This window comes from Acidithrix sp. C25 (assembly GCF_904848545.2).
This window is the reverse complement of record NZ_CAJHCI020000010.1, coordinates 346,029-403,699: the sequence shown is the minus strand read 5'-3', so window position 1 is coordinate 403,699 and position 57,671 is coordinate 346,029. Positions and strand designations below refer to the sequence as shown.

General features: G+C 47.1%; 50 protein-coding genes, 2 pseudogenes and 1 riboswitch (2 of these 53 cut by a window edge). Of the genes and pseudogenes, 31 read left to right on the top strand and 21 right to left on the bottom strand.

The window, feature by feature from the left end; translation table 11 throughout:
* The 4 genes from cofH to ACIDITHRIX25_RS77495 form a co-directional block, all read right to left on the bottom strand.
* Positions 1–700, bottom strand: the 5' portion of a protein-coding gene (gene cofH, locus ACIDITHRIX25_RS77510; RefSeq protein WP_052605221.1) for a 5-amino-6-(D-ribitylamino)uracil--L-tyrosine 4-hydroxyphenyl transferase CofH. Its footprint begins 1,598 nt before the window's first position; the window shows 700 of its 2,298 coding nt (coding positions 1–700); its start codon is at positions 698–700; its stop codon lies off the left edge, out of view.
* A 507-nt stretch (positions 701–1,207) separates the two neighbouring features.
* Complete coding sequence (locus tag ACIDITHRIX25_RS77505; protein ID WP_201733132.1) at positions 1,208–1,987, bottom strand: 6-phosphogluconolactonase; 780 nt, start codon at positions 1,985–1,987, stop codon at positions 1,208–1,210.
* Between the two features lie 208 nt (positions 1,988–2,195).
* Positions 2,196–3,545, bottom strand: a complete 1,350-nt coding sequence (locus ACIDITHRIX25_RS77500; RefSeq protein ID WP_201733131.1) for a phosphoglucose isomerase-related protein — start codon at positions 3,543–3,545, stop codon at positions 2,196–2,198.
* Between the two features lie 288 nt (positions 3,546–3,833).
* Positions 3,834–5,129 carry a methyl-accepting chemotaxis protein gene (locus ACIDITHRIX25_RS77495; protein ID WP_201733130.1) on the bottom strand — a complete coding sequence of 432 codons (1,296 nt, stop codon included), beginning with the start codon at positions 5,127–5,129 and terminating at the stop codon, positions 3,834–3,836.
* A 1,924-nt stretch (positions 5,130–7,053) separates the two neighbouring features.
* Here ACIDITHRIX25_RS77495 and ACIDITHRIX25_RS77490 point away from each other — a divergent pair.
* A complete protein-coding gene (locus ACIDITHRIX25_RS77490) occupies positions 7,054–10,701 on the top strand; it encodes a beta strand repeat-containing protein (protein ID WP_201733129.1) in 3,648 nt (1,215 codons plus the stop codon).
* Between the two features lie 455 nt (positions 10,702–11,156).
* Here ACIDITHRIX25_RS77490 and tal read toward each other — a convergent pair whose 3' ends face one another.
* Together tal and ACIDITHRIX25_RS77480 are read right to left on the bottom strand one after the other, a co-directional pair.
* Positions 11,157–12,284, bottom strand: coding sequence for a transaldolase (tal, locus tag ACIDITHRIX25_RS77485; RefSeq protein WP_052606890.1), 1,128 nt, complete (start codon positions 12,282–12,284; stop codon positions 11,157–11,159).
* Between the two features lie 199 nt (positions 12,285–12,483).
* A complete protein-coding gene (locus tag ACIDITHRIX25_RS77480; protein ID WP_213333443.1) occupies positions 12,484–13,206 on the bottom strand; it encodes a fatty acid desaturase in 723 nt (240 codons plus the stop codon).
* Between the two features lie 312 nt (positions 13,207–13,518).
* Between ACIDITHRIX25_RS77480 and ACIDITHRIX25_RS77475 the strand changes: the two genes are divergently transcribed.
* The 6 genes from ACIDITHRIX25_RS77475 (at position 13,519) to ACIDITHRIX25_RS77450 (ending at position 16,624) form a co-directional block, all read left to right on the top strand.
* Positions 13,519–13,935 (top strand): PaaI family thioesterase, encoded by a 417-nt coding sequence (locus ACIDITHRIX25_RS77475; protein WP_052606888.1) that lies wholly within the window; start codon positions 13,519–13,521, stop codon positions 13,933–13,935.
* 57 nt (positions 13,936–13,992) lie between these two features.
* Positions 13,993–14,619 carry an LON peptidase substrate-binding domain-containing protein gene (locus ACIDITHRIX25_RS77470; protein WP_052606887.1) on the top strand — a complete coding sequence of 209 codons (627 nt, stop codon included), beginning with the start codon at positions 13,993–13,995 and terminating at the stop codon, positions 14,617–14,619.
* Between the two features lie 74 nt (positions 14,620–14,693).
* A complete protein-coding gene (locus ACIDITHRIX25_RS77465) occupies positions 14,694–15,026 on the top strand; it encodes a phage holin family protein (RefSeq protein ID WP_052606886.1) in 333 nt (110 codons plus the stop codon).
* A 64-nt stretch (positions 15,027–15,090) separates the two neighbouring features.
* Positions 15,091–15,297 carry a hypothetical protein gene (locus ACIDITHRIX25_RS77460; RefSeq protein ID WP_201733127.1) on the top strand — a complete coding sequence of 69 codons (207 nt, stop codon included), beginning with the start codon at positions 15,091–15,093 and terminating at the stop codon, positions 15,295–15,297.
* On the top strand, positions 15,278–15,508 hold the full coding sequence (locus ACIDITHRIX25_RS77455; RefSeq protein WP_052606884.1) for a hypothetical protein: 231 nt from the start codon (positions 15,278–15,280) through the stop codon (positions 15,506–15,508). The genes ACIDITHRIX25_RS77460 and ACIDITHRIX25_RS77455 overlap by 20 nt, the downstream gene beginning before the upstream one ends.
* Before the next feature lie 258 nt (positions 15,509–15,766).
* Positions 15,767–16,624 carry a tRNA (adenine-N1)-methyltransferase gene (locus ACIDITHRIX25_RS77450; RefSeq protein ID WP_201733126.1) on the top strand — a complete coding sequence of 286 codons (858 nt, stop codon included), beginning with the start codon at positions 15,767–15,769 and terminating at the stop codon, positions 16,622–16,624.
* 518 nt (positions 16,625–17,142) lie between these two features.
* Here the strand turns inward: ACIDITHRIX25_RS77450 and ACIDITHRIX25_RS77445 are convergent.
* From ACIDITHRIX25_RS77445 to ACIDITHRIX25_RS77420, 6 genes are all read right to left on the bottom strand, one after another.
* Complete coding sequence (locus ACIDITHRIX25_RS77445) at positions 17,143–19,140, bottom strand: proton-conducting transporter transmembrane domain-containing protein (protein ID WP_201733125.1); 1,998 nt, start codon at positions 19,138–19,140, stop codon at positions 17,143–17,145.
* Positions 19,130–19,939 (bottom strand): NADH-quinone oxidoreductase subunit B family protein, encoded by an 810-nt coding sequence (locus tag ACIDITHRIX25_RS77440; RefSeq protein WP_201733124.1) that lies wholly within the window; start codon positions 19,937–19,939, stop codon positions 19,130–19,132. Before ACIDITHRIX25_RS77440 ends, ACIDITHRIX25_RS77445 begins: the two co-directional genes overlap by 11 nt.
* A gap of 6 nt (positions 19,940–19,945) precedes the next feature.
* The gene (locus ACIDITHRIX25_RS77435) at positions 19,946–21,427 is read right to left on the bottom strand and encodes an NADH-quinone oxidoreductase subunit D-related protein (protein ID WP_201733123.1); all 1,482 of its coding nucleotides are present in this window, start codon (positions 21,425–21,427) and stop codon (positions 19,946–19,948) included.
* Positions 21,427–22,755, bottom strand: a complete 1,329-nt coding sequence (locus ACIDITHRIX25_RS77430) for a proton-conducting transporter transmembrane domain-containing protein (protein ID WP_201733122.1) — start codon at positions 22,753–22,755, stop codon at positions 21,427–21,429. The genes ACIDITHRIX25_RS77435 and ACIDITHRIX25_RS77430 overlap by 1 nt, the downstream gene beginning before the upstream one ends.
* 124 nt (positions 22,756–22,879) lie before the next feature.
* Positions 22,880–23,560 (bottom strand): hydrogenase, encoded by a 681-nt coding sequence (locus ACIDITHRIX25_RS77425; RefSeq protein ID WP_052606881.1) that lies wholly within the window; start codon positions 23,558–23,560, stop codon positions 22,880–22,882.
* 10 nt (positions 23,561–23,570) lie between these two features.
* Positions 23,571–24,515: a respiratory chain complex I subunit 1 family protein gene (locus ACIDITHRIX25_RS77420; RefSeq protein WP_201733121.1), complete on the bottom strand. Its 945-nt coding sequence runs from the start codon at positions 24,513–24,515 to the stop codon at positions 23,571–23,573.
* A 40-nt stretch (positions 24,516–24,555) separates the two neighbouring features.
* A riboswitch (Fluoride riboswitch) is annotated at positions 24,556–24,616 on the bottom strand.
* A gap of 732 nt (positions 24,617–25,348) precedes the next feature.
* Here ACIDITHRIX25_RS77420 and ACIDITHRIX25_RS77415 point away from each other — a divergent pair.
* On the top strand, positions 25,349–26,374 hold the full coding sequence (locus tag ACIDITHRIX25_RS77415) for an IS630 family transposase (RefSeq protein WP_201733120.1): 1,026 nt from the start codon (positions 25,349–25,351) through the stop codon (positions 26,372–26,374).
* Positions 26,375–26,899: 525 nt separating this feature from the next.
* Here ACIDITHRIX25_RS77415 and ACIDITHRIX25_RS77410 read toward each other — a convergent pair.
* On the bottom strand, positions 26,900–27,139 hold the full coding sequence (locus ACIDITHRIX25_RS77410; protein WP_052606879.1) for a ferredoxin: 240 nt from the start codon (positions 27,137–27,139) through the stop codon (positions 26,900–26,902).
* 256 nt (positions 27,140–27,395) lie between these two features.
* Here ACIDITHRIX25_RS77410 and arc point away from each other — a divergent pair, with 256 nt between their 5' ends.
* The 4 genes from arc (at position 27,396) to ltrA (ending at position 33,153) form a co-directional block, all read left to right on the top strand.
* Entirely contained in the window at positions 27,396–29,120 is a 1,725-nt protein-coding gene (gene arc, locus ACIDITHRIX25_RS77405; RefSeq protein ID WP_349632171.1) for a proteasome ATPase, read from the top strand.
* Positions 29,121–29,184: 64 nt separating this feature from the next.
* Entirely contained in the window at positions 29,185–30,678 is a 1,494-nt protein-coding gene (dop, locus tag ACIDITHRIX25_RS77400; protein WP_201733119.1) for a depupylase/deamidase Dop, read from the top strand.
* Positions 30,679–30,692: 14 nt separating this feature from the next.
* Positions 30,693–30,893: a ubiquitin-like protein Pup gene (locus tag ACIDITHRIX25_RS77395; protein ID WP_052606877.1), complete on the top strand. Its 201-nt coding sequence runs from the start codon at positions 30,693–30,695 to the stop codon at positions 30,891–30,893.
* A gap of 1,018 nt (positions 30,894–31,911) precedes the next feature.
* On the top strand, positions 31,912–33,153 hold the full coding sequence (ltrA, locus tag ACIDITHRIX25_RS77390) for a group II intron reverse transcriptase/maturase (RefSeq protein ID WP_201733118.1): 1,242 nt from the start codon (positions 31,912–31,914) through the stop codon (positions 33,151–33,153).
* A gap of 116 nt (positions 33,154–33,269) precedes the next feature.
* Here ltrA and ACIDITHRIX25_RS77385 read toward each other — a convergent pair whose 3' ends face one another.
* Positions 33,270–33,434, bottom strand: coding sequence for a hypothetical protein (locus ACIDITHRIX25_RS77385; protein ID WP_160291738.1), 165 nt, complete (start codon positions 33,432–33,434; stop codon positions 33,270–33,272).
* A gap of 146 nt (positions 33,435–33,580) precedes the next feature.
* On the opposite strand from ACIDITHRIX25_RS77385, the gene ACIDITHRIX25_RS77380 reads away from it, so the two are divergent.
* The 16 genes and pseudogenes from ACIDITHRIX25_RS77380 to ACIDITHRIX25_RS77310 all read left to right on the top strand — a co-directional run bounded on the left by ACIDITHRIX25_RS77380 (position 33,581) and on the right by ACIDITHRIX25_RS77310 (position 47,295).
* Positions 33,581–33,787 (top strand): hypothetical protein, encoded by a 207-nt coding sequence (locus tag ACIDITHRIX25_RS77380; RefSeq protein WP_052604805.1) that lies wholly within the window; start codon positions 33,581–33,583, stop codon positions 33,785–33,787.
* A gap of 80 nt (positions 33,788–33,867) precedes the next feature.
* Positions 33,868–34,269 carry an APC family permease gene (locus tag ACIDITHRIX25_RS77375; RefSeq protein ID WP_201733117.1) on the top strand — a complete coding sequence of 134 codons (402 nt, stop codon included), beginning with the start codon at positions 33,868–33,870 and terminating at the stop codon, positions 34,267–34,269.
* Positions 34,270–34,337: 68 nt separating this feature from the next.
* Positions 34,338–34,634: pseudogene (gene tnpA / locus ACIDITHRIX25_RS77370) on the top strand (IS200/IS605 family transposase); the annotation flags it as partial.
* A complete protein-coding gene (locus ACIDITHRIX25_RS000000104410) occupies positions 34,634–34,738 on the top strand; it encodes a hypothetical protein (protein WP_502756216.1) in 105 nt (34 codons plus the stop codon). The pseudogene tnpA and the gene ACIDITHRIX25_RS000000104410, both read left to right, overlap by 1 nt.
* Positions 34,739–35,111: 373 nt before the next feature.
* Complete coding sequence (prcB, locus tag ACIDITHRIX25_RS77365; RefSeq protein WP_249685730.1) at positions 35,112–35,936, top strand: proteasome subunit beta; 825 nt, start codon at positions 35,112–35,114, stop codon at positions 35,934–35,936.
* Complete coding sequence (gene prcA, locus ACIDITHRIX25_RS77360) at positions 35,936–36,616, top strand: proteasome subunit alpha (RefSeq protein WP_052604800.1); 681 nt, start codon at positions 35,936–35,938, stop codon at positions 36,614–36,616. The genes prcB and prcA overlap by 1 nt, the downstream gene beginning before the upstream one ends.
* A 67-nt stretch (positions 36,617–36,683) precedes the next feature.
* Positions 36,684–38,159, top strand: a complete 1,476-nt coding sequence (gene pafA, locus ACIDITHRIX25_RS77355; RefSeq protein ID WP_235347624.1) for a Pup--protein ligase — start codon at positions 36,684–36,686, stop codon at positions 38,157–38,159.
* A gap of 77 nt (positions 38,160–38,236) precedes the next feature.
* Positions 38,237–38,815 (top strand): signal peptidase I, encoded by a 579-nt coding sequence (lepB, locus tag ACIDITHRIX25_RS77350; RefSeq protein ID WP_052604799.1) that lies wholly within the window; start codon positions 38,237–38,239, stop codon positions 38,813–38,815.
* Positions 38,816–38,979: 164 nt separating this feature from the next.
* Complete coding sequence (locus tag ACIDITHRIX25_RS77345; protein ID WP_201733116.1) at positions 38,980–39,318, top strand: hypothetical protein; 339 nt, start codon at positions 38,980–38,982, stop codon at positions 39,316–39,318.
* A gap of 115 nt (positions 39,319–39,433) precedes the next feature.
* A complete protein-coding gene (locus ACIDITHRIX25_RS77340; protein WP_201733115.1) occupies positions 39,434–39,940 on the top strand; it encodes a Sec-independent protein translocase subunit TatA/TatB in 507 nt (168 codons plus the stop codon).
* Positions 39,941–40,032: 92 nt separating this feature from the next.
* A complete protein-coding gene (gene tatC, locus ACIDITHRIX25_RS77335; protein WP_152625874.1) occupies positions 40,033–40,758 on the top strand; it encodes a twin-arginine translocase subunit TatC in 726 nt (241 codons plus the stop codon).
* Between the two features lie 141 nt (positions 40,759–40,899).
* The gene (locus ACIDITHRIX25_RS77330; protein WP_201733114.1) at positions 40,900–43,515 is read left to right on the top strand and encodes a DEAD/DEAH box helicase; all 2,616 of its coding nucleotides are present in this window, start codon (positions 40,900–40,902) and stop codon (positions 43,513–43,515) included.
* Positions 43,516–43,715: 200 nt separating this feature from the next.
* Positions 43,716–45,320, top strand: coding sequence for an FAD-dependent thymidylate synthase (locus ACIDITHRIX25_RS77325; RefSeq protein WP_160291737.1), 1,605 nt, complete (start codon positions 43,716–43,718; stop codon positions 45,318–45,320).
* Between the two features lie 200 nt (positions 45,321–45,520).
* Positions 45,521–46,045, top strand: coding sequence for a DUF4193 family protein (locus tag ACIDITHRIX25_RS77320; protein WP_201733113.1), 525 nt, complete (start codon positions 45,521–45,523; stop codon positions 46,043–46,045).
* Between the two features lie 56 nt (positions 46,046–46,101).
* Complete coding sequence (locus ACIDITHRIX25_RS77315) at positions 46,102–46,788, top strand: hypothetical protein (RefSeq protein WP_201733112.1); 687 nt, start codon at positions 46,102–46,104, stop codon at positions 46,786–46,788.
* Between the two features lie 48 nt (positions 46,789–46,836).
* Entirely contained in the window at positions 46,837–47,295 is a 459-nt protein-coding gene (locus tag ACIDITHRIX25_RS77310) for a GNAT family N-acetyltransferase (protein WP_201733111.1), read from the top strand.
* 22 nt (positions 47,296–47,317) lie between these two features.
* Here the strand turns inward: ACIDITHRIX25_RS77310 and ACIDITHRIX25_RS77305 are convergent, their stop codons facing one another.
* Both ACIDITHRIX25_RS77305 and ACIDITHRIX25_RS77300 read right to left on the bottom strand, forming a co-directional pair.
* On the bottom strand, positions 47,318–48,106 hold the full coding sequence (locus ACIDITHRIX25_RS77305) for a crotonase/enoyl-CoA hydratase family protein (RefSeq protein WP_200891192.1): 789 nt from the start codon (positions 48,104–48,106) through the stop codon (positions 47,318–47,320).
* A gap of 277 nt (positions 48,107–48,383) precedes the next feature.
* Positions 48,384–49,952 carry a hypothetical protein gene (locus ACIDITHRIX25_RS77300; RefSeq protein ID WP_201733110.1) on the bottom strand — a complete coding sequence of 523 codons (1,569 nt, stop codon included), beginning with the start codon at positions 49,950–49,952 and terminating at the stop codon, positions 48,384–48,386.
* Positions 49,953–50,147: 195 nt separating this feature from the next.
* On the opposite strand from ACIDITHRIX25_RS77300, the gene ACIDITHRIX25_RS77295 reads away from it, so the two are divergent.
* Both ACIDITHRIX25_RS77295 and ACIDITHRIX25_RS77290 read left to right on the top strand, forming a co-directional pair.
* On the top strand, positions 50,148–50,609 hold the full coding sequence (locus tag ACIDITHRIX25_RS77295; RefSeq protein ID WP_160291736.1) for an aminoacyl-tRNA deacylase: 462 nt from the start codon (positions 50,148–50,150) through the stop codon (positions 50,607–50,609).
* 260 nt (positions 50,610–50,869) lie between these two features.
* Positions 50,870–51,727 carry a deoxyribonuclease IV gene (locus ACIDITHRIX25_RS77290; protein ID WP_201733109.1) on the top strand — a complete coding sequence of 286 codons (858 nt, stop codon included), beginning with the start codon at positions 50,870–50,872 and terminating at the stop codon, positions 51,725–51,727.
* On the opposite strand, the gene ACIDITHRIX25_RS77285 is transcribed toward ACIDITHRIX25_RS77290, so the two are convergent.
* From ACIDITHRIX25_RS77285 to ACIDITHRIX25_RS77275, 3 genes and pseudogenes are all read right to left on the bottom strand, one after another.
* Positions 51,724–52,506 carry an acyl-ACP thioesterase domain-containing protein gene (locus ACIDITHRIX25_RS77285; RefSeq protein WP_201733108.1) on the bottom strand — a complete coding sequence of 261 codons (783 nt, stop codon included), beginning with the start codon at positions 52,504–52,506 and terminating at the stop codon, positions 51,724–51,726. The genes ACIDITHRIX25_RS77290 and ACIDITHRIX25_RS77285 overlap by 4 nt on opposite strands.
* 511 nt (positions 52,507–53,017) lie before the next feature.
* Positions 53,018–53,632: pseudogene (locus tag ACIDITHRIX25_RS77280) on the bottom strand (IS1595 family transposase); the annotation flags it as partial.
* Positions 53,633–54,182: 550 nt separating this feature from the next.
* On the bottom strand, positions 54,183–54,458 hold the full coding sequence (locus ACIDITHRIX25_RS77275) for a hypothetical protein (protein WP_152625873.1): 276 nt from the start codon (positions 54,456–54,458) through the stop codon (positions 54,183–54,185).
* Positions 54,459–54,826: 368 nt separating this feature from the next.
* On the opposite strand from ACIDITHRIX25_RS77275, the gene ACIDITHRIX25_RS77270 reads away from it, so the two are divergent.
* Positions 54,827–54,985, top strand: coding sequence for a hypothetical protein (locus ACIDITHRIX25_RS77270; RefSeq protein WP_201733107.1), 159 nt, complete (start codon positions 54,827–54,829; stop codon positions 54,983–54,985).
* A gap of 598 nt (positions 54,986–55,583) precedes the next feature.
* Here the strand turns inward: ACIDITHRIX25_RS77270 and ACIDITHRIX25_RS77265 are convergent.
* A complete protein-coding gene (locus ACIDITHRIX25_RS77265; protein ID WP_201733106.1) occupies positions 55,584–57,212 on the bottom strand; it encodes a long-chain fatty acid--CoA ligase in 1,629 nt (542 codons plus the stop codon).
* A gap of 184 nt (positions 57,213–57,396) precedes the next feature.
* A protein-coding gene (locus tag ACIDITHRIX25_RS77260) for a gamma-glutamyl-gamma-aminobutyrate hydrolase family protein (RefSeq protein WP_152625872.1) crosses the window boundary here: on the bottom strand, positions 57,397–57,671 show its final stretch. 430 nt of this gene lie beyond the right edge of the window; the window shows 275 of its 705 coding nt (coding positions 431–705); the start codon falls outside the window, past its right edge — the gene reads right to left on this strand; the stop codon is at positions 57,397–57,399.

Sequence of the window (57,671 nt, the reverse complement as noted above, 5' to 3'; positions counted from 1 at the left end):
TGGGCAGAAAGTTTTGAATTATTACCTCTTGGATATGGCCGTATTCGTCGTTGAGCTTGGCGATTGCCTCTAGGGCTTCGATGCGATCGGATTCATCGTCGCCAATTCCAACTAGCAGTCCTGTTGTGAATGGAATCGCCAGTTCGCCTGCACTTTTTATGGTCTCTAATCGACGCTGTGGCGTCTTGTCAGGGGCGCCCTTGTGGCAATCTAAATCCCCTCGGATCGATTCGAGCATCATTCCAACTGATGCAGAATAGGGGGCCACCTCTTCTAGCTCTTTCTTGGAGAGTGCACCTGCGTTTACATGTGGAAGGAGGCCGAAGGTCGTCATTGTCTTTTTTGAGATATCCCGAATGTAATCAACGGTCGAGGAGTATCCATTGTCATTTAGCCATTGACGAGCTTGAATCCACCTATCTTCAGGTCGCTCTCCCAGGGTGAAAAGTGCTTCATGACAGTTTGCTTGTACGCCTTGGCGGACGATCTCTTCTACTTGAGCCGGTGATAAAAAAGGGCTTTCTAATTGAGACGGGCGTTTTACAAAGGTGCAGTATCCACAACTATCGTTGCAAAGTTGGGTTAGCGGAATGAAGACCTTTGGCGAGAATGTTATGCAATCACCAAAGGTTTCATCTCGTATCTTTTTTGCTCGCTCCAGCAGTTGGGTGGTGGATAAATTAGAAAGTTGTGATCCCATATTTCTAACAATAGGTCAAATTAATTGGTTCTGGGTCATTCTTGGGAGACTGCGCCACATTTGATATCTCCAAAGTTCATTTGCTTGACCCGAATACTACTGGGAGAGCCGAATCTTTGTTAGTAGCGACCTCGAAGGTTCACTCGACTTTTGCACCGCCAAGATGGGACTGGGAGATGGGACTGGGGTCGGACCTGTAATACTTGGTGTCTTGTTGTTCGTATTTCAGCAAAACTATGGCGGCGAGCGCGAGTTTTGTTTGGTTTTTGGCTTGGTGTTAGCGCCTCTTTTATTTTGCGACGTCGTATTTGGTCATCGAGTTTTGGTCCCCATGCGCTTTGATGGCTGAGAGACCAAAACTCATTGATAGTTCGAGAGATGGAAGATTATTGGGATTGGGGGGGGGACTACTACTTCGATTGATCTACTTCGATTGATCTCGAAGGTGATTGCTTTTACTCTTTGTGAGTGGGTATTGGCGATCAAAGGGAAAGATAAATTCGCCCTCTAGAGATCGAATTCGCTAGCTGCATCCTCGTCAACTAGGATTATCAGATCCAAAGCCCCAAGGCTCCCTGCGGGGTAGTCGCTTGGATTTTCAAGTACCTTACGTAGAACTTTAGCTTTTTCACGGCCAGTTACAGATAGCACAACAGTTTTTGAAGAGTTGATAAAGTCCATGGTTACGCTTAGGCGTAGGTTTTTGTTGACTTGAGCTAAGTCATAACCGATCTCGCAGAACTTGCCTTTGATGTTGAAGTCAGTTCTATTTGGAAAAATCGAGGCTATGTGACCATCTGGCCCTAGACCAAGATGGAGGAATCGATTTGAAACTGTTTTTTCCAGAAGCTCGTCATATCGATTTATTAGGGAAGCTAGAAACTTTCGGTATGGCTCGATCTCTTCATTTGCGAGCAGTGTTGACGACCCACAAAGTTGCTCGATCGCAATTAATGAAGCTGTGTCTTGGCCAAGGGTAGGTGTGAAATAGGTGATATCCGCGCCAGAAGCCTTTTCCATCAAGAGGTCATTGATGAGTCGAGTGTTTGAGTCTGGGCTTTCTAGGGGAACCAATCGTTCATCACCTAAGAAAAGATCAAGAGCGCCATTTTTCGAAATGATAGAATTCCACTTCGATGCTATCGTTGGGTACCACATTGTAGCCTGGGATCCACCTGTGGCAAAGAATGAGGTTCGATGGTCAGGTGAAGTTTCAATGTGTCGTGCTAGGAGATTGGAGAGCGAGGCCCCAACGTCTGGTGAGACCTCGAATCGGTAGTTATCCATTTTATTTTCGCCTTTGGGATCTTTATCTTGGTATTAGTTTTGTCATTAGCTTTTATAGGTGCAAATGATCAATTGAGACTTATTTGTGCGGCATTTGGTTCAGGCTGTTATGGCTTTCCGATCTTGTAAGTTATCAATTGGAAACCATAGATCGAACTGAAGCTCCAGGCTTCTACGAGAAGACTTGGAGCTTCAGTCGTTAAGTTCTTCAAAGATAGAGTCGCGATACCTTTTGACCGCGATTTTGACAAGCTATCGCATCGCCATCTGCCTGAGCTCTAATCAGAGTTCCAAAGTCGGTATCCATATCTGGGATTGTAACCTTAGGCCCATAGTCCTTTGAGACGACTTGGATCAGTTCAAGCGTCTTTGGCCCACCTTTGTGCAGTTGTCCAGTGGAGTGAAGATGTCGAGGTGCGAGTCCTGCTGTGATTGGTGAGGTAGCTATAGCTTTGGCTAGGTCATCTCGCCAGGCGTATAGTTCGTCCTCGAACCCAAGTGGTTGATAGGCTGATAGTGCGAAGTATTTACCCTCGTCACTACGGTCGGAGATATAGCTCTCCACCTGGTCACACTCGAGATCCTCTAGGGTCGGGTTGAACTTTTCGCCAGCCAAAACTCGGCGAGTTATCTCTTTTGATACGCCGACGTCTGGTTCGTTGAATGGATCGATACCTAGGCTGTATCCTGCTGCTGCGGTAGCGAGTTGCATTCCATATAGGTGTTGGCCCAACTCTTGTACGTTATTGCACTCCACTATCAAGTTAGAGGTTGGATAAGTTCCTTCTTTTGACCGGTGTGGTACAGGAACTAGCCCCTTATCCTCCTTGCCAGTGCTCTCGGCCAAGATCTGTTCGGTCCACATACCGATTGAGCGCTTGTCGTCGCTTTCATATTCGATAGAGACGAATGGTATTCCAGAATTAGCGTTGGCACCGAGAGTCTCTCCGAGTTCGACATATTTGCCACTGTCAGTCTTTTGGGCAGCGCTGAGGAGTTCAACTATATCGATGCCTGCCAATATGCCAGGCACGAGGCCGAATTCGCTGAAGACCGAGAATCGACCGCCAACGTTTTGTGGAGTTGAAAAGACTCTGCTAAAGCCTAGTTCGGTTGCCATTGCCTCTAGTGGTGACCCCGGATCGGTAATGGCGATAAATCTTTTTGGATTCGACTGGCGACCTCGAAAGAAACGAAATAGAGCCTCTGATTCAACTGTCGTTCCAGATTTAGATGAGACGATGAAGGCTGCGTCGGTAATGTCTAGGTCAGCAAAGCCACGTGGGTCTGTTGAATCAATTACCACTATCTCTCGGATCGCACTATTAGTCCGCTTTGTAAAGTCGTAGAAGACGCGCGGTCCAAGGCTAGACCCACCCATACCTAGTACTACAATTTTGGATTGATCGATACTTTCGCTCCATGAGCGTAAGTCGTCCAGGAACTCCTGTGTGCGTTCAATTAGATGTATCCAACCAAGGCGATTTGGGGCGACACTATTGGGTCCCCAAATAGTGTTGTCTCCTTCAAGGATACGAGTTGCGAGGTCGAATGCCATATTAATCTCTCGTTTCGTTGTTTGGGATGGGAGCAATGCCCCCAACGTTCAAGACTTTTTATACCCTAATGGCATTGGCGCAACATTCATGGATACCGATTTATCAAAGTCGTAACTATCCGTCGTTGATCTTTGCTTCAATGGCTAAGTTGCCTTTAAATAGATATAAACACGAAAAAAGACGGACCTTTTTTATCGATTAAATGGTCAATTTTTTAGCGTGACCAAAGGCTCTTCGAGCTCGAGTCGTCCAATTCTCGAGCTCGTTTTGTTTTCCGGGTGGTCTCGTTAGAATTCGAGTTTTAGGATTTCAAATCTCATGTCATCTAAACTTGAAAGTGTTATTGGCACGTGTGAGAGTAGTTCAACTGTGTATCTGGCCATTCGATCGCGATCGTTATCGACCGCGCTTGCCAAGAGCTTCTTGGCACTGTTGTGAATCTCTGGGTGTACTTGAAGCAATTGGGCAAATGCGACGCTGTCGAAGAACTCTTCGAAGCCGACATTATCGATCCATATACCTAAGCGGCAATGGTGTTCGTCTGCGAGTTTGAACTCCGAGCGCGTTCGAAGATCACTACTGTAGGCTGCCGAGATGACTGATTGTATTAGAAGTAGATGGTCAGCTTTGGTCGCTGAAATTAGCTGCGCGCTGTGGCCATTTGATGTAACGTCTGAAACCGCTTTATGGCCGGATTCAGTGAGCCTCATAACGCCATCGGTAATCGTAGAGAAGTTCGACTTTATATTTAGAAGTTCGCTATCGACATTTGATACGTTGTGTGCCATCTCTGAGGATGTTACGCTTTGTTCTTCCGCTCCAATGGCAATCTGCAAGATTCTCTCTTTGGCCTCGATTGAGGCATTTTCTGCCTCTGCGAGAACTCCAATGGCTTCATTGATGTAAGCGGAGCTCGTGCTTGCAAGTTCCTGTCCTTGTAAGGATAGACTTCGAACCGCCTCTGACTTCGAGTTTATAACTGTTGCGCTTTCGGCGATTTGACGAGCCATCTCTCGCGTGCGATCTGCGAGGGAGCGAACCTGTTCCGCCACTACAGCAAATCCTTTGCCATGCACCCCCGCTCGAGCAGATTCGATAGCCGCATTTAGGGCCAAGAGGTTGGTTTGGTCGGCAATATCGGTGACACTTTCGGTCAGCGTAGTAATTATTCTTGTCTCGGAAACGAACTCTTCGACCGAATGGAAGATTGCTGAGGCCGCGCTCTCCATATTTTGAAGCTGGCCAGAGAGGCGAGTTAGCGCTTGCGAGCCGTTTTCGGCGCGCTGTTTGGACGCTTCGGCTACATCTGATGCGATCTGAGCGTTCTGTGAGATCTCCCTGGCAGTGGCTGACATCTCCTCTATCGAGGTGGCTATAGTCGTGGTATCATGCGAGGTGACATCAAGGCGATCGGCGAAGTTGCGAGCTACAATCGCGATATGAGAAGATCCTTCAATAAGGTCAATTATGCGATCTGCAAGGTCGATTGAATCCATTAGTTCATATCGCGAAATCGAAGATTGATTTGCCACGGTTGGCTCAGTAGTATCGAAAGCTTGACCGTGATTTATGTCGATAGACATATTGTATGCCGACCTTTCAGCTGATTTTATTGTTGAGACTCAGAACAACTAGGACCACTTCATCCCTTTGGTTATCGGCCTTAAGATGACCTTATGTAAGTTTTATCCTGGAATTAAATGAAAGTTTGATGGCTGGAGACGTCGCGCTTGGATAGACCTGATATCGCTAGCTCTAGTTTCGGGCACCGCCCCATGAAAGCCCAGGTTATGACCATATTGGTGTCAAGATTTGGGCACTACAGTTGAGCAATCACCGTCTTGGTTCGACCTGAGGTGTCTACTATCCCAAGAATTGAGTAGATATCTTTTTGGGTAGCGGTGAGTGTCAGAATAGTTGGCACATTTGCTCAGTTCCAGATTAATGGTTTTCTGGCACCTTGGTGCCGCCAAAATTTAGTTAATTTAGGTTTCCCGTGGATCGACTTACCCGTGGTGGTCATTTGATTTAGTTGCCGACGATAAGTCGGCAACTAAATCAAATGACCACACTTAACTCTGCCAATTCAGACAACTAATTGACGATCTCTCATTGCTTTTGGCTTAGGAGATCGAAGATGTATAACAGAATCGTCGCGCTATCGTCACGTAGCGGGCCAGTGGAGTTCGCAAATAGCTGCCTCCTGTTTGGTTGGATAGACTTCTAGCTCTTTAGCGCCGCCATTGGGGCTATTGAGTTGTGGAGCATTGCTAGTGGTGATGAGCAATGTTCCGTTCGTGCTGATTAGGTTTGTGGACGATCTTTATCTTCCCACACGAAACACACGTTGTAGCCAGCTGTCGACGCCGATAATTACCACACACCCCGCCTTCCTGCGACGAGGTCGCCTTGTGATTTGTTCGTCCACATCCCACACATGTGGGTTCGCCAATTGCTATACCTGCCTCTCTCAAAGCCATAACCAGACGTCCCACCAATGGAGGCGCACCGATCGATACTGCGTCAGGATGGGTTGAACGCTCGGTAGAGTGAAGCGAACATGGCAGGTTTAGCAGTCGTCTGATTGAGTACCCGGGCAATTGCCAAACGATCGGCTTCACCAACTGTGGCCGCAATGCTCTCAAGTATCATTTCTACCAATTAAAGAGGAATAATAAAGAGATCTTTTTCCAATTCCCTCACATCGAAATGTCAACCCTAGCTAAAAATCAAACTGCCATCGACAACTTTCATCTGATCGACTCTACATAGCTCTCCGAGGCCTGTAAGGTGCGAATTCGGCTAGAGCGCCCAACGAGTTGTATGGTTTCTCCCCTCCAAGAAATGCCCATTGCAGAACCGTATGAAATATCTACTCGTAATGGCCAAAAAGGAGGGCTTTAGCTTAACGCGAGCTGTGGTAAAACATTCAAAAGCGACGGCCCCCTGTATGCATTGTTCGCGGCAATTAACTTGCATTTCTCAGCGGCCATTGACACCGCAAGCGTCAAGGAAGTTAGCATCGCTTTGTACGGAATATCAACCCTGTAGAACGAAAACCTTGAACGGACGATGAGGGGCTTCATTCTAAAGATCAAGAAAAGGCTATTGGTGAAGGGCTCAGTAGCTGTCGTTGGAGCTAAGTGGGGTCTAGCGTTTCCAAGTTGCTGACTTGTGATCACCAACTAAAAGAAATTTTCAACCAGGTAAGTCGATCCACGAGAAATCGAAATTAATTAGATTTAGGCGACACTGGTGCTAGAAACCACCAATGGAAGAACAGAGCAACGATTTAGCCATTCTCACGCTTACCGTCACCAAAGGTACTATTTATCTCTTCTTGCTAACTAATTTCCCAGTTGATTGAGATTGCTTGCTTTAAAGTCACTCTTTGTGTTTGATTATGCGGTATAGTTACACATAGAATGTTAGTTTAAATGTTGCATAATTGAATCAAACAAGTAAGCACAGGTAAACGCAAGGATAATGAGATGGGTCACAACTTTTATGTCAAAACTTCCTAAATCGCACAGAAAGCCATTTAGCGGTTATTCAAATTCAAAGAAGGTATCTTTTGCAAGATCTACTTTCGGTGTCATCTCATTCGTAAGTAGATCATTTAAGAGAATTGCCCTATCTCTTATCTGTCTAGTAGGTGCTATTGGATTTTCAACGATATCACCAAGTGGTGCCTCTACTGGTACCACTTCCTCAAATACAATCCTTTATGCAGCGGCAAGCTCAACTGGTATAGGCAACTGTGCTGACGCAAACGATGCATGTGACCTTGCAACTGCACTAACCAAGGTAACCGCAGGTGAAACAATCGACCTCGTAACGCCAGGGAGCACCAACTCCTATGAAGGCAACTTCACCCTCAATACAAACGGTACCTCACTGACCGCACCAATCACGATACAACCTGCTCCTGGGGTAACAAACCCAACACTTTATGGAAATAACAGCGGTACGGTCCTAACAATCAACACCAACGTATACGTCAACTTGATTGGAGTAACGATTACGGGTGGACAAGCAGCAAGCGGCAGCTATGGCACTCAGGGTCCCGGCGGCCGTGGCGGTAACGGTGGTGGTATTAATTATTCTGGTTCCGGTTCTCTCACAATTACTGACTCGACTATTTCTGGTAACTCTGCTGGCAATGGTGGCAATGGACTTAGTTCTGGCGGCGCTGGCGGTAACGGTGGTGGTATTAGCTATGTCGGTACTGGTTCTCTCACAATTACTGACTCGACTATTTCTGGTAACTCTGCTGGCACTGGTGGTAACGGCACTTTCGCCTCTGCGGGCACTGGCGGTAACGGCGGTGGTATTTACTATCATAGTTCCGGTTCTTTCACGATCTCGAATGCCACGATTACGGGTAATGGGGCGGGCAACGCTGGTACCAATACCACTCCCGGTCTCTCCGGCGACGGTGGGGGTATCTACAACAATGGTGGCACGACCACTATTTCCAATTCGACCATCAGTGGAAACAGTGTCCTTGGCGGCGGCGCTTCTGGCCTCGGCAGCGGAATTTACAACGCATCTGGCACGGTAAACCTCGCCGCTGATCTTCTGGCAACTCCCTCGGCCCCCTCGACTGGCGGTGAGTGCTCAGGGGGTGGATTTATCGATTATGGTTATAACGTCGCAGACGATAACACCTGTGGCCTACATAAATCCAGTGACTATTTTCCACCAAGTACTAACAAAGCCTCTTCGCCAGGACTCTTAAGTTCCCTCCAAAATAACGGCGGATCAACACTAACAATCTTGCCCGGGCACACCAACCCAGCGATCGGCCTGATACCGCCTACTGCAACTGTAACTATTGATAATACTAAGTTATCCTTATGTCCAACAACAGATCAGCGTGGTTTTGCAACCGTATCTGGGGTCTACTGTGATGCTGGTTCTCTACAGTTGGCAAGCGTTCTCTATGCAGCAGCAACGCCAATTGGTTCAGCTACCTGTGCTGATGCAACTGATGCATGCAACCTTACAACAGCTCTTGGTGATGTTGGAGCTGGTGGAACAATTGACCTCGTAACATCTGGAAGTAGCTCAATAACAAGCACCAACTCCTATGAAGGCAACTTCACCCTCAATACAGCAAATACCTCAGCGACGACACCAGTCACGATACAACCTGCCCCTGGGGTAACAAACCCAACTCTTGATGGACAAGGCAAAGGTACAGTCCTAACTATTAACAGCAACTTCGTGAACCTAAATGGAGTAACGGTTACGGGCGGCCAAGGCGGCCAAGGCGGCCAAGGCGGAGGCATCTTCAGCAGTGGGACGCTCACCGTTACCAACTCCACTTTTTTTAACAACAGCGCCATTAGTGGCTATGGCGGCCAAGGCGGAGCCATCGCCAACGATGGCGCTCTCACCGTTACCAACTCCACCTTTTTCAACAACACTGCGGGCGGCCAAAACGGAGGCCAAGGCGGAGGCATCTTCTATAGTGGGACGCTCACCGTTGCCAACTCCACCTTTTTCAACAACATTGCGGGCGGCCAAGGCGACCAAGGCGGGGGCATCTACGGTAATGGTGGTACGCTCACCGTTACCAACTCCACCTTTTTCAACAACATTTCTGCGGACGCCGCTGCAATCTTTAGCGGCGATGCCGCGACATACCTCGCCGCCGACCTACTCGCAACTAAAGGTGGTGCCCCATCTGGCGGTGAGTGTGGCGGGTACGGTACCACCATTACTGACCTTGGCTACATCGTCGCAGACGATAACACCTGTGGTTTTCCAAGCTCACCTACTGCTAATAAATCTACAAGTATTGTTTCGATCGCGTCTGAAAATCTCGGTCCCCTTCAAAACAACGGTGGTCCAACACAAACAATCCTGCCTGAGCCAGGCAACCCAGCAATAGGGCTGATACCTACTAAAACAGCTGTAACTATTGGTACTAATGGACCGAGCATCACCCTTTGTCCAACAACAGACCAAAGAGGTATAAGCGCTACTGGTCCATATTGCAATGCTGGCTCTGTCCAACAAACTCCTCGAGTAATCACCACTACTTTTCCATACCCAGCACCCCCACAACTAAACAATCCAACACCTATTTCACCAACATCTATAACACTTAGCTGGAGCCAATCTACTAACCAAAGCTATCTACCAGCTACTGGCTACAACATCTTTGAAGGAACAACAAGTGGAAAAGAATCAACTACACCTATTAGCTGTACAACACCTTTAACTGCTAGTTCAACAAGCTGTACAGTTACAAACCTCAATCCATCTACTACCTATTATTTCTATATAGAAGCAACTAACACCTCAGGTAGTTCGTTACCTTCTAACGAGGTATCTATAACAACACTTACAACTAATCAAAGTCCATCAACTCAAAATCCATCTACCACCACAAAGCCTGGATATTACGTAGTTGCAAAAGACGGTGGAGTATTTAGCTATGGAAGTGCAACCTTCTATGGCTCTCTAGCCAATAAAAACCTAAATCAACCAATAGTAGGAATTGCTTCAACCCTAGATGGCAAGGGCTACTGGTTGGTAGCTAGTGATGGTGGAGTATTTAGCTATGGAAGTGCAACCTTCTATGGATCTCTAGCCAATAAAAACCTAAATCAACCAATAGTAGGAATTGCTTCAACCCCAGATGGCAAAGGCTACTGGTTGGTAGCTAGTGATGGAGGGGTCTTTAGCTTTGGTGATGCTGTCTTCTATGGCTCATTGCCACCTAAGACACTCAACAAGCCAATAGTAGGAATTGCTTCAACCCCAGATGGCAAGGGCTACTGGTTGGTAGCTAGTGATGGAGGGGTCTTTAGCTTTGGTGATGCTGTCTTCTATGGCTCATTGCCACCTAAGACACTCAACAAGCCAATAGTAGGAATTGCTTCAACCCCAGATGGCAAGGGCTACTGGTTGGTAGCTAGTGATGGAGGGGTCTTTAGCTTTGGTGATGCTGTCTTCTATGGCTCATTGCCACCTAAGACACTCAACAAGCCAATAGTAGGAATTGCTTCAACCCCAGATGGCAAGGGCTACTGGTTGGTAGCTAGTGATGGAGGGGTCTTCTCCTTCGGTGATGCTGCATTCTATGGCTCATTGCCACCTAAGAAGTTAAATGAGCCAATAGATGCAATTACCGTTGGCTGAGCAAGAAAGCTAATTTGGTTTGTTGAATCCAGACCTTACTTCGTCGTGTGATATAAATCAAAGAGGTCGTATACCTGCTACAAGGAGATGACAATCTCGCTGCACTGCTAAAGATAAATAGCGGAACTTAGCCCTCAAGGATCTCCTTTTTAGAGGAGATCCTTGAGGGCTATAGCGATTGTGGCATGGGGCATTAACCAAAGAGTATTATCCAATCAAGACGATTGCGACGCATTAGTAGTGTCCCAACATTAGACCTTAAGGCTACTAGCTGGGAGAATGGGTTGAATTTTGGAAAGTTTGGCTAGGACATATAGCTTTTTGCTCCGGTGTGAATTTATTTTTGGTGAGGTTGGCATAAGCCTCAACGCAAAGGCATCACTTGGTATATATTTCCGTCAAGTGATGCCTCTCTAGGTGTCATGTAGTAAATTTTGCAGAGATGATTGATTTTGTTAGAAGTTTGCTATCTTTTTTTCAATCTCTTCAAGAAGTGCATGCCAAGCTTTGGAAAATGAGGATACACCTTGGCGTTCTAACTCTTGAGTGACCTCGACAAGGTCAATGTCTAAAGAAGATAGTGTTGATGAAAGTAGTTCTATTGCACCTTCAATATCTTCGAGCACGGACTCTTTCCTAGGATTGCCATGATCTACAAGTGCTTCCAGGGTTCCCAGTGGCATTGTGTTGACAGAGTTAGGGCCAATGAGGTTTTCAACATACAACAAGTCAGGAAAGTCGGGATTCTTAGTTGATGTCGAGGCGAAAAGAGGACGTTGTGGCGACAGCCCCTTGGCAAGTAGCTCTTGGGATTCGCTTTCGTTTTGAAACTCTAAGAACGCTTGATAGGCCATCTTGGATTGAGCTAAGGCAACGGTTCCAACTAGATCTGGGCGACCCCTTTGAACCAGCAGCGGGTCGATTGCTGAGTCCAAGCGCGACACAAAAAATGATGCGACGCTCTTTAGGGTAGTTAGGTCGCCACCATCTTGTGCAAAACGAGAGGCGCCTCGAAGGAAGGCGCGATAGACCTCGCGATATCGTTCTAGGGAAAATATTAGAGTAACATTCACGCTAATTCCAGATGCAAGGGCATCTTCGATGGGCCCAAGCCCCTCTTTGGTGGCTGGAATTTTGATCATGATGTTCTTTATTGCATTATCAATATGGAGTTCTTGATGAAGCGCCTTTGCTGCGGCGAGAGTTCCTGGTGAATCGAATGCGAGGTCTGGATCGACCTCTAGGGAGACCCAACCGTCTTGTTTGTTGGAGGATTCGTAGATTTGTGCCATAAGTCGTGCTGCGGCCGATACATCATATTTTGCTAGTTCGAAGGCGATCTGAGAGGAGTTGAGACCCTTTGATGCAAAAGCTGCAATGTCCTTATCGTAGATATCAGTGGAGGAGATCGCATTGGAAAAGATGGAAGGGTTTGAGGTGAGACCGACGACCCCAAGAGCTATTAGCTCGGAAAGTTTTCCATTTACAAACCAATCTCTTGTAATGTTGTCGATCCACGGAGATGTGCCAAATTCTAGAATTTTAGCTAGGTGGGGATTACGTTCTGGGGCGATCTCTGTCATCACTTATTCGGCTCCTCACAGATATGTTGCATTTTGCACAATCGATAGATGATAGTGAAAATCTTAGGTCGCAGTGCCTATATTTAGGTAATCAATATCAATCAAAATCTCCCAGTGCAGCCATTTGCATTGGGAGATTGTAAAGTTCGGGTTTGTCATATTTTAGCCACTGCCAAAAAAGCAGGCGGTTACAGGTTGCCTAGGCGATGGTTTCCTTGGTAATTCGCTTGGGATTTACAAATTTCGGCTCGCTATGGCGTATTGTGGCTTGTCCCAATGCAACCATAACTTTGATAAAGGGCCAGGATGGATCGATTTGGCGTTTGCCAAGAGCTAGCTTCGCAGACGTTGGCGCAGCGTGATGGTTGTTATGGAGACCTTCGCCTGCTGTCAAAAGCGCAAGCCAGTTGTTGTTTGTTGCCAAATTGTCGTATGGTCTACGGCCATAGGTGTGACCAATTGCGTTTATAGCGCCGGATAGAAGTAGATACATCGCTGTATGCAGTACCGACGTTATGAGGGCTAGTTCCCAACCGAAGGTTAACCACAAAATGACTATGCCTATACCGAGTCCTAGGAGCGATCGATCGTAGACGATCTTGTCCATCTTGTCTGGCGCTAGGTCCTTGGCGTAACGTTCCACTAACCCAGGAATTCGAATAGTCCTGCGATAAAAGTAGACGTTACCAAATTGAATTGCTGCGAAGCCTTCGACAATTGGTGAATGTGGATCTCCCGGAACGTCGGTGTAGGCGTGATGAACCCGGTGGACGGCGACCCATTGACGTGGCTTGATTCCAGTTGTCAGCCATATTATGGTTCGAAAGATGTAGGTGAGTGGCTTGGAAAGCTTAAGGGCTCTATGAGACGCAGCGCGATGCAAAAAGACGGTGGTGCAGAAGATAGCGACTTGGGTTACCAAAAAGGCCACTAAAAGTGATTTCAGGAAAAGGTGCATTAGGCCAGATTAGTTGTCATTGAATTTATAACGATGATTACTAAACAAAATGTTATTGAAATTATTTCCAGTCAGGGAACAATTCTTCAAAATAACCTTGACTTTTTTCAAAAAAGATTTCAACTATTTTTCGACGTCGTTAGATTCTGGCTATTTTTGATCTTTTAGTGGCGCGCGAACCTTTTTCCTCGAGGATAATTGCATCTTTTTGATCCTCAACTTCCGCTAAGGTTATGAATGGTTTGAGTTATCTCATCGAGTTTTAAGGGGTTTTGAGTGGTGCAACGCCAAGAGCGTCCAAAGATACAGATCCCTCCTCCCTGTGATCTTACTCTAGGGATGGAGTGCCTCGATAAGGCGACACCTGGAGTCTCCATTTGGCAGATGATTGCACATGAGAGATTTTCGAATCCGGCGGGCGTAATTCAGGGCGGTTTCATAGCTGCATTTATCGATTCGGCCATGGGCGCAGCCACAGTCACCTTTGCTGGGCGAAAGGTCTATACCTCAAATACCGATTTGAGTGTTTCGTTTTTGCGTCCTGCAAAGGTCGGCAGTCGTTTGATCTGCACCGCGAAAGTGATTTCCGGCGGTGAGCGAGTACTATTTGTAAGCGCGGATGTTTATGACGACGCTGATCGATTCGTTGCGACTGCTCGCTCTACTTATTTCTTGCGTCCTCGAGAGGGATAGAGCGTAGGCTTCGTTGATGGACTTGATAAAGGCGTCGATCTCTCGAAGGGCTCATAGATGATTTTCGATACTCCAAGCGGTGTCTTTATAATTCCACTGATCTTATTTCCAGGTGAAAGCTTGACTATTAGGGTCTTTGAACCCCGGTACCACCAACTGATTCGAGACTGTGATCGTAATGATGGCTGCTTTGTGATAGCTGACACCGACAATGACAAGGTTACTATTCCGCTTCAGGAGGAGTCTCCTTTTTATGCAACGAGGGTCCGTATCGTTTCGTCAGGACTCCTAACAACTGGAGACCGAATTGTAGAGGTGGTGGGAGACGAGCGAATCTCCGTTAAGAACTGGTTGCCTGACGATCCGTATCCGGTTGCCTTGATTAGAAGTGCCAATGATATGGACTTGCCTGACCTAGTGCGACTAGGGGAATTAGAGAATTATCTAAAGCATGCGATCCGATTAGCGATTGAGATGGGTGCTAAGGTAAATATCTTTGACTCTAGTGAGTTGCCAACTGATCCAACGATGCGCCTATGGGCTTTGTGCGCTAAGACACCATTACATAAAGACCAACGCCATGAGTTGCTTGTGGAACCCTTTGGATCAAATAGGCTAGAGACATTAGGCGGCTTCGTTGCCGAACAGATTGAGTTTTATGAGAAGATGCTGGGAATCCGATAGGCTTGTGACCCTAACTAGCTTCGATCAAAGAGAGTCATTAGACGTTGGTAGTTTTTGAAGAGATAGGTCGATAAATGACGTTGAAAGAGATCTTTGAGACCAAGAGTCCCTTCGAGGACTTGAGGGCGACCCTTTTGGCATATGTCAAGCAAGAGACTTTAGGGCCCGCGAAAAAGCTAGGGCGTTATCTAATCTTCGGATTGGCTGGATCGCTTCTTTTGGTGCTCGGAGTAATCCTACTGCTACTTGGATTTTTACGACTTCTCCAGAGTCAAACTGGTTCAACATTTACAGGTGATCTAAGTTGGATCCCATATCTGATCATCGCTGTAGTTGGTATTGCTCTTACGCTGGTTTCGCTGAAGGCGGCCCGGCGAAAGGCGTCAGCCAAAGAACTGCTTAAATAAATTTCTTGAATTCAAGGTTTGGTTTGATGACCTTATGTTGATAATAACTTACGAAGGGAATTGAGTGGCACAAGACAAGATTACTAGAGAAGACATCAAAGCGAAGTTCGAAGAACTCGAGTCGGGTTTGACGAAGGCAGGCAAGACTGCATTGCCCGCACTACCTGCGATTGGGACTGCAATTGGTGTTGGTGTCTTTGTGGTGGCACTTTATCTAGGCTATCGTTTAGGACGTAAGAGGAATACAATCGTTGAAATCACCCGCATCTAAGGTAGTCAAAAAAGGTTTAGGCGCAACTCTCGCCCGCGTAATCAATCGTCTTTTAAAGGGCCGATTAGCGCGTTATTCCCCACTGGTTCGCTATTTCGTAATTGGTGCATGGGTTTATAATCGCCTTAAAAAAAGAGGACGTGGCGGCAACGCTCGAATCGTTCTTAAAGACGGTGAGAATCTCAAAATCACAAGCTACAAAGTCAAATAGATTTACGACGTTACTCAATTGTTGGCCCGTTAGCCTGACGATAAGAGTAAAACTCGCTAGACCAAATCCTCAACAGTCAATTTTTTAGATTCCGTTCTCGTGGCCCTTTGAGTGGGATCTTGATCCCGTTAGCTTTTTGGTGGAGACTACGGAGACAACTGGATTGAGGAGTTACGACTTTGGTGTGCACGAGCCTCTAATCCCAACCATTGCCTTCAGCGGACAAGTTTTTAATTTAATTAGCAGAATTGATTTCCAGTGAATCCAGAAAACGACGAATATAGATTTAGAGATGGTGAGCGAGTTCTTCTGATCGATGAGCGGCGGCGAAGCCAATTCATCGATTTGGGTCAGGGCAAAAAGTCGAGCACGCATCATGGCTCAATCGTTCATGATGAACTTATCGGTCAACTACCGGGCTTTCGCCTATTTAGCTCCAAGGGCAAAGCCTTTAGGGCCGTTCGCCCCACCATGGCTGAGGCTATTACGGGAATGCCTAGAGGTGCCCAAGTTATCTATCCTAAGGATCTCGGGCAGATTTTGATGATGGCTGACATCGGCCAAGGCTCAAGAGTGTTAGAGAGCGGCGTGGGCTCTGGTGCTTTATCGATGGCCCTGTTGAATGCAGGCGCGATAGTCACTGGATATGAGATTCGACAGGACTTTGCCAACAGGGCTTGGAATAATGTTCAAAGTTACTTAGGACCAAGTGCGCTATCGAGATACACCGTAAAGATAGCAGATGCATATACCGCCATTGAGGATGGCCCGTTTGATCGAGTGGTCTTGGACCTTCCTGAACCATGGCGCGTCTTAGAACACCTCCATGGAAAGCTTGTTCCGGGGGGAATTGTACTTGCCTACCAAACCAGTGTTGGCCAGTTGGAGAAATTTCGCTCAAGCTTGAACGTCAATGGCTTCTTTTTAGGCGAGACCCTTGAGGTCTTTGTGAGGGAGTGGTACCACTCCTCTAGTGCTCTTCGACCCGATCACAGGATGGTCGCTCATACGGGATTTTTGACTAAAGCGAGAATCCTTGGCGATTTTGTAAAACCCATAGAAATAGATGGCGCTGTCCTCTTGGAAGACCATTTCGTCCCGAGCCCGCAGGAATAATTTTACCCCCACTCTTGGTAGCTGCTCTGTCTTTTTGATTTCTATCGTCTTCCGGCCCAAAGGTGCAGGTGCTATAGGACCGAGGACGTTCTTCACCGGACGTAAAGATGAGTTGGTGATGTCTTGTTGAGTCGGTCTTCTAACTTTTACGCAGTAGATGCTTCCCGGCCAACTACGACAGTGGAAGTTTTGTTGAGGAGTTGACTCTTTGGCTGTGGAACCCTGACAAAAAGGGCCCTAAGTGGATGGACCAATATGGTTTTGATCTGGCCATTTGTTGGTTAATGTTATCGAGGCGCAGTACCTCGTGGTAAGAAATCCATAATTGGCCGAAATTGGGTGGGCTCGGCACATCCTTTGTGGGCTTTTGTTGTTATGCATAATGATCGAGTGGCTACAGTATGCATGTTTCATGGGCGCAAACTTACACGTTTCAGTCGCCATTGACCCATCGTGCTACGACATGGTGGCTACCATGGTCGGCGTCTAGCATAGTTCGGTGGCGGCCGAACCTAAGGCTATATAAAAATAGCTATTGCAAGGATCAGAATTAGCATCAAGCCTATGTAGAGGATGTAAACGTTCATCGACCCCATTTGCATTTTTGAGGTTTTTTCTGAGGTCCACCTAACTAATCGTACAATTGGTGAGAAAAGAAATGGCCCAAAAATTGGAGCCACCGAGTATTCGAAACTTACCTGTTTTACGAAGTAGCCCTTCTCGTTTCCGTCAGACTTGGCAACAGTCTTGGGTCGGTATATGAAGCTATAAAATTGGCGCAGAGCATTGGAGAATACTAAAGCGGTGGTAGCGCTTGATTCGGGTACCTTTTCCAGACCTTGTGCCCATATTGGAACTTTTCTATAACCGTTGATCCCATGACGTCTAAGTCGAATTAGTGCCAGTGGAATAAGAGAGAGCAATCCACCTACTACAACTAAGAGAAATGGTGAAATAAATGCGAAACCAGATGAGAGCGGCACTAGGAGCAAACCGTCAACCATGTGGTTTACGGTTTGTGATGGTCCTATCCAAGATGCATATGTAAGTTCACGGATCCACCAGATCATTCCTACCGAATAAACAAGGGCCAATGTTCCAAGACTTAGTACTGCAAGAGAACGGCTTTTTTGGTCAACGGGCAATGTCTGGCGCTGTGGCGTTCTATTTTGGTTTTTTCCTAGCATCCCGACACCTAAAACCTTCATCATGGTAGCGAGCGAGAGTGCAGCGGTTAGCGCTATACCTGCACCCGCTAACGCCAGCGCAACCCTACCGGTCGAGCTTGTGAATCTAAAGGCCTGAAATAGAGTTTGGAAAAGAAACCATTCGCTTACAAATCCAGCCATAGGAGGCATGGCGGAAAGGCTCATTCCACCCATTACGGCGCCAACGCCTAGGGTCCAAGGCGCTCTAGATAAGGCGTCATGCTGACTGATTTCGTAGGTTCCGCCTGTCTCGTAAATCTGATCCGCCGTGATCATAAGCGAACCCTTAGCAAGTGAGTGTCCTCCCAGATGCAAAAGGCCAACAACCCAAGCCAGGGTTGAAAGGTCAGGGAGTCCGGCAACTCTGAACATAATTGCAGCGCCAAGTGCTGCTGTGGCAAGGCCCCCATTTTCAGCTGTCGAAAATGAAAGTAGTTTTCTCCAATCACCTTGCTGGAAGCCGTACAAAATGCTTAGAATAGCCGAGATGACGCCAGCGGCTAGAACCAACACCCCAAAAAGCAGAGGCGTTTTTGAGGCTGGCATCCAATGAAGAAGTGCACGACCTAGAGAATACCATGCGACATTTAATACCACACCCGAGAGTATTGCCCCGGTTGCACCACTGCCACTTGAATAGGCAGACGGATACCACTCATAGAAAGGCAAAACCCCGAGTTTTGCTCCGAAACCAATCAGGAACAGCACTCCGATGCCGAAGGTCTCTAGTGGTGACAGTCCAAGCCATAAGCCGTGCCAGACTGAAAAGCTAGGATCCCGCGATCCAAGCACCAGCATGCCAATTAGCAATGAGACGCTGCCTACTTCAAGTAATGAGAGCATGAATAGGTTCGATTGACCCGCATCAGCGGTAGGAGCGCGCCGATCGTTTAGCAACAGGAATGCCCCGCCCAAGCTCATTACTTCCCAGGCGATTAGAAATGAGATCCCGTCTTGTAAGCCAGCGACTCCAATTGCTCCGAGAATGGTAAGAGCGGCGCCCCCATACCAGCCCTGGGAGATACGGCTACGGGAGATGGTAATCCCTGCAAAGAGGGCTGGGGCCAATCCCCACGCCACAAGCCAGCTAGCTGAAGCATCAAGTGAGAAGGTAACGGCAAGACCTCCACTTGGGAAGAGTTCGACGCCTCTGGTACCGTGAGGCAATGCAAACATGCTTCCTATTAGGAGGAATAGCACTCCTAGGGAGAAAAAAGATCTGGTAATGAAAAAGGATTGCTTGAGGCCAGCCGCCACCACGGTGGCAGCCAATAATACGGCGCCAATTGAAATTAGTTCAAGGCTCATTTCTACCACCGTGTATTTTTTGGTCGATTCGATCTGTGAGTAGAAGCAGACCATGGATTAGTTCTGCGGGAGTGGGCGGACAACCTGGTATAAAAATATCTACGGGCAGAAGATCGCTTAAGCCATATCCGCCTGAATATCCAAAATCGAAAGGTGCACCCGAAATTGCGCATGTCCCAGCGGCAACTACGAAACGTGGTCTGGGCATTGCCTCCCAAGTTCGCAGAAGCGGCTCTTTCATTTGGGGAACTACTGGGCCTGTAACAAGCAGGACATCGGCGAATCGAGGTGACGGCGTAAAGAATATTCCGAGGCGATGAAGATTGTAAAATGGGCTGTTCAGGGCGCCGAGCTCAGATTCACAACCGTTGCACGATCCGGCATCGACATGCCGGAGGCGAAGGCTACCCCTAAAGATAGAACTTATTCGACTTTGAAGTCGATTGACCTCCGGTTCGCCCTCCAGGTCTGAAGATACAAGGTCACTTTTCGATCTTGAAACCATGGCCCGTTGGGGAGAACTTTTCAAGGCTTCGCTTGGGCAAGTCTCCACGCATATTTGACAGTTGATACATCGTCCGTAATCGAGTGAGACAGATACCTCATCTAGATTATTTTTTTCTACACTAAAAGCCTTAGTGGGACATACTTGTACGCACGTTTGGCACCCCAAGGAGCATTGTTTGGGGTCAAAGATTGGCATTCCAGCTACTCCATCTTGACCATCGTTGTCACCTGAGTTCGGCCAGTTCGTTGTCGCCTTACCAGCGACTAATCCTTTTAGGGTCCAATTTTTCATTATTGTCTACCTGTCTGCGCCAGCAATTGTTAGCCCAAAACTTGCCTCGTTGATCGCGTAATCCATCATGTTGGAGGAGTGAACCGTAAGGGGAAACGCCTTCCAGTTTGAAAAGGAAGGTGACTTTATCTTCACCCGTTCAAAGATTCCATCATTCAAACGAACTGCATAAAAACATGAGCCTCTCGGCCCTTCAGTCCAGCCGAGTCCATCTACAGTCCCGACAGGGACGATTGGTTTGTATAGGTTTATATCACCTGGTTCTAAGGTCTCAATAGCTTGATCGATCAAATCAAATGCCCCAATGAGCGATTCGGCACGAACTTCGGCTCTGGCAAGGGCATCCCCTTTTGTTCGAAGCGGAATTTTCATAGAAAGTGCGTCATATCCTGAATATGGATGATGGACACGTAAGTCTCTTTGAAGCCCTGAGGCATTCGCGATGGGACCTGTTGCGCCGAAATCGAATGCAGCATCAGCTGAAAGAATGCCGGTTTCCATAAGACGATCTAGGTAGCTTTGCGTGTTGGCAAGCGAATCTAAATAGTCTTGAACCTTTGCTTTGAGGGACCGAAGCTCAAAGGCGAGAAACCCAACGTTGAGATCTCTGCGCAAACCTCCGGTGGACAGAAGATTTCTAAGTAGACGGTGACCACTCAACTTGGCATTGATCTGCTTTGCCTCTTCCTCCAGCAGTAGTCCGAAGGCTTCACCAACTTTCAAGGTCGTCGTTTTGGCTAACATTGCAAAGAAGTGAAGATTGTTGTAGATACGCTCAAGCTCCGCCAATACTATTCTCAATAATTGTGCACGTTGGGGAACTTCAAACCCAAACGCATTTTCGACGGCAAGGCAGTATGCCAAGCCGTGACTGATTGTTCCAACTCCAGACACTCGCTCTGCTAATATGAGTCCAGCTGCGGGATCACGATTTTGAAGGCCGTGTTCAATTCCACGGTGCTTGTAAAATAATCGCGGAGTGAGGTGCAAGATTTCCTCACCGATATATGCAAAATGGAACTCGCCCGTTTCAACGATGTCTGCGCGAATTGGACCCCAAAAAAGGTCTTGGACCTGACTTGCTTCAATTTCAGGAAGGCTTGGCGACGCTGGAGTTCCTGATAAAAGGGGTTGAACGTCGCAGTTGGGGTCAAATGGTGAGCCATCTAGCGTCATTCCGTTTAGCACAACCAGTGGAAAAGATTCTGGATTACCTATGAATGTAATTTCCGAGAGATCCATGATCTCTCGTTCGTACCAGCTAAGTAACGGGGCGACCTCAGAAAGGGAAGGTAGTTCCCCTTCTGAGCGCACGATTATCTCCAAGAATTCAAGGTTGGGGCCTTGATCAACCAAGTAAACAATCTCTAGGGATCGTCCGCTGTGGCGGTGATAGGCCATCTGAAATCGACATCCGAGGGCGAGAAGTTCCCTCGCTACATCGATTAGTTCCGTTGGCTGCACGTATCTTCGAACTGATTTACTCATTAAAGTGACTTCCCTGCGTTTATGAAGAAATGCACTAACCCTGATGGCCACCAGAGCCCTAACACTACAATCGCTAGTAAACTCAACCACATTGGGAGTGACAGCCAAGTGTTCATTGTTATTGTTGGTGCATTTCCTGGTTCAACATCTAAACCGAAATACATTGCTCGGAAGTGATTTAGGAAACCAATAAAGATAACAATTAGAAGAATTGCCACCACCCAAACCGCCCAAACATTTTTGCTTTGCATCCCAGCGCGAAGGATAGATACCTCACCTTGGAATAATCCGAACGGAGGAGCGCCCGTAATTGCAATGGCGCCCAATAGCCACAGGGAGCCTGTCACGGGGAAATAGGTGAGCACTCGCCGAATCTTATCGATTTCTTTAGATCTGTAATTTCGCATTGCATTCCCGGAACCGAAAAACATTAGCGATTTATTTAGGGAGTGGTTGAGCATGTTGTACATAGCCCCTGCGACACCCAGGGCCCCTCCAAAGCCAAAGCCAATCGCGATGATGCCAATATGTTCAATACTCGAATAGGCCATTAGTCGTTTGATGCCTTGTTGACGTACTATGAAAGTAGCTGCAACAAATAGAGAAAACACTCCGAGAATTATTACTGCTAAATGAGCTGGACCCGAGGACTTAGTGCCCTTTAAGATGGCAAGAAAACGTACAATTCCCAAGATCGCTGTATTGAGAAGGGCACCAGATAGCATGGCTGAAACAGGAGCAGGCCCCTCGCTATGAGCGTCAGGAAGCCAAGTGTGCATTGGTGCTAATCCAGCTTTTGTCCCGAAGCCAACTAGCACTAAAAAGAAAGACGTCAACAAGAGGGGCGTCGGGACCTGTTCTGCAACGGAATGCAAAGTTTCCCAGCTCATTGAATATACCTGGCCCAGGTGGAAGGTGCCTCCCCAATAGAATAGAACAATTCCCAATAGTGCTAGTGATAGACCTGAGGAAACAATGATTAGGTACTTCCAAGAAGCCTCGATGCTCTCAGGTCCCCGCTCAAACCCAACTAAAAAGGCGCTTATTATTGTGGTGACATCTATAACAATCCAATAGAGTCCAGGGTTGTTCATAAAGGCCGCTACTAGCATCGAAAGGGCAAATCCTTCCATTAAACTGTAGAACTTCGACAACTGTCTAGGCGATACGTTTAAGAGTTTCATATAGCCAACTGAATAGATAGATGCGAGGAGATATACAATTCCTACGCAGAATGTTACCCAATTTCCAAGTGGCGAGACGAGGACGTACCCAGATAGGTATACCTTCTGGCTGCTACCGTCTGCAATCAGCAAGACAAGTGACACGACAAAAACACCAAGGGAAGATATGAGATTTACATACTCGTCCCTAAGACTTTTCCCTCTCAGGAAGCCTAGCAAAATTGCCACCATGGGAATTGTCCATAATATCCATATCAGGTTCATCGTCTCAACCAACCAACTTTTGGAGATCCCGAGATGACGTTGTTCCTACGTCAAGCTTGAGGTATCGGACTAGGATTCCAAAAGTCATAACGATGATTAGCAGATCGAACAAGATCACTAGCTCCAAGAGGAGCGGAAGTCCAGGTACTAAAATTTGAGATCCTAGGAAAATACCGTTTTCGATTACTAAAAGTCCAAGAATATGGCTAATTGCTTCTGATCGAAGAATCATTAGCAAAAACCCAATGAGCTTTAGCCCGAACATTGCTGTCAGCGCCGTTAGTGCGATGTTGTTCGCTAAACCTAATGTTCCTCCAAGGGATCTACTTATTACGAAGGCGAAAACTACCAAAACAGAGCCGATTACCATGCCAGAGGCCGGCCGAAATATGGGCGTAAATTCTCTCTTTATATCAAGCCTTTTTGCCAATCGCAATAGGAGATAGGGTAGTAAACTGCCTCTGAATAGCGCCGTTAGGATAGCAATTAAATACAGCTCTTTGTAGTGTCCGTAATATGCTACCGAGGCTGACAAAATTGCAATGACCCAAGATTCGGCCGCAAATGCCAAGATGTGGTTTCTCAGCCAATGTGATCCAATCATTACAAAGGATAAAACTAATGCAATGGTTATCAGAAAGCTGAAAATTGAAGTCGCAAGAGAGCTTAAATGAGCTATTAACATACCATTACCTCTAGATCTGATTTGCGATCAAGGCGACCACGGCGAACAAAAATGATAACGCCAACGGTTCTTGATATCGATAAAACCGTAGTCGAGACTGAATCGTGTCTGTAACTGACATAACCGCGGCAATTGCCCCATATTTTAGGACAATAAAGCCCATTGCTAAAAGCAATGATGGAATGGATCCGCTCGTGGAAAGTCCCCACGGAAAGAAAAATACATTTAGGAAAATGGTGTACAAAATGAACTGCTTCATCCATGTAGACCATTTGATGACCGCCAATAATGGTCCTGAATATTCAAGAATCCTGGCATCGTCAATCATATAGATTTCGTAATGTATTGACGAATGGATAGGTAGTCGATCAGTCTCAACTGTTAAAAGTATCAAGAACCCGAAGACTAAAAATAGATGGGCGGGGCTCCAGTAGGTGGAGGGGTTTCTGACTAGTAAATGGTTTGCGACGAAGGGGAGCATTGAATGGTCCAAAAAGGATACGCCAACAAAGATGAGAATCAAGGTAGGTTCAGCCAGTATGGTCAGCATTACAGCTCGAGAAGAACCTAACCCCCCGAATGGTTGTCCTGAATCTAGTCCGGCTAAGAGGATTGCGAAACTCCCCAATGTTAAAATTAATCCGCCTCCCAAAATGTCACCCATATTGGACAGCGGGAGAGGATAATTTGTCAGCACTGGAATAAGAATCGGTACAATCAACATGCAGGTGAATGCGACCACTGGCGCGACCCAAAATACCCATGATGCGGTTTCTGGTATCACTAGTTCCTTATTCAGAAGTTTTATCAAGTCACGATAAGGCTGGAACACCGATGGTCCTTGGCCTCTCTGAATTTTCTCTTCCAGCTTCACGATAAAACCATGTAAAAGGGGTGCTCCAAGTATGACGGTTAGAACTTGACATACTTGAATTAGAACTGGGCTGACGACCAAAATTTCCTCCATAAGTAAGTCGATACGGTATTGATACTTACGCTATGTAGGAGTCATTAGCCATTGTGGCAGTTATGGCGAACTCCATCGCCAGTCCATAAACTTGCACACTATCAGAAAGGAATACTAGAGGCAACTTGATTGGTGAAATGAATTTGAAGTCGAGACACCCACGATTTCGTTGTGGGAAACCCATGGATCTAAAGTAAGGTCCAAGGAGGCCGAGGACGCTCCGTCGTATTTTCAGGATGGGTCGCAAATTCGATCCAAGACCGGTGGTTATGGGCCAGAGAATTTAGACGCACGCCTGGTGATTGCGCCAGTATTCTTATTTAATTTAACTGCTGTGGTATGTAAGTTTTGATCAGTAAAGACCCCATTGCCACGATTTCCATGGACATCGTCTCTGAGGACCCACATTCCAAGCAAGGCTTGTAGGTTTGCCATGGTCAACGACAAAAAGACGCTGGTTTTATGCTTTGGGTTGCTAGTGCATACTGCAACTTTTAAGACAAGGCAGATCGTGCGATCAATAGAAGTGGGGGCTAGCCGGTGATCTTGGGTTGTCTGCTATAGGGAACCGCTGATCATTTGAGCAAGACTCCTTTCGACGAAGGTCGCGTTGCTAGTGGTCGTGCTAGTGGCATTTTGTTCAGCATCGGCACTTTGGTAACTCTCAGCGCTGACTCTCGATAACTTATCAAAACTCAATATTGCTGGATTGTTAAGGCCACGCTTAATCTTCGCCTAGGAAACGACTATTCGCATAACACTCTGAAATGCTCCAATGAGCCCTTTTAATTTCTTGTAAAGTGTGTTAATCTTCTCATGACATGCTTACACCCGAGGAACTCGCCACTATTGAAGCATTCATGGCGAAGACTGAAAACATCGACGAATATAAGCGGGCGCTGGCAGTTCTCACCCTTGAAGATGGGAGTCCCCTCAACAGGACAGCCCTCTCTGTCAAGCATGTACAGCGAATTCGACGGTCATTCCGCAGCGTTGGCACTGAGGCATTCAAGGACAAGCGCCATAACAACGCTCCGGTACTTCTCTCAAAGTCTCAAAGAGATGAAGTGGCAATCATGCTCACGACTACAACTCCCAATGACCACGGCTATAGCAGTTCCCCGTTTTGGTCAACACGGATCCTGGCTACAGTACTCAAGCGCAGATACGGTGTTCTCTATGCCTCTAGCACTAGCTATTACGTTCTGTTTCGGGAAAGTAAGTTCAGCTTCCATCTGCCGGGCAAACAGTACGAGAAGGCTGATCCACAAGCGGTAGCTGAATGGAAAGACGAGCAGCAAGAACGTCTGAAAGAGGCATTCTCTGATCCAGATACGGTGATTCTCTGTGAAGACGAGATGGTTCTCACTCAGGCGACAACTACTCAGAAAGTGTGGATACCGAAAGGAACCACACCAGCTGTAATTGAGACCAATGGAACCAGAATGAACCGGAGCATCTATGGGTTTTTGAACCTCAAGACAGGCAAGGAGCATGCATTTGCAACAGAGCGCCAGACTATGCATGAAACAGCGGCCATACTGCTGAAGCTCCGCAAGATCTACCCAAGAGAGAAGATTCTGCTTATATGGGATGGGGCAGGATGGCACAGAGGGAGCGTCGCTCAAGAGGCAATTAGGGAGCATCACATCGAAGCAGTCCATTTCCCTCCGTATTCTCCGCAACTCAATCCCCAGGAACACGTTTGGAAGCAAGGGCGCTCTGCTGTAACCCACAATCGCTTCATTCCCAAGATTGAACCAGTCACAAAGGAATTAGTCGACTATCTCAACACGACGACATTCTCATACTCTTTGCTTGATTTCAAGGAGCAAGTCAGAGTGTGAGCTCTATAGGTAGTCTGATTATCGATACGAATACCATCAAATCATTGATTACACCAAAGATGCACCCCTTTGAATCGCGTATATTTCTACTCTAAGCCAAAGTGTCTAAGCCAAAGTGTCGGCCCAGGGCACTTCTTGGCAATGGCCCAGCCTCCTCCCAAAAAACGATGACTAAGTTTTTGCTGGTTTTAGGATGAGCGTGCCTATCTGCTTGTCTTCTTCTGAAAGTGCGGGGCAAATAAAAAGACCAAGACCTGCCATGAATCAAGGTCCAAAACCTTCTAGCGATAGGCTCCTGGGTAAATGTGAATTATTAGACATTGCAAATTCTTCTGCGGCCATGCGATTCCGATGGCTCTGGGATTGAAACTATCCTCGAAAGCAAGTAGCAGGTGACTCTGTGCTGTAGCCACCTGCTAAAAGATCTTTCCATATTTAGCGCTAAGGAGTTAATTGGAGTCTTTTGGAACTGTTTTTAAATTTAGATGTCCATGGCCCTAGGGTCTTTACAACCTGGTGCGATATCTAAGCTTCCATCTCCACAAATATACATTCACCCGGGCATTCTTCGGAAGCTTCGATAACTTCGCTCTCTTTGGATGATGGAACCAGCGCCATCTGCTGGGCTCCGCCGGGAGAGTTGAAGACTGTGGTCTCATCCTTTACGTATGCAAGGCCATCGTCTTGAAGGGTAAATACGGAAGGGCAGATCTCTTCACAGAGTCCATCCCCAGTACATAGATCTTGGTCAATCCAGACTTTCATTCTTTGGTCCTTCTTATATCACGTGATTCGTTTGGCTCGTTTTGACTTACTTTTTAATTCAACGTTGATTACGCAAGATATAAATTTAGAAGGACAGCGTCCTTTATTGGGCACATTTTGACAATTACGATGCAATCGAGGTAACTAGTTCATCAAAACGCCTTTTGTCTGTGTCAAAAGTGTCGACATAGGGTGTAGCGTATGGCTTAGGGAGGTGGTCTCTACGACTAGCAATGACGATTTTAACAGTGAATCATTGAATGGAAATGCAACGCCGGAAGAGTTGGTGGCCGTGCTTACTGAGCAGGTGGCAGAGCTTAGACAGCGTTTGCAGGATTCGCCACTTAGGATGCGGGCCCTCGAAGAGAAACTTCTTGAGGTTAATGGACAGCTATCTCAGACAGTTACACGTAATGAGAAGCTAACTGTTACCCTTCAGCAGGCAAGAGAGCATATCGCCACACTGAGGGAAGAGGTTGAGAAGCTAACTCAGCCACCAAGCGCCTATGGCATTTTTTTATCGTTGAATGATGATGGCAGTGCCGATATCATCACATCGGGGCGGAAGATGCGCGTCTCTATGCATCCAGATCTACTGGATGAAGAGATAACGATTGGACAAGAGGTCGCACTTAATGATTCTTTTGCTGTAATTTTTGCACGATCCCCAGAGCGGGTCGGCGAGGTTGTAACTGTCAAGGATGTGTTAGAGCCTGGTAAGAGGCTCTTAGTCTCGGCTCGAGCGGATGAGGAACGAGTGGTAGAAGTCGCTGGAGATGCACGCTATGAAAAGCTGCGCTCGGGGGATTCGGTTCTATTGGACACCCGGACGAATCTGATCCTAGAAAAGCTCCCAAGGCCTGAGGTGGATGAGTTGGTCCTAGAAGAAGTCCCAGACGTCTCCTATGAGGATGTGGGTGGTCTCGACACTCAAATCGAAGAGATTACCGATGCAGTCGAATTACCATTCTTGCACCGAGCACTCTTTTTGGATTATCGACTTCCGGCTCCAAAAGGAATATTGTTATATGGTCCTCCAGGTTGCGGAAAGACATTAATTGCAAAAGCGGTAGCCAATTCGTTGGCTAAGAAGGTAGCGGCGATAAAAGGCGAAGCTACTGGGCGTAGTTACTTTATGAATATCAAAGGGCCGGAACTTCTAAATAAGTACGTTGGAGAGACGGAGCGTCAAATTCGACTGATCTTTCAGCGAGCTCGTGAAAAGTCTGAAGAGGGCAATCCAGTCATAATCTTCTTTGATGAGATGGATTCACTCTTTAGAACCAGAGGTACCGGTATCAGCTCAGATATGGAGTCAACCATAGTCCCACAACTCTTGGCCGAAATTGACGGTGTAGAGACGCTTAGGAACGTTATTGTTATCGGCGCCTCTAACCGAGAAGATCTGATAGATCCAGCAATTTTGCGCCCAGGACGCCTTGACGTGAAAATTAAAATTGAGCGTCCTAATGAGACAGCAGCGACACAGATCTTTGGTCGATATTTCACCTCTGACCTTCCGCTTGATCCGTCAGAGGTGAAAAACCTCGGCGGCGGAGATCGAGAAAAGACAGTTCGTTCGATAATTGAGCGAACTGTCGAAGAGATGTATCGTACAGACGAAGAGAATCGTTTCCTCGAGGTGACTTATCAAAATGGAGACAAGGAGATCCTCTATTACAAGGATTTTTCTTCTGGTGCCATGATTGAGAATATCGTGCGTCGAGCTAAGAAATTAGCGATCAAGCGAGCAATTGCTGGGTCGGATGGCGGAATTTGTACTCAGGATTTGATTTGGTCGATCGCCAAGGAATACAAAGAGCACGAAGACTTGCCCAATACTACCAATCCTGATGATTGGGCCAAGATCTCGGGCAAGAAGGGCGAGCGTATCGTCTATGTGCGAACCCTAGTTGCTGAAGGTAAAGAGGCAAAGGGTGGTCGAGCGATTGAGAAGGTGGGAACTGGCCAATATCTATAAATTATTGGTTACGATCACTAGGTCACTTCCCGAAGATGATGTTTATTAAGGATATGTGCTAAGTATGGCAGTTGCAAAAGTGTGTGGAGTTGAGACTGAGTATGGAATTCAAACAGTTGGTGTGGCGGATGCCAATCCAATAACCTCTTCATCGATGCTTGTCAACTCTTACGTAACGCAGATCTCAAAACGCGTTGGATGGGACTTTGACGACGAGTCTCCAATGGTAGATGCTCGGGGCTTTCAGCGGGAGTTCTTGTTGGGCCCCGAGGTCGAAACTCATTTGGTCAACACGGTTTTGACAAATGGTGCTAGATATTACGTAGATCACGCCCACCCTGAATACTCCTCTCCTGAGTGCTTGACGCCGCGCGAAGCTGTTGTCTTTGATAAGGCAGGCGAGGAGATCCTTCGACGCTCAATGATTGCGGCTTCCAAGGTCTTGCCTCAGGGCCAATCCATAGTGGTCTATAAGAACAATTCTGATCGAAAGGGTAATTCTTATGGGACTCATGAGAATTACATGATGGATCGCAACGTTCCATTCGCCAAGATCGTAGAGCAAGTTACCCCTTATTTTGTAACGCGACAAATCTTCGCAGGTGCTGGAAAAGTCGGTACTGAGATGAGCTACGTTCCGAAGGAGCAGGTTCCATTTCAGATCTCACAGCGAGCTGATTTTTTTGAAGAAGAGGTCGGTCTCGAAACGACTCTCAAGCGGCCCATTGTAAATACCCGAGATGAACCTCATGCCGATGCTACGAGATATCGTAGGTTGCATGTAATTCTTGGGGATGCAAATATGTCTGAATTCTCAACGTGGTTGAAGGTGGGCGTAACGGCCCTTATCTTGGCGATGATAGAAGATGGAGCCTTGGATGGGATAGAAGCATCGTTGGAGCACCCTGTTACAACGCTTAGAACGATATCCTATGACGTCACTCTCAAAAAGGTTCTAAGGCTTGCCTCTGGTAAGACGATTACCGCCTTGGATCTTCAACATAGATACCTAGAGCGAGCTAAACGATATTCTCAGAGCCACGGCCTTTTGGCTTTGGGTGACGAGGTTGAGGCCAAGCAACTCCTTGGCGCTTGGGAAGAGACTCTTGGACTTCTAGAGCGGGACCCTATGCTGGCCGCTGATCGTCTCGATTGGGTTGCCAAATATAGGTTGGTCCAGGGCTATCAGCAACGACATGGCCTTCTATGGGATGACCCAAAGCTTGCAGCGATTGATTTGCAATATCATGACATAAGACCGGCAAAATCTTTGTTCTATAGATTGAATATGGAAAATGTGGTTAGTCCAACTGAAATAGCGGATGCGGTATATGAGCCACCAAAACGAACTAGGGCATATTTTCGAGGTAAATGTTTAGAAAAATATGGACCTTCGGTGGCGGCTGCTAACTGGGATTCTATGATTTTTGATCTTGGTGAGGATCCTTTGCGTAGGGTTCCTATGATGGATCCGCTAAGAGGTAGTGCTGAGCACGTCGATGAATTAATTAGAGAATGCGCCACAGCTGCTGAGCTGATAAAACGGTTGGGTTCTTAGAACGGGAGTTAACGATGGCTGAACGTGAGATGATTCGAAAAACTGCGTCGACTCGAACAGAAGAGACGGTAGAAGAGGAGGTCACGCCAGGCACGGCTGATAAGTCAGACAAGCTTAAGGCTGAGCTTGATGATTTGCTCGATGAAATTGATGAAGTTCTAGAAGACAATGCGGAGGAGTTTGTCCGCAACTACGTTCAAAAAGGTGGACAATAACTTCTTGTGGGGCTAATACCCAAAGAACAGAGACGCAAGATCATCTTGATGTAGTGGCTCAACTTTTGGGTGATAATAAGATCTCTAGTTCGATCTAGATCAACTGGATGACGCTATCTCTCTCTGGGCATAATTATGGCGGATTTAGCAGGTTCGGTTTATCTGATTTGGGCCTGCTAGCTGGCAATCTCTTTGGACGATTAAGAAAATTGAAGAGCCTATAGTCGATTTTGATATCGGTTTTTGTTTTGGTGCCGAGACTCTACTTGCAGCAGAAGCTACCCTTCACTGTCACATTACCCTAGAGGCTATCGATTCATCACCATTTGGGAACAATTTGAACTTGGCCTATCCCTACTTTCGGCGTGCGTCATGAATGAAAGAGGTTGTAAATCATGTAGAAGCTGATAACAATCACACTGCAATGCTACATAGATGATGGAGGTAGGCCCTCCGGGATCGCCTTTTGGGAGGAGATTCCAAACCACCTTATCGATAATGGCACGGGGCATTAGCTAAAGACTGTTGTCCAAAGCGGTACTAAAAAAGTTAGAGCAATGACTCTTTCAGGTATGAGTTAAGAAGACGAGTGAAAACAAACCACTGACGAAGCGTTCGAAATTGGTATGGATGATGTCGAAACCGAGGGACGTCGAACTTTCGGGACAACTTGGAGACTAACCCAATTAGTGCTCCTTGGGCATCCGGCGTGTAGGTGGCGTGAGCTTAACATCAGGCGTTTATGTGGAACATGAGAACCCAGTCCTAGACGTTCTTGGCTAAGCCCACATGGGCTAAGCCCAAAGATGAGGAAAAACCTACAAGTTGCAGATCAACAAGAGGGAAAGTACCAAATGCCTATGGATTGGGGGCGGACCATCCCGTAGTAGCTACGAAGTCCTTGTAATGAGGATGGAGCCAAGGGGATGGAGTGAACAGGAAATGCAAATGAACAACTTCTCAAGGTAAAAGTTGAGGGGGAGGGATCAAATGTCAAGACCACGACAAGAAAAAGCTTTTGACAAAAGACAAGTACGTCGTACTTAAAGCATACAAAGAGGCAAAAGCCAATCGAGGAGCACCAGGGATTGATAAGCAGTCCATCTCAGTCTTTGAGATGGATCTAAAGAACAATCTCTACCAACTCTGGAATCGAATGGCTTCTGGAAGTTATTTTCCAGCGGCAACTAGATATGTCGAGATAGACAAGTCAGATGGCGGTAAAAGAATCCTAGGTATTCCAACCGTCAAAGATCGCATCGCCCAAGGGGTAGCTAAAGCCTACATAGAGCCAAGATTGGAAGAGGTCTTCCACGAAGACTCCTATGGTTACAGGCCGAATCGCTCAGCCCATGATGCCATTGAAAAAGCACGCAAGAGATGTTGGAAGTACGATTGGGTCATTGATCTAGATATCAAGGCCTTCTTGGACACAATAGATCATGAACTGCTGCTAAAAGCTGTCTCTATGCACGTATCAGAGCCATGGATAATTCTCTACATCAAACGTTGGTTGAAAGCTCCAATGCAAAACAAAGATGGACAACTAATAGATCGAGAGCAAGGATTACCCCAAGGCGGGGTGATTTCTCCGATTTTGGCGAATCTGTTCTTACATTACGCTTTTGACAAATGGATGGTAAAGAACTTACCCTATGCCCCGTTTGAACGATACGCGGATGACCTTTTGGTACATGTGGAAACAAAGAAACGAGCCGAAGAGATCCTAGAGGCTATAGGTCAGAGAATGACGCAGGTCAAGTTGGAGTTACATCCACAAAAGACCAAAATCGTCTATTGTAAGGACTCCAACCGTAAAGGAGAGTTCGAACAAATACGCTTTGACTTTCTAGGATTTACCTTTGCACCACGCTACGCCCGCAATAAGTTCAAGCAGCAGTTTAACAACTTCCTGCCAGCGGCTTCAGATAAAGCGGTAGAAGAAATGGGCAGAGAACTTAGGCGGTTTCGTATTCACCTCCAAACAGGCCAAACCATAGCCGAACTCGCCAGGCTTTACAACCCGGTGATCTTAGGCTGGATCAACTACTATGGACGCTTCTACAAATCCAGATTAGGCCAACTCCTCCGACGTATCAATATCTATTTGATTAGATGGGCACGCAAAAAGTACAGGCGACTTAGCATACGAGCAAATGCTTGGAAATACCTATCTCAAATAGCCGAACGTGAACCCAATCTTTGGGCTCACTGGTCATTTGGGGTAATACCAAAAGTCGGTTCGCTAGGAGCCGTGTGAATTGAGAGGTTCACGCACGGTTCTGTGAGAGCGGGGAGGGGAAGTTCCTCCCCGCCACTCGACAACCACCCCATGAAAGCCCAGGTCATGACCATATTGGTGTCTGGATTTGGGCACTACAGTTGAGCAATCACCTTCTTGGTTCGAGCTAGGGTATCTACTACTCCAAGAATAGAGTAGATCTCTTTTTGGGTAGAGTTTGGAGTAGAGGAGATACGAAGGTTATGTAGACGTTTGTTATCATCTAACATCGTTACGTTCAAGCGGCTATGGGTAGACACTTGAGCAAGAATGCTGTGAACACTTCTTTTGTCACCGGCTTGAGATAAGCTAAGTGCAATTGCTCCATAGCCCTAGGTGTCAAGGGAGTTGGCATCTATTCGAATAGAATACCAACCATGCAGGGCGAGAACTTTGATCGAACACGATGAAGCCTTATCCAAAGGATCAAAAAGAAGCTGTTGTCAAGAGGCTGAGGGAGCTGTTGTCAGATCCCAATGCACCCAGAGGTGCAATCGCCGATTTGGCTAAACAAGTCCAGATACCAAAGACAACTATCTACATCTGGAATCGTGAATTAAAGGACCAGATAGATCGCCAAGATCCAACTAAGCAAATGTGCCAACTATCTTGACACTCACCGGGTGCGTTTTGATTGTTAGTCGAGATCGGCGTCGGATCAAGCCGACCACGAAAAGCGATACAAGCGATGAAATGGCTAGATTTGGCTATGTCCAGGATTTGAGTCGGTCTCTTCGTTTTTTTACTCTTTTTGGAGTCTCGTCTTCGATTATTTCGATTAGGACGGGAATTTTTCTCGCCTATGGCGACGCCCTAAATAACTTTGGACCAGCAAGCATTTGGGAGTGGTTGGTGGTTGGAGTCGGACAACTTTTAGTTGCAGGAGTGGTGGCTGAACTGGGCATTCGGATTCCACTAGTTGGATATGCATGCCAGTGGAGCTCGCGCTTGGGCGGATCGGCCTATGGCTGGTTTGTCGGTGTCTTTGGATTGCTATATATGACGGTGGGTGGCGGAGCTATCTTTTTGATACGCCCCGGAAATCTTGGAGACTCCAAGTCTTGGGTTAAGGAGTCATCATTATGGCAAGAGTAAAGAAGTGCTCACCCGAAGTTCGTGATCGATGATTAGCGTAACCCGAGGCATGTGGTCTATATCAATTTCATGCCCACATTGTACTGGTTCCTAAATATCGCCGTTATGTGATGACGAACAGAGTAAGTAACGAGATCAAATCCGCTCTCATTGAAGTGTGTACTCGTTTTGATTCCATCTCCGATGCTTTTGAGATAGACGGTGATCATGCTCACCTGTCGATAACCAACGCAGCTAAAGTTGCTTTATCAAGGCTGGTGATGTTGATGAAGACGCTCGCAGCCATGAGAGCAAGCCAAAGAACTGGCCGGAAGTCCGAGATGCTTTGTGGGGGAACCACTTCTGGTCACCCTCATGGTCGATAGTGTCTTGTGGTGGAGCCCCATTAGAGAAAGTAAAGAAGTACATAGAAAAGCAGAAACTCCCAAGAGGTAAATCAGGGAGACCAAGAAAGGATGGGGTCGCTTGACCCCTCCCTTACGGAGGGGATTGCGCTCCCATTGGTTTAAATTTATGGAGCTGCTAGTTCTTTTAGATGCAATCTTTCGTTGCACCAGCGCATTGCCTGGTTGTGCTTTGACGCTTTAGTGCCATTGACCTAAATGACCTAAATGGCCTAAATGAAAAAGTGCAGGCGAATTTTGATCCACTTCGGGCGACTGGAGGGTTGTAGAATTCCAATGAAGTTTTAGCAATTCAATAGGGAAATTGCACCAAAGTGAATTTGCTTGAACGGCCTAAGAGCTGCCTTGGAAGTGTTCGGAATTGTTGATCACTGCCGTAGGGTAATAAGGTAATGGTTAGAGTCCGTTTCAGGTAGAAGTGGATAGGAGAGAGTTACGGTGAGTTTGCCGATTTTTCGTCCAACAGAGGACCCAGGTCCGAATTTTTTGATGACGCTCGATAGAGCAGGTCTGTCTCCATTTGACAGTGGAGGCATTGCTTCTTCTTTGAGCACTTCCAATGGTCAACTTAGCGTTCCTCACGGCACAACAATTGTTGCATTTAAGTTTTCCGATGGGGTGGTAATGGCGGGAGACCGTAGAGCCACTGAGGGTAATTTTATTGCACATCGTAGGATCGAGAAGGTATTTGCGGCTGATCGCTACTCAGGAGTGGCCATAGCAGGTGCAGCGGGTCCGGCTATTGAAATGGTCCGACTTTTTCAAACCCAGCTGGAACATTACGAAAAGGTCGAGGGTGTCGTGCTCTCCCTTGAGGGTAAGGCAAACCAGTTAGGACAGATGATCCGAGCTAATTTGCCCATGGCAATGCAGGGTCTCGCCGTTGTCCCACTCTTTGCTGGATGGGATCAGATCCGTGGGATCGGGAGAATCTTTGCCTACGACATTACAGGTGGGCGTTATGAAGAAGTTGCATTTCAGACGACCGGTTCGGGTGGTAGGGACGCAAAGGGCACTATCAAGGCCGGTCTGAGGGAAGACGTTCCACTCTCTCGCCAAGGTGCGCTCGAACTTGCTATCTCGGCTTTGACTGAAGCAGCCGAAGAGGATTCAGCAACTGGCGGTCCCGACCTGGCAAGGAAGATCTTCCCAGTTGTTGCAACTATCACTAGTGCGGGCTTTGAAGCCGCTAGTGATGAAGAGATCGGTGCAATCGCGGTAGAAGTATTTGGAAATCGTAGAGGGATTGGAGGCGGCCAATAATGAGTATGCCGTATTACGTAGCACCTGAACAGGTAATGAAGGATCGAGCAGACTACGCTCGAAAGGGAATTGCTCGTGGCCGCTCACTTATTTGTGCGATCTTTCAAAATGAGATACTTCTTTGTGCTGAGAACCCATCTAAGTCCTTGCACAAGGTCTCGGAGATCTATGATCGCATAGCTTTCGCCGGCGTTGGTAAATACAATGAATTTGACCAACTTAGAGTCGCAGGGATTCGTCACGCTGATACCAAAGGCTATGCCTATTCGAGGGATGATGTAGATGCTCGGTCGCTTGCCAATCTTTATGCCTCTTATCTAGGTCAAGTCTTTACCCATGAGATGAAACCCCTTGAAGTTGAGATACTCGTCGCTGAACTCGGAAGGAAGAACTTTCGGTCGCAATTGTTCCATATTCTCTACGACGGTACGGTAATGGACGAAGATCGTTTTACGGTTCTAGGAGGCGAATCGGATGCAATTGCGACTCGCTTTGGCGAGACTTACGACGCCTCGGACTCCCTAAAAGGTACCCTAGCCTCGGCCATCTTAGCCTTAGGTGGTCCAGAACGAAAGCTTGGGGCCCATGATCTTGAGGTTGCAGTATTACAGGACAAGAATGGTCGCCGTACTTTTAGGCGCATCATTGGAAGCGAATTGAGTGAATTGCTCGAGGAGTGAATTTTTCGATGAAGGTATGATAGGGACCTAGAGGGAAATACTTTTCCCTCTAGGTCTAGGCGGCTAGGTGACCCTATCGACGCTTCACTGGCCAGAAACGACCATGGCGAATTTAAAATTATTGGAGATCTTGGTTCGAACGGCGTTTTGGGTCAAAGATGTATATGGAGAGAATGCTTTGACACTTGAAAAGAGAATCTTTGGCCTTGAAAATGAATACGGGGTTACCTGCACGTTGCGTGGTCAGCGCCGCCTCAGTCCGGACGAGGTGGCCCGATATCTCTTTAGAAGGGTCGTCTCTTGGGGCAGAAGCTCGAATGTATTTTTAGGAAATGGCGCCAGACTCTACCTCGATGTAGGCTCACACCCTGAATATGCCACGCCTGAGTGTGATTCGCTCTATGACTTGGTGGCACACGACAAAGCAGGCGAAAAGATCTTAGAAGGATTGGTTTTTTCGGCTGAGGCTCGAATGCGAGAAGAGGGCATTCGGGGCGTCGTCTATTTATTCAAAAATAATACCGACTCGGCCGGAAACTCATATGGTTGTCATGAGAACTATTTGACCACTAGGACCGATGATTTTTCAAAATATTCGGATATCCTCATTCCATTTTTTGTGACTCGTCAGATCTTTGCTGGTTCGGGTAAGGTCCTCCAAACCGCTCGAGGGCCGGTTTATTCGATTTCACAGAGGGCTGAGCATATTTGGGAGGGCGTATCTTCTGCAACGACCCGTTCGCGACCGATAATCAACTCTCGAGATGAGCCACATGCGGATGCCGAGAAGTATCGACGCCTGCATGTAATCGTCGGCGACTCCAATATGAGTGAATATACAAACTTTCTCAAAGTCGGAACGACTACGGTTTTGTTGAGAATGCTTGAGGATTCCGGCGTGGTGTTGCGTGATCTGTCAATTGAAAATCCAATTCGTGCCATTCGTGAGATCTCGCACGACCTCACCTGCACCAGGAAGATCCGTCTAGTCAATGGGCGCGAGCTAAGCGCACTTGAGATTCAGAATGAATATTGTGAACGCGCAGTCAAATATCGTGATCTGCAAGGATTGCCCGATCAGGAGTCCAAAGCCCTCGATATGTGGATCTATGTGTTAGAGAATATAGCCATCGACCCATTTAGGCTTGGCCGCGAATGTGATTGGGTTATTAAATACAATCTACTTGAGGCGTTTATGGCCCGTAATGATGTGACGCTGGGCCATCCGCAGATCTCACTTATCGACCTTCAGTACCACGACGTATCAAGAGATCGTGGAGTCTTTTACAAGCTGCAAAAGCGTGGTTTTGTCGAGCGAATGGTTAGCGATGAGGCTATTGAAGCAGCGGTGGAGACCCCTCCTTCAACGACGCGTGCCAAGCTTCGTGGGGAATTCATAAAGCGTGCAAATGAGAAGCGCCGCGACTTTACTGTCGACTGGGTTCACCTTAAATTGAACGATCAAGCGCAACGGACGGTACTGCTTAAAGACCCATTTCGATCTGAAGACGATAGGGTAGATAAGCTGATTGAGAGTTTGTAAGCTCTTTTGTTCGATTTGTAAGCTAAATCGGAATTGTTGGTGTATTTTTGCCGAATTCCGAGGTCCGAGGAGAAACTTTGTCTGATCCAAATGAAGCCGGTAAGAATGCTGCTAAATTAGCTCGTTCGGATAAGCCAAGACGATGGTTACGCCCGAATTTAATAGCATTTGGACTTTCGATCACTTTTGCGATTTTAATTCGGTTATTTGTCTTTCAATCTTTCTATATTCCATCTGGGTCGATGATACCAACTCTTATGATAAATGATCGAATTGTTGTGTCAAAGGTAAATTTTGCCTTGTTTGGCGTCAAGAGAGGCGACATGGTCGTCTTCGTTCGTCCAGCTGCAGACAAGGTCGACCCGACGATCAAAGATCTGGTGAAAAGGGTAGTTGGCTTGCCGGGTGAGACGATCTCTGCCTCACATGGACACGTTTATATAAATGGCACGAGGCTCAGTGAACCTTATCTACCCAAGGGGGATTTCACTTACAATCTTCCGCCGACTAAAATTCCGCCCGGTGACTATTTCATGATGGGAGATAACCGTGGAAATTCGTACGACTCTCGATTTTTTGGTCCAGTTCCCGGTTCGCTATTCGTGGGGCAGGTAGTTTTGAGATACTATCCCTTTAACCGAATCGCAATTCTGTAGTCGATGACTGAGTCTCAATTGACATGCTTTTAGCTTGAGCGGTTCACCTAACGTTCTCCTCAACTTTTTAATCTTCGCGGTCGATAACCAAGGTTAGCAACGTAAAAAAATTAGTCACGTTGTTAGGTTATTTGTATGGATGCAAATTTGCGAAGGGAGTCGCGATGCCTTTAATTAAGGCTAGCTGTCCGACCTGTGGTGATGTCGAATTGACGCTAGCAGACATCAAAGTTATGGTTTGTTCAACAGATGGGCAGGCCTCCTACAATTTTAGGTGTCCTAGTTGCCGCTATAGGGTTTCCAAGCCTGCTGAGAAGGCTGTTGTAGATATTTTATTGTCGTCGGGTGTGACCATGAGTTTTTGGAGAATGCCGATGGAACTCGAAGAGGACCATCAAGGCGAACCAATCTCTTATGACGAGCTGATGGACTTTCACTATCAGATTTCAAATGATGGTTGGCTGGATCGACTTATAGAGAAGGGGTCTACTAAAGAAGAGTAGTTTCTTGTCGGTTCCAGGTGAGTATTCTAAGGTGGGAGTTCTTAATGTGACCTATCATCACTTATCTTTAGAATACGCTCAACGTTGTCACCAATAACAGAGTATCTTGGTTGATATGTTCAACTTAGATCCGACAAAGTTGTTGATTATTGCAACTGTTGCTTTGATAGTCCTTGGACCCGACAAACTTCCTGTCGCAATGCGCCAAATTGGAAAGTACTGGAATGAGTTTCAGAAGGTTCGTGGGCGCATTCAGACCGAGATGAATGGTGCTCTAAGTACCATTACCGAGAGTGTAGGCCCTATCTCATCCTTTGTGGACTCCTCTATTGGTTCAATCAAAGGACCGCTAGGTTCAGCCATGTCTCTCAAAGGACCTCTAGGTGCTGCAGCTTCACTATTGACTACGTCCGCAGTGGCGCCTTCACAAGCGCATGCAGCATCTATGTTTGGGACCAACTCGATCACCCAAGAGGAATCTAACGTCGACCCCCAAGGCGCTAATACGTCTGGTGGGGCTAATTTGTCGTTAAGCTGGAGTGCCGATGCGACTTTACGTCCATGGAGCCCAATTGAAGGCGTGGATCATCTAGGATTCAACGCAGATCCCTATTGGAACTAAGAAGTTTCCTAAACTAGCAGTTGGTCTCGAATTTGAAGAATATAAAGGTACCTAGAATATCGCTCAAACACAAAGGTGATAAAGATGGCTCGATGAGCATCTTTGAGCATTTGGCGGAGCTTAGATCGCGAATGACCAAGATTGCACTTGCGATATTGGTTGGATCGGTGATCTCTTATATCTTCTATAACCAAACGTTAAATTTCTTTACCCAGCCTTACTGTCACGTATCAGGAGTATCCTCATGTTCGCTTTATGTGACGGGTCCCTTGGATGGCTTTGCGCTGAGAATTAAGATTGCAGGATATGGCGGAGTCTTTCTTGCATTGCCGGTAATTTTGTGGCAACTATGGCGTTTCATTACGCCGGGCCTTCGAAAAAAGGAAAAGCAATATGCGGTTCCATTTGTCCTAGCGTCTTTGATTCTCTTTGTTAGCGGTGCATATGTTGCTTACTTTATCTTTCCGCACGCCTTAGCCTTTCTGCAGGCAGCCGGTGGGAAACAGCTCAAGCAGATCTACACGCCTTCAAGCTATTTGAACCTGATATTCTTGCTCATGGCGGCCTTTGGGGCTTCATTTGAGTTTCCGGTATTACTTGTGGCTCTTGAACTTGCTCGAGTTGTTACCCCAAAGAAGCTAGCCTCGGTTAGACGATGGGCAATTGTAATAATCGTTACAGTGGCAGCTGTTGTGATTCCTAGCTCTGATCCGTTTTCACTGTTTGCTCTAGCGATCCCTTTGGTGGTCTTTTATGAGGTGGCGATCCTGATTGGAAGAGTTTTGGTTCGCGAGAAAAAAGAGATCAAGGCTAGCTAATTGTGAAATACCTAGCTAAGGTGGTTTTCTTTTTAGAATTTGCCATAAGATCAGTTGTATCAAAGCTTTAATCAACTGACGAAATAGCCCCCATTGCTCACTACTCCTAGTTACAAATCGTTTATCGAACGAACAGGATTGATGCCGGATCCTTTCCAGCTGAAGGCTTTTGCAGCGATCGACATGGATCGTTCGATACTGGTTGCTGCTCCTACGGGAAGTGGAAAGACGCTGGTGGCTCAATATGCCGTTGATCGCTCTCTCTCGCTGGGTCTGAGAGTCTTTTATACGACTCCTCTAAAGGCACTGTCAAATCAAAAGTTTTATGAGTTCATAACTCTCTATGGTCCCGATCGGGTCGGCCTTCTAACGGGGGATAACGTTGTAAATCCAGATGCTGAAGTTGTGGTTATGACGACGGAAGTACTTAGGAACATGCTCTATGAGGGTAATGCCGATCTGGGCCGATTGGCATATGTGGTTATGGACGAAGTCCATTATCTGCAGAACCCTTATCGCGGTGCGGTTTGGGAAGAGGTGATTATTCACCTCCCTGAGTCGGTCTCTTTGGTTTGTCTATCGGCAACAGTCTCCAACTCCGAGGAGTTTGGTGATTGGATTAGAACCGTTCGAGGCCCTACAGATGTGGTGGTTGAGACGAAGCGTCCCGTTGAGTTGGTGCATCTCTACGGAGTTGCCGAAGATCGATTCAATGGCCTAAACATTATGGAGGCAATAGTAGATGGTCGCCCTAACCCAGATTGCTCACGCTATGACGATCCTCGCTCTCAAGGGCTTATCGTTCGAAAGAGGCCGCTGAGACGAAGCGGCGTTCCACGACGCCTTGAGGTGGTCGAGTTCTTGAAGGATGAATCGATGGTTCCCGCTGTCTTCTTCATCTTTTCACGACAAGGCTGTGAAGCAGCCGTTGAGCAGTTGGTGCGTGCTTCGGTACGTTTGACGACCCCGGCAGAGCGAAGCGAGATTCGTGCAATCGTCGATAGGTCTATTACTAATCTTTCATCGGAAGATCTGGAAGCTTTAGGGTTTTCGACCTTTATGGCTGGTTTAGAGTCCGGTATAGCGGCGCACCATGCGGGGATGGTCCCGCCACTAAAAGAGGCAGTTGAAGAGTGCTTTTCAAGAGCGCTAGTGAAAGTTGTCTTTGCGACCGAGACCCTTTCCTTGGGGATCAATATGCCAGCTCGGACCGTTGTGATTGAAAAGTTAAACAAGTTCAACGGCGAGACTCATGAGCTTCTTACTCCGGGTGAATATACACAGCTTTCAGGGCGAGCAGGACGTCGCGGAATCGACGAGATAGGTTATTGCCTTTCGCTTTGGTCTCCATTTGTAAGCTTCGATCAAGTCTCTCATTTGATGCTGACAAGCAGCTATCCCCTTACTTCATCTTTTCGACCCACTTACAATATGGCCGCTAATTTGGTGAAGAGTTTCGAGCCCGAGATTGCGCACAACTTGTTGAATCTTTCATTTGCACAATTTAGATCTAACGCAGAGATAGTGCGTTTAGAGGCGCGATTGGCCAAGCTTAGAAGCCAAGAAGATGAGTTGCTAGAGGCGGCGTCGTGTGAATTGGGTGACGTTGAGGCTATATATGATTCGGTGAAGAAGAAGGATCGGGCTCCAAAGGTTGGCGTTGCGCCTCCTCCAGAGCGCTTGATCCACCTCCATCTCTCTAGGTTAAGACCGGGAGATGTCATCATAGCACCCAGCGAGGGAGAGTCTCATTTTCCAACACGATTGGCTATCGTCTCTAGCTCGAAGAAAAAGGGCGGGCGAATTAGCGCGTGGGCGATCAGTACAAGTGGTCAGAAGTACCTTCTGCGGCCCAATACGATCGATTTTATTCCTAAGGTCGTTGGTCGCATCGAGGTAGAGGTCCAGTACGATCCCAAGGACCATGACTATCTTCATCTTGTAGCTGACCATTTAAGGGATATGCCAATAGCCGACTGTTTGTTGGTAGAGCCATTGCTCCAGCGTCGCACTGGTCAAAGAGAGCTCGAGGAGGCAAATGAAGATGAGATGAACGAACTTCGGGATAAGCTTCGACGTTGTCCAGACTTTACGAGACATATAGCCGCGATAAAGCGGCTCCGGCGGATTCAACTCACAACTGGGGAGCTCAGACAGAGCGTTAAGTCCAATACAGAGTCCTTGGCTAGGCAGTTTGATCGAGTCCTTGAGGTGCTCACGACTCACAATTTTGTTGTTGACTGGGAACTTACAACAAAGGGCGAGCGTCTAGCTGGTCTCTTTCATGAATCTGATCTGTTGATCGCTCTTGCCTATGATAATGGAGTCTTTGCGGGGTTAGATTCAGTTGAGCTTGCATCTCTTCTGTCGGTCTTTGTCTATGAGCCGCGTACTTCAGCTCCAGGGTCGGATCGTTTCCCGTCTCGTGAACTTGAAAAGAGATTTAATTTGGTGTGCGATATTAGGGCGGAACTAAATCGCGAGGAGTCCCGCCTTAGAATTCCTCCAACCAAATCAGTCGAGTCCGGATTTATGGTTTACGCCGGCGCTTGGGCTCGAGGCAGAGACCTCGCCAGCGTCATAGGCGATCATGGAGTCCCTGGTGGAGACTTCGTTCGATTCATGAAGCAGATTATCGATTTAGCGCGCCAGTTAGCCTCGGTGGTGGACGATCCGCAGGTAGCTTTGAACCTGTCGTCATTGAATCGCCTTTTGTGTCGAGGTGTCGTGGAGGCTTCCATCAGAGTTCAGCGGTGACATTGTACTAAGGTTGCACGCTAGCGCTTTTTTTGGCCAATTTGCCTTTTCGGCCCCAGCTAAAGAGTTATACCAATTGACGAATAGGGTTTGCCAAACACTGCCAGAGCGGATGAATTTTCCTTTGGGATCTTAAAATACCGCTATTGGATAGACATTATTGAAGCCATTTCCCTCAAGTGCTCCTAATGTATTGGGCAATGACCGAAGAATTTACTGAAATTGAAAAAGAGATCCTCAGCGGTTACTTTTCCAGTATCGAAGAGGACGTCTTTTCGATAACGAACCTCCCCGAAGTTACCAAGGCAGCTTTGTTTGCCAGATATTCTCGTTCTCCAAAGTCGATTCGCCGCCTGTTTTTGGATGAGTTTTATGATAATGAAATGGTTAGCGACCAATCCAGACAGGGGGTAGCTAGGGCCCAGGGCCTTTTTTCTCGAGTTTTGGCCGACTATGGGGATGATTCGGTGGCTCAACTTGGATCGATTCATTTTTCCTTTGAGAACATATCTAACATTGCCACTAAGGTGCTTGAGCGCCCCAGGTTGATGTCATATCTTGAACAATCGACTCGCTACATACCATACGACCTCCTCGATTCCAATGGGAAATTTCGCTACTACACCCCACCCGAGTTACAAGGCGACGACCCCTTGGCCTTTTCAAATGCCATGGATGAGCTTTTTGTGGAGTATGCCGCATTGTCCAAGGAGGTCATGGCTAGGTTGCTTCAAGATGGCGCAACCTCTAGTGAGGACTCGCCATTGCAAAGGGCTACACTAAGAGCTGCGGCACTGGATGCTACGCGAGGTCTTTTACCTGCTTCAACCAAGTCAAACGTTGGCGTCTACGGCTCTGCGCAGGCGTTTGAGGCGTTGACCCTTCACCTATTGGCGCATCCGCTAATGGAGATACAAAGACTTGGAGCGTCGCTTCAAAGACAGCTATATTCGCAGATTCCTTCTTTGGTCTCTCGACTTGATCGCAATGATCGGCGGGATCCGTGGGTAAAGTATCTTTCAGATACACGCCACATCTCCACCAGAAGGGAACTTAAAGGAGCGACCAACAGCGATCCTCTAGAAGATGATGATTGTTTGACGGGAGAGTTGGGATGTCGCGTCCGCCTTATCTCTTTTGACACAGACGGGGAGCGCCGAGTTGCCAGTGGAATACTCTTTGAGATGACTCAGTTGTCAGCCGCTCAAATAGATCGCTATCTCGATTCGATTACAGCAATAGAGCTAGACCACTTGTTTGAAGGGTACATAGGTGAACGATTGAACCGACGCCATCGCCCTTCGAGAGCCTTTGAGCGTAGTCGTTATCTATTTGAGATAGAGACCGATTACGGTGCCTTTCGCGACCTTCAGCGTCACCGGATGCTCAACATCTCCTGGCAAACCTTGACAATGGATCTTGGCAGCTATGCTTCTAGCCGACTCAAGACAAAAGAGAAGGTTAGGTACCAAAAGGCGCTTGAAGCGCCTTTGGAGCTACATGCCAGGATTGATGAAAGATATGGGAGTGACATAAGTGCGTATCTTGTGCCGATGGCATATCGAGTGCGCTTTCAAATTGAGGCAAATGCTCGCGAATTGATGCATTTGATTGAATTGCGATCCCAACCACAGGGACATGAGAGCTATAGAGAGGTTGCTCAACTTCTTTTTAAGGCAATTTCGAAAGTAGCGCGCCATCAACGAATATCATCATCTATGTTACATGTTGATTTGAGCGATGGTTCTTTGGGTCGTAGGGATTCGATAAAGCGTGAGATTGACAAGGCGGAAAGATCGATATAGTCACTAATCGACATAACAGGCATAATAACCGCTTCCAAGTTACTAGATTCTTTCGGGAACAAAATCTGTATTAATCTTGATCCACTATGCGAAGTATTTATATTTGCAAGCGATTCAGGCCGGTTTGGGTATTTTTTTGGTCATAGGGATGACGTTGATGATCTCTGTGACATTTTATAAAGTTATTGAAAGGACAATTTATGGCTCGGAAGAAGGCAGTCGAATTTGAAGAGCCCGACGATGATGCGGGTTTGAGCGACGATCTTGAATTAGATGACGAATTAGACGACGAATTTGACGAGGGACTAGACGATGTGGAGTTCGACGATGAAGAGATTCTCGACGATCCTGACGATTTGGAAGATCTAGAAGAGCTTGATGTCGATGAGTTGGAAGAGGAAGAACTCGAACCAGACGATATTTTGGTCGATGACGACGACGATGCTGACCTCCCGGATTCAGATGTAGATGATGAATCCGATGACGATGAAGAGATTGAAGAAGAGGTAGAGGCTAGTCTCGATGACATTCTAAAAGAACGTCTCGTGGTCGTTGATTCAGACGACGAGGACTATGACGACGATGATTCCGACGATAGATCAGATATCGCGCTCACGGTTTTACCGAGGCAACCCGACGAGTTTGTATGCCAAAGTTGTTTTTTGGTGAAGAAACTTACCCAGCTAGCTGATAAGGAACATACTTATTGCCGCGACTGTGTGTAAGATTTTGTAATGATTATTGGTGGTTTTCTACCAAGAAATAAGGAATTGATGTCACGGTGCAAGAAGAAGATATTGCTAAGGTTCTCGACTACCTCGTATATGCCCCAGTTGGAATAATAACATCAGTGGCGGAATCATTGCCAAAGGCCGTTGAAAATGGTCGCTCTATCGTAGAGTCGCGTACTATGGTAGCCAAATTCATGGGAAAGATGGCCGTCGACTATACGGGCAATAAGGTAAAGACCCAAGTTGAAGATATCCGACGTTCTGTGACGGATGGAATTACTTCGGTGCTGCCTGAACCTTGGGGCGATCTAGCGAGGTTCATACTGGGTAATGATTCCACTCCGGGTGGTTCATCGTCGACTTCTAACGATGGTGGTTTTTATTCAGATGTTCCTTCTTCTGAGCCTGATAGAACAACGACAGTCGAGGCGGAGGCCAGCGAGAAGACAACGGTTTTGGCGGATTTGACAGAATCAGATGAGAGTGGTGCTGGTGACCTAGATGCTAAGTCACGACCTTTAGCATCGGTAAATGATGTCAATGTTGCTGACGTCTCCAATGGCGAGATCGATGTCATAATTCCTAACTATCAGACTTTATCGGCGAATCAAATAGTCGCAAGATTTGACCTGCTGAGCCCTTCTGAGCTGGATCTGGTGGTTCGTTTTGAGACAGAACATCGAGGGCGAAAGACCATAGTAGCTAGGGCTCAAAAGCTGCTAGGAGAACAGCCGTAACGAAAACGGATTTTGCAGTCGTCAGCTAATTTGTTGTCGCAAGGAGTTTTGGTCATAGGAAAAAGCCTTTCGGTCGAGCCATTTTCACCAAGAGAGCGGGATTTTGGCCTCACTTGTATTAGTGCTCTGGTCCATGAGGTTTCGAAATATCGCGGTGGTCAAGAACTGGCAAGGCAAGCTTTTGATCGATTTTACCCTTCGTTTTTTCCAGATTTGAGTAGATCTGACGATCGGAAGCTTCTGATTGGACGATGTGGGATTGATTTAGTTGGGTTTGCTTCGTTGATTATTGATGGTCAAAGTGGAGAGTTTATAGTCTTTGTCGATAGCAAGTTCCGCAACCAAGGTTATGGATCCAAACTTCTCAATGAGATCGTTGCAGTGGCATTGGGTTGCGGAACTTTATCGATTCACAGCTTTGTCTCTCCCGGAGCTCGTTCCTCTAAGAGTGCTTTAGAACGAGCTGGGTTCAAAGCGGATGGCCTGAGGATGACACGAGAGGCATAAATTATCTGAGCCTAAAGTGGACTTATGAGCCAGTCCATTTGGGTTCTCTCTTTTCAATGAACGCTCTGGGCCCTTCTCGAAAGTCATTTGTCTGTGATAGGGTGCTCATAGCCATGGCGCTCAATGAAAATAGCTCATCTTCAGACAGGCTTAGAGCTCTCTTTGCGATATGGAGCGACTCTCTAACCGCAAGTGGGGCATTTGTTGCAATTCGCTTGGCTAAGGCAGTGGCATCTATAAGCAGTTGGTCGTCTTCGGTGATCACATTGACCATTCCGTGCAGGTGAGCGTCGATTGCAGAGATGGGATCCCCTGTGAGTATCATCTCTAATGCTAGGTTTCTAGGTAGGACCTTTGGCAATCTAAAAAGTCCCCCAGCTGCCGCTGCTAGGGATCGCTTTACCTCTGGTACCCCAAATTTGGCTGATTTTGTGGCAACTATTAGATCGGCGCTTAGTGCGATCTCGCATCCTCCCGCTAGGGCAGAGCCGTGCACAGCCGCTATGAGAGGCTTTTTTCGATCCCGACGGACGATGCCGGCGAATCCGCCACGAGATGTTGCTAGAGCACTAGCATTGCCGCTCGCAATCTCTTTGAGGTCGGCCCCAGCCGAGAAGTTGGTTCCATTGCCATAGAGAATTGCCACCCATGCATCTTCGTTGGCTTCGTAGTTGTCTATCGCAGCCTCTATTCCTTGGGCAACTGCTCCGTTTATGGCGTTTCGAGCTTCTGGTCTATTTATTGCAATTGCCATAATGTGTTCGTCAAGCATCATTTGCTCGACAGCCGTTGATGATGTACCGGTCGCCATTTATTCTCACATTCTTAGTCAGTGATCTTCGATATGATCAACAACTCGATCCTATCTTTTTTGCCCTTTATACTTTGGCCAAATCTCAGTTGTGCGACTTTGTTTGTGATTTTTCGCCAGATTGACACTGTTTCCCTGATTGTTAGGGCGCGGGCGACGTACTCCGTCGTTCAGTGTCGTATCTCCGTGGTTCGGGATCTTTGAAATAAAAAAGTACCCCCATCCTAACTTTCGTTTGAACGGGGGTACTTTTGCTTGTTCTAGTCAGACTTGTAAGTTACTCAACTGGAGCTTGCGCTTCAACTGGAGCTTGCGCTTCAACTGGAGCTTGCGCTTCAACTGGAGCTTGCGCTTCAACTGGAGCTTGCGCTTCAACTGGAGCTTGCGCTTCAACTGGAGCTTGCGCTTCAACTGGAGCTTGCGCTTCAACTGGAGCTTGCGCTTCAACTGGAGCTTGCGCTTCAACTGGAGCTTGCGCTTCAACTGGAGCTTGCGCTTCAACTGGAGCTTGCGCTTCAACTGGGTCTCCAATTTTGCGTCGGGGACGTGGAGGCGGAGGCATCTTTATTCCAAGGAGTTCAGCTAGGTGAGGTATGCGGCCACTCATCTGCTGTGCGAGGGCCTGTAGTTCAACTGGTGAGTTTTCCGGAAGGCCACTTGGAACAACGAGCTTTCTAATCGGCGACGTCTCAAGGGCGCTTAGCATGGCGCTCCAGTGGTCCGGTGATGAAGCCGGGCTCAAGGTCTGGCTTGCGGCCTCAGAGAGGCGGTTTAGGAGTTCCTCTGGCAATTTAGAGTTAACGTCAGGGGCTCTTGTTGAGGCACGTACAGCCTTGATGCTCTTGTTCTCTGTAAGTGCTTCTTCTATTTGGGCTACCCATTCTGACTCAAGCTTTTCAGTTCGAGCTTTAAGTAGTACCTTTAGTCGACCGAGCAATTCGACGAGCTCTTCGGCTTTAGCCACTCGTTCGCCGAATGAAACTACTGTCTTGATATCGCGAATGGAGATATTGTCGGCGATTGCTAGAGCGGCTTCAGCACGATCTCGCCAAGATGCTCGCTCATATGCAGGTAGAAGCGATTCTGCGATTGCGAGAATTGGATCCGATGGCATAGGAGGCTTAGACTCTTTGGCAAGCTCTTGGTTTTGGGTTGCTATAGCTGTTCTAACAGCAGGTAATCCGCCGGCCATTAGCTGTTCTGCAATTGACTTTTGCTCCTCAGGCACCTCTGCAAGGAAAGCGTTTCTGTGGTGACTCTGGGGAGTCAATCGCGCAAAGCGAACTGGGGCCGGTCGATTGTTCGGGGTCCTAGGTGATTCGTTGCGCTTGCGATTCGCGCCATCGCCACGTGGTTGCCGACTTCCTGTCTTTTGGGCATCATCTGCGCCCTCTGTGGCAGGACGACGGTCGTCGTTGGAACGTGGTTTGAATTCTCGCTTTTCTCGCGGCTTAGAGTCCGCGCCATCACGACGTTCTCGCCTCTCGCCTCTAGGTTTAGCTTCGCCCGTACTAGCTCCACCTTCTTCTTTTCGGCCGCGGGGCTTATCCTTAGAGCGAGATTGTTTTGCTCGCTCGATCGTGGTGAAGGTGCTAATGGGCTTGGGCACGATCTCGATAATATTATTACGTGATTCCTCGCGCTTTTGGGGCGCATGCACGGACTCAACGTATATACCATCGATTTCGAAATTTACTTCAGCCTTTACGACATCGCCAACTTTGGCTCCTTCGTAAAGTAATGACCCTGAAAGTACTCCCTTAGGCTCTTTAGCCCCGGCTTTTCTCCAGGTCCAGGTTTCATCTGGCCTCTTACTGGTTAGCTCTAGTTCCAATCGGGACGACATTGTCTTTAACGTACTCCAGTTTTATTAATCTGCTAGGCAGGTCGCAAAGTGCCGTGCCGTAGTGAACTTTGGTGTTTTAGGTTTTTAACGCCTTAGAGTAGCATAAAGCAAATTAGCGGTAATAGGTGCATTTGATGGATTGTGCTTGTAATGAGTACTCTAGGAATTAACTATTTTCATCTACTAAGGCTCAAGATGTCGCAACCAGATCAAGTTAATTTTGATATAGCCAAGCATAACTTGGAGGTAGTGGACTTTAGCGATTCGACGGCAACTTCCTTGGATGCGTCGCGAGCCCTAGGCGTTGAGATCGGTGCAATCGGCAAGTCGATTGTATTTGTCTCTGATTCGTCAACAGTTGTTGTGTTGATATCTGCGATCAAAAGAGTATCACGCGATAAGGTTCGACTCGTTCATGGCGACTTGAAACTTAGGATTGGTAGTCCAGCTCTAGTCCACCAGAGGACCAATTACTCCGTGGGCGCTGTTAGCCCATTGTCGCTTCCCGATGAGGTCACATTATTCGTTGATAGCGCCTTAGAGGACTTTGATGTTGTTTGGGTTAGTGCAGGTACGCCAACTAGCGTGGTGGCTCTAAATCGAAGTGTGCGAATGGAGCTTTTCGGACCAGCTAGGTACGAATTAGCCGAAGACTGATTTGCACAATTGATTTGCACAATACCCCTGAGGTAGCCCAGAGATAGCTAAATCAGGCAGAGTTGGTTCACGATAGTGGCCTCGAACCTTCACCGATAGTTGGCTTCCTTGTCGCAAGTTCGAGTTAACCTTCCTTGGCTCAGTTGCTTGGCTCACTTAGCTCATTTTTTTAGCACCTGATTTGAAAGTGACTATATATCTCTTTAGTTGGTAGCTGTTTATAGAGATTTTGGTTAGGTTGTTAACTTCGGAGGAACGACATGACAAGGCTGATAGGTGGACACGTATCTGGTGCTGGCGGCGTAGCCAAGGCCATTACACGTGGTGAGGAGATAGGCGCTGGTGTAATTCAAATCTTTTCGAATTCACCTCGGGGCTGGAAGGCCCAGCGGATCTCTTTAAATGGGTTTAGTGATGTTGCTGTGGCGATGGCGGCAACATCAGGAGTCGTATCTAAGATCGTCAGCCACGCGAGTTATCTGATCAATCTAGCATCACCTGACCCCGAACTCTATTTGAAGTCCAAAGCACTGCTGAAAGAGACTGTCAACTATTGCGATGAGATAGGCGTCGAGAGTGTCGTGCTTCATGTGGGTAGCCATAAGGGCGCCGGCTTTGACAGTGCTTTGAACCAGATCGTTGACGCCATTGATCAAGCACTCGAGGGAACCAAGCGAGTGCGATTACTTCTTGAAAATAGTGCTGGAGCCGGTGACTCAGTTGGATCGAGCCTAAGCGAGCTCGCACTATTGGTGTCGACCTCGCAGAGCGTACGTGTTGGGCTGTGCGTCGATACCCAACACCTCTTTGCGAGCGGTTGTGACTATACCGTATCCCAAGAGATGGAGCGTTTTAGCTCGTCGCTTGCGGAGAAGTTCAAAAAAGATGTAATTGGAGCGGTACATCTCAATGACTCCAAGTCAACATGTGGTTCCAACCTCGACCGTCATGAGAATTTGGGCGATGGACACATCGGTTTGGTCGCTTTGGGTCAATTCGTAAATAGCGAGTGGTTTCGAAATGTGGATTTGATCCTAGAGACGCCTGGTGCTGGCGATGGTCCCAGAAGATCTGACGTCGATTTGGTGCAAAGCATGGTTCAAGCAGAACAGAATTAGTTCTGAGCCAACCAGATTGAACATTCACTTTTTTGATTACAGACGAAGTCGATTTGAGCGACCTCACTTTCCAGGTCGTTGATAGCGATCGATAGAGGTCGTCCTATTTCAATTCCTGCACGATACTCTCCAACTACGGTGAAGTGTTGACGGTCATTTTTCGGTGGGTCGTATCGGTTGATTAGTTCTTCAGCGGCTTCGAAATAGGTCGAATTGTTTATGTGTCCCAGCAGGTCATAGTCGGTGAAGCGTGGTGTCCAATCGAGTTTCTTGCCTGTCGTGTGAGGATCAAGTGCTAATCGGTGAGTAACCTGCCTGTCAAATGCTGACGGACCAAAGATGGCTAGGAAGGAGTCTGAAGTGCTCTTTGGGGTGCGGGTTATCGGGTCGGTCTGAATCCAAAGAGAAGATATCTCCACGACTGGTTTTTCTTCAACTTGAATAGTTGTTCTTCTTTGAGCCCATGCTCTTCCTACTCCGGCACAGAATGTGCTGACATTGATTAGGTCCTGGTAGCGAGCGTCACCTAAGAACTCTATTGCGGTTCGACGGACAACCCAAATACCCTCTTGGGAGAGGCCAGAGTCGATTAGATCGCTAGCAGCGATATCCTGGGCTATGCGGACCGCAGAATCAATGCGAAGGCGCCCCATTGTGTCACAATCGCCAAGTCCTAAGCGCCGCTGCGACGTGAAGACCCGACCGGATTTGGGGATCTCAATCAGGGTTAATGGCGATTTACTTATGTTTGTTTCTAGTTGAGCTATTCGGTGATTCATTGCATGGATAACTTAGTTCGATACCCGATCAAATGGTGTCTATGGTGTTTCTAAAGCTATTTTAGAAGTTCGACTTATCCGCATAGGGTTTGACTGCTGAGCGATTTCTTGCATCAAAGCGACCATCGAGAATTGCCAAGGAGAAGGAGCCCATATCAAGTATTACGAACGGTCATAAAGGCAAATTAGAACGAGCAAGGTTCTTCGAATTGGTTAAAGCATCAATGTTGCAGGTGTACGATCTAATGAGAGCCTAAATGTTCATGATTTGCATTTGATCGCTTGGCTTCCTTCAATTTGAGCCCGATCTTTGCATTATGTATCTTAACATTATGAGTAGCATGAGTCTAACGTGGCGTCAGAGATCGTTCTTCGTCGGAGTCTTTTCTCAAAAAGTGATTCCGAACCACTTTTATGTTGGCAGTTCTCAGGTATCTTGGCCCCAAGGGCGGACAGCCATGCTAGGCCGTCACCGGGGAGGAGATTTTGTGTGCATTTTACGGGGCTGTAATCACTGATCTCGCCTGGCTGTATTCGTATACGTACTTATAAACTTTCGCAAGCAAGAGCCATTCCGGAGTAGCGGATGTGGCGACGCAAACACACATGTATTGAGAAGTCGCTCGACCAATGACATTCCAAACCTCCTTCGGTTAAATCGGTAAACGAATTCCTCGAGGTAAAGTTGCTTACGTTCCTCACGTCCGTGATAGGTTCCGTCGATAAATTTTTTGCAGTTTCCAATCAGGGTATTGAACCATTTAAATGTTGCATGTGCCTGTTCGTCTTTGGATAAAGTAACCGAATTTGGTAATCCAAGCTCTCGAGCACATGCCCCATAACTTGGATTACCGTCGCTTATCGGCTTCGTGTCAGAATCTAAACGCTTTACAAAAACATCTTTGAATGATTTGGCGGTGGTGTCTTTGATTACTTCCATAAAGCAATGGATCGGAGCTCCATTGCTAAGCGATACGCCAATTAGGACATTCGTTTGTGTCGTTCCTTTTGCTCTTTAGCCTTCGCCATGGCTCTCACCACCCAAAAAGAACTCATCTACCTGGACGTTTCCTCCAAGTTTGTATAAACCATTACGATCAGCCATTGCTTTTCGTAGCTTATTTAGCCTGAATCCACAGAAATGGACCAGCTTGAGCCCTTCGGTGTGAATCCAAGTCGGTTTTTCGGAACTGATTTAGGTTTGACGGAGGGTCTATGGCTTAAATCTGGTTTCAGAGTGCCAAATATGAGCTATTCCCTTTGTGGTTGAGCCTGTTTGGTTATTTTTGAGATTGTGAAATCTCATTTTGGCCATAGTGACCTAATCCCTTGTCTTCTAGAGCAGTTCCTTCAAGTAATATTCAGTGTGTTAGGTAACCAGATGTTCAGGTGATGGCGATCTCAAACTTTCTGATCCGATCAAGAGCCTCTAAGAACTTATTCATATAGTGCCAGTGTTCTTCAAGATGGAGTATTACTTTTCTAGCTGAACGAGTGATATGTCCTGCGATCTGAAAGTAACACCGTCGAAGCTTTGGTGTGGTGATAACAGTTTCTGTAATAGCACGTATTCGTGCAGTGAATCGTGCCAGGTTGTGTTCAATTGCACCAACCCATCTTTCCTAAAATCAACCTATTCTCCCAGCTAGTTGAGTATGTGGTCTTACGTTGGGACACTACAAATGCGTCGCAATCGTCTTTATCCGTTTAAGGGGATCACTAACTCCTAAGAGACGGTAGATCTCTTTGTGAACCGGCTCAGAAACACCACTGGTGCGGATGTGATAGACAACGCCTTTATCTGATGCAAGAACTATGGTGGCTCGGTGGTGACTAGTGAGTTGATCTTTTCGGGTGCAATTGGTCAAATACACCCACATTCGGTAACCGCTCGTTCCTCGTAGCGGGATTGCGCAATTGTTATGGTGGTTCAGACTTAGGGAGCTTGGCATTCATATGGTTATTCACCATAACTACGCAAAGTTTATCCCTTTGAGGTCACGCAGGAAAACTTGCGACCCTATGAGAGATAGTTAAAGTTAGACGCTTGATTGGAATGTTGCTCGAAATCCCATCGCAGCAGTTTAAGAGTTCCCCAAAAGCCTCAGAATGGTTTTAGTATCTCCGATTATTTATCTCACCAAGGTGAACGGGGAAGTCTAACTATGATTTCTTGACGATATTTGCGCATAAACGAAATATAGATAGATCAAGTTGGATAGGGCGTTCCAAGGCGAGTATTTGCTTTAAGAAGATTTTCTAGAAACAGAAATTCCATCGAGGCCGAAATTTCGCTAGGTTGCTCGTAGCCGGTTAGTTCGTGCACGATTTGATCTCTCGTTGTGCTCTTGGAACCCCAGATGGTAAGGGCTACTGGTTAGTCGCAAGCGACGGTGGAGTCTTCAGCTTTGGTGATGCAGCCTTCTATGGCTCAACAGGTGCAATGAAGCTAAACAAGCCAATAGTAGATATGGCCTAGCAAAACTTCCCACCCGAAGTACTATCAAATGGGGCCAAAGGCGGAGACAACTCCGCTTTTGGCCCTTGAAACTATTGGATCATGTTTTATTTTGCAACTTGGCGCGGAAGATGCCTTGTGGCATAATTATTGGGTATTTCCTGGTAAATACTTTGTCATTGATATCCAAGGTGGGCATCGAGTGGCAGGATTAATTTAGGGTTTCTCTGTAGTTTTCATCAAAACTGTCCTCAATTGGGGATATGGCTGTGACGAAGGCGTCATAGCTTCTTTCTATCTTTGTCTTTTGGTGAGTGGTTTGGCAAAAGTATAAGTGGTTGAGCTCATCAGGTATAAAGTTCGCATATGCTAAGTCACTGAACTTTTACGAGTTCATTCGCGACGGTGGTAACCACCCAAGTCACGGCATATCTCATCTAGAAAGATCTCTAGAAAGATCGCGCTTAGCAGTCTAAAGATCGCTAGCGCGAGTATGATGTCGATGATCTGGCAATAGTGTGCACACATGTAATCCCTCGAATCCCACAGGGACACTAGGAAACTCCTGTTGTTTTAGTAGAGATAATTGCTTCGAAATCGACTCTAATTGTTTGTACCCTTAGTTCTTGTTGTAGCTGCCGGGTTCGTCTTGGCTCGTGAATTTAGCCCTTAGTGTTTTTTTATCGAATTTTCCGACGCTGGTTCGAGGAACCTGATCGATGAATTCGACCTTGTCGGGGAGTTGCCATTTTGCAAATCCTTGAGTTTCAAGATGAGCTTTTATTGATTCAATGTCAATAGTTGCATCTTTGTCCAGAACGACACATGCGAGGGGTCTCTCTTGCCACTTATCATCGGGCATAGCAATCACAGCTGCTTCGACAACTCCTGGCATTGCCATTAGGGCGCCTTCTAGATCGACGGAGGAGATCCATTCGCCGCCCGATTTGATTAGGTCTTTAGTGCGATCGGCTATGACGAAATAGCCATCTGGAGATCCAATTGCTACGTCGCCTGTCTTGAACCATCCATCCTCTGTGAAGGAGTCGGCGCCACGTTCGTGTAGATATGCGCTGATTACCCAAGGTCCGCGTACGTAGAGATTTCCCATTGACGTCCCGTCCCAGTCAACTTGGCTCCATTCGTCATCTCTAAGGGCTACGTCAATTCCTGGTGCTGGAATCCCAGCTTGGCCTCCAACCCGCTCTAGAAGTTCATCTGCGCCAAGGTGGCGCATGGAGTGCTTTGGCCTGGCGACTGTCGCTAATGGTGAGGTTTCGGTCATACCCCAAGCTTGGACGATTGGGATGTTAAAGTTGTCTCTATATCTAGCAATGAGTGCTTTCGGCGGTTGCGATCCACCACAAACTATCTCTCTGAGGCTTAGTTTTAGTTCGCCTCTCGATCGTAATTCTTCTTCTAGACCTATCCATACAGTAGGAACACCTGCAGCAAGTGTTACCTCCTCGTTTATCAGAAGATCCACAAATGAACTGGGGTGTAGATGAGGATAAGCAAATGCAATCTTTGCGCCTGTGGCAATTGCCGCATGAACCATTCCCCATGCTGATGCGTGAAACATCGGCACTACAGGAAGGATGCAATCTGAGATTCCAAAACACATGCCAGCGGGCGATGCTGTATTTAATGCATGGAGAAAGGTGGAGCGGTGCGTGTAAAGCGCTCCCTTGGGCCGTCCAGTCGTGCCTGATGTGTAGCATAGGCCAGCCGCCTGTCGTTCTGGAATAGGTTTTTCGTCGTACTCATCGAGTGCGTTCGAGAGTAGTTCTTCGTATGACTCAAGGCCCTCAATTGAGCTTTGAGGAATTACGTCGTCCATCACGATGATCTTTTTTACGGTGGGAATTTGTTCTGCAATGGCTTCTAGAACTGGGACGAGATCTGGTGTCGTGAAGATGGCTTCGTCTTTTGCGTCGTTGATTATGAAGATTAGGTCCTCTGAAGATAGCCGAGCATTTAAAGTATGAAGTATGCGACCAGTGCATGGAATTGCGAAATAGCACTCTAGATGGCGATAGTTGTTCCAACTTAAAGTGGCGACCTTTGCGTTTTCTGTAAGACCAAGGCCGTCTAAGACGTTCATCAGCTTTTTGCTTCTCTTTGTGAAGTCACCAAAGCTATAGCGGTGGGTCGTCGTTGGAGAAGTTTGCGTGACGATCTCAACGTCACTAAAGTGCGTGTCTGCATGGGCGAGAAGGCGCCATGTATTTAGATCGACGTCCATCATTGACATATTGTTTCCCCCTGAAAATTTATTCTTATCCCCTATAAAGTTAGCCTAAATCTATCGACATTTTTGGTTTGAATGGTTATCGATATATTTAGATGGGAGAAATTTATCGACAGGGCTTGTTCTGTCGATCTGGAGGTTGAAATGTGGAGGTATCCATCTTTGTTGAGGGATCTAAGGTTTAGGAAACAACCCATTCGAAACCAGCTAGATGTCTATCGTCCCTCTGGAATAGCCGCTCTGGATGCCATTGAATTCCCATCAGATTGTTGCCTTCGATGGCCTCAATGACGCCGTCGGGACTATAGGCGACAGGATGAACATCTTTACCGACGTCTTTTACCGCTTGATGGTGAAGTGTGTTTACCATTTCGGCACCTTTCATCTGTGATCCAAGTTCGCTATTACTTTCGAATCGAATGGCATGGGCTAGGTCGTATTCTTGTTTTGGCTTGG

What these genes read in the sequence shown, in the direction of transcription:
- ACIDITHRIX25_RS77345 (WP_201733116.1), top strand. Translation starts at nt 38,980, where the DNA reads ATGCCTTTAATTAAGGCTAGCTGTCCGACCTGTGGTGATGTCGAATTG.
- ACIDITHRIX25_RS77290 (WP_201733109.1), top strand. Translation starts at nt 50,870, where the DNA reads ATGACAAGGCTGATAGGTGGACACGTATCTGGTGCTGGCGGCGTAGCC.
- ACIDITHRIX25_RS77275 (WP_152625873.1), bottom strand. Translation starts at nt 54,458, where the DNA reads ATGCCAAGCTCCCTAAGTCTGAACCACCATAACAATTGCGCAATCCCG.
- ACIDITHRIX25_RS77340 (WP_201733115.1), top strand. Translation starts at nt 39,434, where the DNA reads ATGTTCAACTTAGATCCGACAAAGTTGTTGATTATTGCAACTGTTGCT.
- ACIDITHRIX25_RS77330 (WP_201733114.1), top strand. Translation starts at nt 40,900, where the DNA reads ATGCCGGATCCTTTCCAGCTGAAGGCTTTTGCAGCGATCGACATGGAT.
- ACIDITHRIX25_RS77470 (WP_052606887.1), top strand. Translation starts at nt 13,993, where the DNA reads ATGATTTTCGATACTCCAAGCGGTGTCTTTATAATTCCACTGATCTTA.
- ACIDITHRIX25_RS77395 (WP_052606877.1), top strand. Translation starts at nt 30,693, where the DNA reads ATGGCTGAACGTGAGATGATTCGAAAAACTGCGTCGACTCGAACAGAA.
- tatC (WP_152625874.1), top strand. Translation starts at nt 40,033, where the DNA reads ATGAGCATCTTTGAGCATTTGGCGGAGCTTAGATCGCGAATGACCAAG.
- ACIDITHRIX25_RS77505 (WP_201733132.1), bottom strand. Translation starts at nt 1,987, where the DNA reads ATGGATAACTACCGATTCGAGGTCTCACCAGACGTTGGGGCCTCGCTC.
- ACIDITHRIX25_RS77295 (WP_160291736.1), top strand. Translation starts at nt 50,148, where the DNA reads ATGTCGCAACCAGATCAAGTTAATTTTGATATAGCCAAGCATAACTTG.
- ACIDITHRIX25_RS77425 (WP_052606881.1), bottom strand. Translation starts at nt 23,560, where the DNA reads ATGTTAATAGCTCATTTAAGCTCTCTTGCGACTTCAATTTTCAGCTTT.
- ACIDITHRIX25_RS77325 (WP_160291737.1), top strand. Translation starts at nt 43,716, where the DNA reads ATGACCGAAGAATTTACTGAAATTGAAAAAGAGATCCTCAGCGGTTAC.
- ACIDITHRIX25_RS77410 (WP_052606879.1), bottom strand. Translation starts at nt 27,139, where the DNA reads ATGAAAGTCTGGATTGACCAAGATCTATGTACTGGGGATGGACTCTGT.
- ACIDITHRIX25_RS77415 (WP_201733120.1), top strand. Translation starts at nt 25,349, where the DNA reads ATGCTTACACCCGAGGAACTCGCCACTATTGAAGCATTCATGGCGAAG.
- ACIDITHRIX25_RS77445 (WP_201733125.1), bottom strand. Translation starts at nt 19,140, where the DNA reads ATGAGCCTTGAACTAATTTCAATTGGCGCCGTATTATTGGCTGCCACC.
- ACIDITHRIX25_RS77285 (WP_201733108.1), bottom strand. Translation starts at nt 52,506, where the DNA reads ATGAATCACCGAATAGCTCAACTAGAAACAAACATAAGTAAATCGCCA.
- ACIDITHRIX25_RS77375 (WP_201733117.1), top strand. Translation starts at nt 33,868, where the DNA reads ATGGCTAGATTTGGCTATGTCCAGGATTTGAGTCGGTCTCTTCGTTTT.
- ACIDITHRIX25_RS77490 (WP_201733129.1), top strand. Translation starts at nt 7,054, where the DNA reads ATGTCAAAACTTCCTAAATCGCACAGAAAGCCATTTAGCGGTTATTCA.
- dop (WP_201733119.1), top strand. Translation starts at nt 29,185, where the DNA reads ATGGCAGTTGCAAAAGTGTGTGGAGTTGAGACTGAGTATGGAATTCAA.
- ACIDITHRIX25_RS77500 (WP_201733131.1), bottom strand. Translation starts at nt 3,545, where the DNA reads ATGGCATTCGACCTCGCAACTCGTATCCTTGAAGGAGACAACACTATT.
- ACIDITHRIX25_RS77435 (WP_201733123.1), bottom strand. Translation starts at nt 21,427, where the DNA reads ATGAGTAAATCAGTTCGAAGATACGTGCAGCCAACGGAACTAATCGAT.
- ACIDITHRIX25_RS77305 (WP_200891192.1), bottom strand. Translation starts at nt 48,106, where the DNA reads ATGGCGACCGGTACATCATCAACGGCTGTCGAGCAAATGATGCTTGAC.
- ACIDITHRIX25_RS77380 (WP_052604805.1), top strand. Translation starts at nt 33,581, where the DNA reads ATGAAGCCTTATCCAAAGGATCAAAAAGAAGCTGTTGTCAAGAGGCTG.
- prcA (WP_052604800.1), top strand. Translation starts at nt 35,936, where the DNA reads ATGAGTATGCCGTATTACGTAGCACCTGAACAGGTAATGAAGGATCGA.
- ACIDITHRIX25_RS77440 (WP_201733124.1), bottom strand. Translation starts at nt 19,939, where the DNA reads ATGAAAAATTGGACCCTAAAAGGATTAGTCGCTGGTAAGGCGACAACG.
- ACIDITHRIX25_RS77265 (WP_201733106.1), bottom strand. Translation starts at nt 57,212, where the DNA reads ATGATGGACGTCGATCTAAATACATGGCGCCTTCTCGCCCATGCAGAC.
- tal (WP_052606890.1), bottom strand. Translation starts at nt 12,284, where the DNA reads ATGACAGAGATCGCCCCAGAACGTAATCCCCACCTAGCTAAAATTCTA.
- ACIDITHRIX25_RS77495 (WP_201733130.1), bottom strand. Translation starts at nt 5,129, where the DNA reads ATGTCTATCGACATAAATCACGGTCAAGCTTTCGATACTACTGAGCCA.
- ACIDITHRIX25_RS77465 (WP_052606886.1), top strand. Translation starts at nt 14,694, where the DNA reads ATGACGTTGAAAGAGATCTTTGAGACCAAGAGTCCCTTCGAGGACTTG.
- ACIDITHRIX25_RS77300 (WP_201733110.1), bottom strand. Translation starts at nt 49,952, where the DNA reads ATGTCGTCCCGATTGGAACTAGAGCTAACCAGTAAGAGGCCAGATGAA.
- ACIDITHRIX25_RS77320 (WP_201733113.1), top strand. Translation starts at nt 45,521, where the DNA reads ATGGCTCGGAAGAAGGCAGTCGAATTTGAAGAGCCCGACGATGATGCG.